We start from the raw sequence: 57,671 nt of genomic DNA on the forward strand, positions 1-57,671 counted from the left end.
GGTTTCCCCACCTCCAAAACTATCCAAGCGGAAAGTTCAGCGCGTCGTTCCTCCATTAACTCCCCAGCCTTCCGCAAAATATCAGCACGTTGCTTAACCGGAGTTTTCTTCCAAGCCGGAAAAGCAGCTTTAGCAAATTTCATTGCTTCCTCGGCTTGTTCAATGCTGAGTAAGCCAATTTTACCAACAACCTGACTAAAATTAGAAGGATTAAGAGAATCAACAAAAGTTGAAGTATTCACATATTCCCCATTCAGCAAAGGTAAATAGGTTTTTCCTAACTGTTGACGGACATTTTCAAGGGCTAAAGTTGATTTTTTCCTTTTCTCTTCTTCTGCAAAATCCGTATCCGCAACACCAACAAAACCTCCTTCCTCCTCTCCGTGCCTCTGCGCCTCTGCGTGAGATAAAATAGGAGGTGCTAACAACTCCTCAACCGGACGATTTTCCAGATTTTGCCGTAAAAACGAACTATTCGCCGTATTTTCCAACAATCGCCGAATTAAATAAGCCATTCCCGGTAATAAGTCACCGTAGGGACAATAAACCCGCACCCGATAACCTCTATCTACCAAAGCCTTAGCTATTTTATCACCCATGCCGTACAGAACTTGCATTTCAAAGCGACGACGGGGAACTTGAAGACTTTCCGCAATTGCTATGGCGCGAGACTGCGATCGCACGTTATGACTACCTATGGCAGAATAGACATACTCATGATTTTCCAGCAATATCTGCGTAATGGCTTCAAAATTGGCATCGGTGGCGACTTTATCATTATAAACCGGTTGCGGCCAATGCTTTTGGGCAGCTTTGATGGTTTCTTGATCCCAATACGCACCTTTAACTAAACGAATGGTGAGAGGATAACCGCGCTGTTTTAACCAAGCAATGATATCTCTAGCGTCTTGTTCACTGTCACGCAGATATGCTTGTATTGTCATCCCGATATCAGTACGTTGACGAAATTCCTCTTCCAGTAACAGCTTTTTGAGAATGGTGAAAGTAATATCTTTATAGGCGTATTGCTCCATATCAAAATGGACTGCTGCACCCAATTCTTGAGCGCGACGGAGTAAAGTCCGAATATGATTGCTTACTCTTGCTTCACTACCTTCAGCATCTAAAGGATCAAATTGGGAATAAAACGCCGTTAATTTCACAGAAACTTGCACTTTCGGGATATTTTCGCCGTCAGCTTCATCAATAGCGGGAATTTTCGCCCAATTTTTTGATGCTTCCACCAATTGCTGCATCAATTCCAAGTATCTTTCTAAGTAAGATTGTGCTTCTGTTTCCGTAATTACCGCTTCACCGAGTAAATCAATGGTGAAAGCCATTTTATCCTTTCGCAGTCTCTCAACGGTTTTGATGACTTGCTTGATATTTTCGCCAGAAATATACTTATGTGCTAAAGTTTCCACAGCAGTTCCCACAGTTGTCGCTGCTACCTGTGCGGGCATAGAATCAGGGTTAGCAAAGTTTAAAATTGCTTTTAAAGCTGTGGGTAATTCTACGGACTCATCTCCCAAATATTCTTGCATATGGGAGGCGATTTCTGATTTACTATGTAAAGCGGGCAAAGTATCAATGAACCGAAATAATTGTACCCGTAAACCCGGATTACTCATAGCCCAGTCGAGTAGTTTATCATCCCAGCGCATTTGGTCCCGTAAAGCCGAGAAAAATGAGCGATTTTCTCCAGTAGCAGCGAGAACCTGTTTAGCAATTTCTTGGGTTTTCGCTTCGTATGCGCTGTTTTCTAGTTGTAATACCATAAGTTTGTTAGTAGTTAGTTGTCAGTTGTCAGTTGTCAGTTGTCAGTTGTTTCCAAGCGACATTTTTCTGGAATAATGTTGAACAATTATGTAAAAATGAATTACGGTGTTATTTCTAACTTATTGAACACCATTTTGTAAACTTTCCTAGTAGTTTTAAATGTTGTTGTGTTGAATATCTGGAAAAACTGGGCTTTAGTATCTTTGGGGTTAGGTATAATTTGTTTGGGAGGTTGTACAAAAAAGCCGACAAATGCACAATTAGAAGTATGGCGGAAAGAAGCAAGCGATGGCAATGCGGAAATTCTAGCAGATAAAGCCAAAAAAAACCCGCAGCGTCAGTGGAATTTAGTTATTCAGGGTGAGACAGCAAATGGTAAATCAGAAACTTTAAATTGGCCGGAGTTGCTTAAATTAGCTACAACCAATATCCGTACTATTGATGCAAATAACATTGTTAACCCCAATCAAGAATTTAAATTTCAAGGAATATCTATATCTACACTGCTAAAAAACTTTGGTATTCAACCAGGAGTAACAGAAATAACTTTTGTCTGCTACGACGCTTATCAAGTGACAGTAAAAATACAAGACTTACTCACATACCCAATTATTTTAGCATTGGCTAAAGATAACAAACCAATTCAACGTGACCAAGGTGGTCCGATTTATTTAATCTTTCCCTATACTAAATATCCGCAAATTAGACAAAAGTATAATGAATCAATCTGGGCTTTTTATGTAACTCATGTTATATTTGGTACAGAAAAAGCATTGGTGCGCGTGGGTAATCGTCAACTCAATTTAGCCGATTTTGATAAATTACCACAAGTTACCCTCAACCAAAGTGTTGGTTATCGCGTTTGGTGGCCTAGTAGCAAAGTTAAATTACATGGTGTGAGGATACGGGATGTCCTTGCTTTGTCGAGTATAAAACCTCAAGCTTCTATAGTTGTGAGTGGGAAACCAGAAATTTACCGGAAAAGTTCTAAAGCCATAAAGTTAGCATCTACAGAGATAAACAAATGTAATATCATTTTAGCAACTAGATGGGGTGAAGATAAACAGCCGATTTTAGCAAAAATGGGTGGTCCTGTGACTCTAGCTTTTGGTGATGATTGTCCAAGCAAAATTAAAAATCAACCCTGGGTAACTTTCGTGGAAGAGTTAACTCCACAATTATGAAAATATTTACTTTTCGTTCTATTCATACCCAAATCATGACTTCTACCACCTTACTGATTCTGGGTTTGATTGGTGCGATAGTTGCGGTTTGGGTAAACAGTGAAAATACTCTTTACCGTCAAGAAAAGTTAAATGATGCTAAAAGTATTGCTAACATTCTCAGTTATACATATTCTAACGAATTATCTGAAGAAAATTGGAGTCAAATTCGCTTAAATATAGGTTTAACCTTACGAGAAAATGAAGATTTTATCTATCTTTTTGTTTCTGATATTAGTCAAGATGATCAAATTGCGGCTGCTTTCCCTGACGAATTTCAAAATCAGTACATACCTAATCTTGTCCCTTTAAGTGTTACTAAAACTGCCTTAAAATCCTCTAAAAATACTCGCGTATCCGAAACATTTCTGCTGACAGATATTTATTTTGCAAATCAGTTGCGGGCTAAACGTGGTGAACAAATAATTGAAGTAGCTTCAGATATTCGTACACCAACTGGTAATAAAAAACTAGGCGTTTTACGCATTGGTTTATCTTTAAAAAAAGTAGATCGGGCTGTTACTAATGCAGTCAATCAGGCTTTGATGGTCGGTTCTGCGGGACTGGTTGTAGGTTGGTTGTGTGCCTATATCCTCGCCCGACATTTAAGTGATCCTGTGCGGCGTTTACAGTCCAGTGTCGCCCAAATTGCTGGGGGTGATTTACAACATCGTGCAGATATTAATAATCGCACAGATGAAATTGGTGCCTTGGCAAATTCCTTTAATGAAATGTCGGCAACATTACAGGTATCCTTTAGCAAATTGCAAAAAACCTTAGACTCCTTTGAAAAGTTTGTACCAGATAAATTTGTTTCTGTCATTGCCCCCGCAGGAATAGAAAATGTCCAAGTCGGGATAGCTTCAACACGAAAAATGACAATTTTATTCTGTGATATTCGCGGTTATACTTCTATGTCTGAAGCCATGCAGCCTATGGAAATATTTACCTTTTTGAATGACTATTTAGCCTGTATGGGAAAAGCCATAGATGATGCCGGGGGATTTATTGATAAATATATCGGTGATGCTATCATGGCTTTATTTGATGACGATTCCACAGACTGTGCTATCAAAGCAGCTATTTTAATGGTTCAGGCTTTAGATAAGTTTAATTATGAACGATTGCAAAAAGGATTACCAGTCATTGCTACAGGAATTGGCATTCATAGGGGTACAGTAGTTATGGGTACTGTTGGTTTTACCTCCCGCATTGATTCTACAGTTATTGGTGATGCTGTCAATGTTGCTTCTCGAATTGAAGGATTAACAAAGCAATATAATTGCAACATTTTAGTTACAGAATCAGTAGTTAATAGCTTATTTAATCCTGAATTATTTTCTTTAAGACTTGTAGATGAATCAGTTAAAGTTAAAGGTAAAGATCAAGCTATTTCTATTTATGAAGTTCTAATTTAGTAGGAGTCAGGAGTCAGGAGTCAGGAGTCAGGAGTCAGGAGTCAGAAGGAAGAAGGAAGAAGGAAGAAGGAAGAAAATAACCATTACCTGTTCCCTGCTATATATGACAATTAATAATTCTCTTTAATAAATCCAAAAATCTACCCTCCACACCATCCATTAAAAACCAACCATATCTTCCCCACCACGAATCAAACCAAAAAATTCCGCCAGGAAGATGTGCTATGGGGGCGCTAAGATCAAAGGTTAAATCATCATAATACATCCATTTTTTATCCTGTTTCCAACCAACAATATCGCCAAATTTATCCCAAATTAAAGCTTCAGGAGTACCTGTATTGACTAAATCTTGATACATACGATTTTGCACAGAAAAGCCAAAATGTCCATTACTATACTTTAACCATAATTTATCAATAGTCCGAATATCTTCGCAGGGAAAATTTTCAATATCCTTCTCACTCAAGCAACCATCATTTTCCTTTTTAACAACTGCTAACATCACTCTTGTTGTCTCTACATCAGCTTCTTGCCATTTTCCATCTTTGAGTAAATCTTGCAATTTTGTGTAATTCATTCCCACTGCGGATACTTTTTCATCAATCTGAGAAGGAGTATCCACTATACCTAATAAATCTCTAAATTGATGTACTGACTGGGGACGCTTTTGGAAGTCCAATGTCATTCCTTCGAGAATAGCGTCATTTACCCTATTACTAATATGAGGATTAAATTGTTTTGGTGGTGGTAAAAGTGGATTATTTTTTCTATATTCAGCCGGAATTGGGACTTGTTTAGTTAATAAAGTATATAGAGTCGCAGCTAAAGCATAAACATCTGTATACTTACCAAAATTCCCCCTTTTTTTATATTGTTCCAGAGGTGCATAACCGTCGGTTCTTTCATTAGTCATATTTCGGACTTGTCCGATACTATATTCTCTTGCCAAACCAAAATCTATTAATACTGCTTCTGCTTTTCCTCGGCGTAAAATAATATTACTCGGCTTAATATCTCGATGTAAAAATCCTTGGTGGTGGACATACTCTAAAGCTTGGCCAATTTGGTTAATATAACATAGTGCTTCATGTTCTGATAACTTCTCATGTTCATCAAGATAGGTTGCTAAATCTTGACCATTAATATATTCCATTACCATGCCCCAAAGTCCATCTTCTTCTATCACTTCATAAACTTTAACAATATGAGGGTGAGAACATTTAGCTAATCGTAAGGCTTCATTCACAAATTTAACTTGTTGCTGCTGAAAATCTCCTTTACCTTGTTGAATATGGTTAAGAGTTTTAATAACAAATATTTTATCTGTGGATAATTCTTTAACACTATAGGTAACACCAAAGCCACCACTACCCAATATATTTTGGATAATAAATCTATCATTATTCAGATATTGATGAGGCTGCCAAAGTTTCATTGATTTATTATTTTAAAATAAATGAAGAAGAGATTTTTTAGTTAGAAGTGCCTAAAAACTAAATATTAAGTCTGTGTTACCTCTGAATTTTGGTATATATGTCATATATTACACTGTATACGTTGATCTGTCAGACTTTAAGCAAAAATGATAGTACCTATGACTCCAGAAAAACTGATGTCTGTTTTATTTTTGCATTGGCAAAGCACATTTCAACCCTTTAGTGTAGATAAATTAGCAGTTAATAAATATTTTAATGTTTTGATTGCAGCATATTCTAGTCAAAATCGCTACTACCACACCTTAAAGCATATTTTTCACGTTATCAGTACCATTGATATTTTACAAGTTTATGCCCAAGACTTAGCTTCTGTAAAACTTGCAGGTTGGTTTCATGATGTCATTTATAACACTCATTCTCAAGATAATGAAGAAAGAAGCGCCGATTATGCTACCACAATTTTAGCAAAATTAGCAATTCCAACTCATACTATTAATATAGTACATCAGTTAATTTTAAATACTAAATATCATCAAGGTGAAGACTTAAATAGCCAAGTTTTACTTGATGCAGATTTAGCAATTTTAGCAGCAGAACCAATTGAATATCAAGAATATTCTCAAGCCATTCGTCAAGAATATGCTTGGGTATCAGAATTAGAATATATCACAGGACGAAAACAAGTTTTAGAAAGATTTTTGCAGCGAGAACGTATTTATTTTACACCTTTAATGTTTGATAATTGTGAACAATCTGCCCGTGATAATTTACAAACAGAAATTAATTATCTTCTTAACGAGAATAACCGAATATTACAGCACCCCAACCAATAATACCACCACCTAAAATTAAAAGTGCGGCATTAATACGGTAGCGAATTACTAAAATTGCGGAAATCACAGCAATTCCTAAACCTAAAAAATCTAGATAATGGGTTTTTGGTAATATTAAAGTAGCCATTCCTAATTGGATTGTAGTTAAAACCATTAACGCTACAGCACTAACATTTACAGCATCTAAAAAAGGTCTTGTCCAAGATGAATTACGAATCCGATTCATTAAAGGATTTAAAGCAGCTACAAATAAAAATGAAGGCATAAAAATTCCCACAGTTGCGACAATTGCCCCAGGAAATCCAGCAATTATATACCCGATAAATGTAGCCGTAGAAAGTACAGGGCCAGGAGTAAATTGCCCAATAGCAATAGCATCTAATAATTGCTGTTGTGTTAACCAACCATATTCTTCTACTAATCCTCCTTGCAAAAATGCTATTAATAAATAACCACCACCAAATAGCACACTACCAACTTTGAGAAAAAATAAACCCAATTGCCATAAAGGTACAGATAGATGATTATTTATAGTTGTATTTACAGTTGCTATAGTTTGCCAAAATGTCCCTGTAGTTAAACCAATCATCATTAAATTAGTTAGATTACCACTGCGTAACCAAACCATTCCTAATATTCCTCCTAGTAATAAAGCGACAACTTCATTAAGTTTAGTAAATTCAGTTATTAACCCCACAGCCACAGCAATTATGAGTAATTGTCGAGTTTTTATGGCTTTTTTCCCTAACCCCCGAATAGCATTCATGATAATTGCTAAAACCACAGGTTTAATTCCATAAAGTAACGGTGCAACCTGGGGTAAAGTCCCATAATTGACATATAACCAAGCCAATAAACCTGTAATTAAAACCGCAGGGAAAATAAAACAAACTCCGGCAACAATTAACCCTAACCACCCTGCATAAATATATCCGATATGAATAGCCATTTCCGTGGAATTGGGCCCAGGAATTAAGTTAGTTACCCCTAATAAATCTAGAAAATGTGCTTGTGTCAACCATTGACGACGTTTAACTACTTCATCTTCAAGCATGGCAATGTGGGCAACTGGGCCACCAAAACCAATAATACCTAATTTGAGAAACAGTTGGGCAACTTCGGTTAACCGGTTTAATGATAAATTACTCATAGGGGTTTAACATTTAAAGCTATATCTGGATAATCACTAAATACGCCATTTACCCCTAAATTAAAAAATATTTCATATTCTTTTTGCGGATTTCCTTGCAAGTCTAAAGGTAAGAAAAAATCTTCATTTCTAAAAGTCCAAGCGTGAACTTGTAAATTAGCTCCATGAGCATCTATAATTAAAGATGTTGGTGATAATAATTTACCATTGATATCTCTAGGAATCAATAAGTTTTTATGTACACCGATTGCTTGGGCATATTCGGCAATTTCTCTTAACCCTGTTTGACTTAATAAATCTGTATAAATGCGAGGATCATTATTAATCACAAAATCATAGGGTTTGCCAAGATCATTAATGAGTTGTACCAACGGTAAATCTGTTTTCTGAGATAATTCTTTCAGGTTACTAACTTCAAAAGATTGAATAAATACAGGTAAATTAATCTCCTGTAAATTCCATAATAAAGTGTCTTCTAATGGTAAACCGATGAATTTAAAATAACTGGGATGTTTTGTTTCTGGATAAATGCCAATATTGCGCCCAATTGATTGACTTTTCTGCTGTGCTAAATCAATGATTTCTTGAAAAGTGGGAATAGTAAATATTCCGTTATAAGCTGTATTTTGGGGACGCAGTTGGGGAATCCGTTCTTGTGCTGTTAATGTTTTGATTTCTGTTATGGTAAAATCTTCTGTAAACCACCCTGTTTTAATTTCACCATCAATGATTTTCGTAGTTTTTAAATGAGCAAATTCGGGATGATTAGCAATATCCGTAGTTTCTGATATTTCATTTTCATGACGCGCAATCAAAATACCATCTTTAGTAATCACTAAATCGGGTTCAATATAATCAGCACCCAAATCAATTGCTAACTCATAACTGGCTAAAGTATGTTCAGGACGGTAGCCGCTTGCACCGCGATGAGCGATAATAACAAGGGGTTTATCTATGAAAGTTTGAGTCATGACTCTTATCTATAATTAAAATTCCACTGTTATTATTTTTTCGTTATGAAACTTATGATGTCAACTCAATCCGAAATAAAACGTATAGAAGAATTAAGACGATTATTGCAACAAGCCAGCTACGCTTATTATGTGCTAGATGCGCCAATAATGGAGGATACGGTTTATGATCGGTTTTATCGAGAGTTGCAAGAATTAGAAACGAAGTATCCAGAATTAATTACGACCGATAGTCCGACTCAGCGCGTTGGTGAAAGACCTGCAACCCATTTTACCTCAGTCCGTCATAATATCCCCCTGTACAGCCTGGAAAATGCGTTTAATATTGAAGAATTGCAAAATTGGGATCAACGTTGGCGGCGACACTCACCAACTCAGTATGATACCGGAGAAATAGAATATGTATCTGAGTTAAAAATTGATGGTGCTGCTTTAGCATTAACTTATGAAAATGGAATTCTAGTCAGGGGGACAACGAGGGGAGATGGGGTAATGGGTGAAGAGATTACCCAAAATGTGAGAACTATTCGCTCAATTCCCCTACGTTTGAATTTTGACGGCTTAGAAAATATTGCTAAAGTGGAAGTACGGGGAGAGGTGTTTCTACCTTTACAGGTGTTTAAAGAAATTAATCAGAAAAGACAAAAAGCTGGTGAACAGTTATTTGCCAACCCGCGCAATGCTGTGGCTGGTACGCTTAGACAATTGGATTCGCGGATTGTCGCACAGCGGCAGTTAGATTTCTTTGCCTATACTGTGCATATTACCGGGTTGGATGATTCCAGTATTGCCAATACCCAATGGGAAGCATTGGAATTACTGCAAAGACTGGGTTTTCGTGTTGATACCAACCATAAACTCTGCCATTCTATTGCTGAAGTAGCCGAATATTACCAATATTGGGATACAGAACGGCTGAATTCTCCCTATATGACAGATGGTGTTGTCGTCAAATTAAATACTTTTAGACTCCAAGAACAATTGGGGTTTACACAGAAGTTTCCTCGCTGGGCAATAGCATTAAAATATCCAGCGGAAGAAGCCCCAACCCGTGTAGAAAAAATTACAGTTAACGTCGGCAGAACCGGGGCATTAACTCCTTTGGCGGAAATGTTACCCGTACAATTAGCAGGAACAACAGTTTCCCGTGCTACCTTACATAATAGCGATCGCATTGAACAATTAGACATCCGTATTGGCGACACCGTGATTGTTCGTAAAGCCGGGGAAATCATTCCCGAAGTAGTTCGGGTAATTAAAGAACTCCGTCCCGCTGATACCCAACCTTTTATCATGCCTTCCCATTGTCCCGTCTGTGGACAACTGGTAGTCCGAGAAACTGGAGAAGCTGTTACTAGATGTGTAAATGCCTCCTGTGCGGCTATTCTCAAAGGTGAAATCGAACATTGGGTAAGTCGTGACGCGTTAGATATTAAAGGTGTGGGGGAAAAGCTGGTATATCAATTAGTAGATAAGGGCTTAGTCCATTCCGTGGCAGATTTATATGATTTAACACCGGAAAACTTATGTACATTAGAGCGCATGGGACAAAAATCAGCGGAAAAATTGATCAATGCGATCGCTCAATCGAAAACGCAACCTTGGGCTAGGGTATTATATGGTTTAGGCATCCGTCATGTTGGCAGCGTCAACGCCCAATTATTAACAGAGAAGTTCACCACCGTCGAAGAATTAACAGCCGCCAGACAATCAGATATTGCAGGCGTTTATGGTATCGGTGCAGAAATCGCCCAATCAGTCTATCAATGGTTTCGCACCCCAGCGAATCAAACCTTAATTTCCCGTATCCAGGCTATTGGTTTAGAATTAGCAAACAGCACAGAAGCCCAAGCTGTGGGCGAAATTAATCAAAAATTTGCTGGTAAAACCTTTGTCGTTACTGGCACATTACCAACCTTGAAACGGGATGAAGCCAAAGCCTTAATTCAAAAATCAGGCGGTAAAATAACTGAGTCAGTGAGTAAAAAAACAGACTTTTTGGTTGTAGGTGTAGATGCCGGTTCTAAATTAGAGAAAGCGCAGAAGTTGGAAATTAGCCAATTGACTGAGGCACAATTATTGACAATGCTGGCAGAATAGTTATAAACCGACATCAATTGTTAAATGCTGTTACAGTCTTAATTGTGAAGATAAATGAACAAAACTCTTCACAGTTTAAACACTTTTACTAAGAACAAACCATGAATTCCCTAATTAATAAAACAGTTGGTATCGCCATAGCTGCAACTACTCTTTTCGTCAGCGTTCCCACCTTTGCCGGAACTAAGCCTGCGGCGAAACCTGCGACACCTCATACTCAGACACATACTGTAGGGACAATTGTTGAAGTTGCCAGCGCCAACCCATCTTTTAAAACCTTAGTAGCAGCTATCAAAGCAGCAGGTTTAGTGGAAACATTATCTGGTCAAGGACCATTTACCGTATTTGCACCCACAAATGAGGCTTTTGCGGCTTTACCAAAAGGAACTTTGGAAAAACTCCTCAAACCAGAAAACAAAGCAACCTTAGTGAAAATCTTGACCTATCATGTAGTTCCTGGCACAGTTTACGCCAAAGATATCAAGGCTGGTGAAGTCAAAACCGTTGAAGGTGCTGCTGTGAAGATTCAAGTTAAGAAAGGCAAAGTTACTATAGGTAACGCTAAAGTCACTAAAGCGGATGTCAAAGCTAGTAATGGTGTAATTCATGTAATTAATAAAGTCCTGCTTCCTCCTAATGTGAAGTTGTAGCATTTTTTCTCTTGATGCAGATTCCCTCATTCTTCAAGAATCTGGGAATCTTTTTGTTGATCAAAAATTCATCAAAAAATTAGTCAATAGCCAATTAAAAATAAAGCTTAATTACGGGTATTATATGTTTGAGACACTTCTTATGTTAGTAGTGTAAACATCCACTTTTTGATTTCTGGAGCTATTCAATGTCAATTTATGTCGGTAATTTGTCCTATCAGGTTACAGAAGAAGACCTAAAACAGGCTTTTTCAGAATACGGGACAGTTAAGCGTGTGCAGTTACCTACAGACCGAGAAACTGGTCGTGTTAGGGGTTTTGCCTTTGTGGAAATGGAAACAGAAGCGGACGAAGCCAAAGCAATTGAGGCTCTTGACGGTGCTGAATGGATGGGACGTAACTTAAAAGTTAACAAAGCTAAACCCAAAGAGGATCGTGGTGGTGACCGAGGTGGTTATGGTGGTGGTGGACGCAACCGTTACTAAATTTTACCATTAAGACTCTAAGTATTATATGTTCAGGACAGAGATTTCCTCTGTCTTTTTTAATGCCTGTATTAATCGCCGTAGCTCGTGATGTTATGCTATGCGCCAAATTTTTCAGAAACTTAATATTACCCGGACTAATCACCAATAGCCAGAAGTAATTAACTATTCCTGGTACTTGACTATTATGCAAAAATGATTTGTCCTATTTAGTCATTATTAATAATGCATCAAAGTTCCGGTCGCTGGCGTTTAGGGCTAGGTTTATCATTAGTAACGGTTTTTTTATGGGGAATTTTGCCTCTAGCTTTAACAGTAACGCTACAAGCATTAGACGTGTACACCGTTGTTTGGTTTCGCTTTTTAACCGCCTTCCTGTTACTAGTAATTTATTTGTTTTCCCAGCAAAAATTACCAAACTTAGCAGAATTACGTGCTACTTCTTGGCAGTTATTAGTAGTTGCTACCATATTTTTGGCTGCTAATTATTTTTTGTTTATGCAAGGTTTAGCATTGACCACCCCAGCTAATGCTCAAGTAATAATTCAATTATCTAGTGTGTTATTAAGTTTCGGTGGATTAATAATTTTTCATGAACGTTATACATTGTCTCAATGGTTAGGTGTAGCTATCCTAACTTTAGGTTTTGCACTATTTTTTCATGCTCAATTAGCTACTATCATCACAGCCAAAGGTCAATATTTACTAGGTAGCGGCTTGACTGTTCTTGGGGCCATAGCATGGGCTATTTATGCCTTATCACAAAAACAACTATTACAATCTTTATCTTCAGCTAAAATTATGTTGATTATTTACGGTGGCTGTGCTTTATTATTCACACCATTCGCAAAAATCAAGACAATTTTTACTCTTGATAGTTTCCATTTTTCAACATTGTTATTTTGCGCTTTCAATACTCTGATTGCCTATGGTGCTTTTGCAGAATCTTTGGCACATTGGCAAGCATCAAGAGTAAGTTCTGTAATAGCTTTAACTCCAATTATTACTTTAACCTCCGTTTGGTTAATGTCAGTAAGTTTCCCTAGCATCATCACCCCAGAAAATATTTCTTTGACAGGGATTTTCGGAGCATTACTAGTAGTTAGTGGCTCAATATCTATTGCCTTAGGTAGATCCAATTAATAGGATTTATTTGCATTATTTAGATTGTGTTAATCAGGAAAAATACATAATCAATACTGATGCAGATCATTTATGTATTTATTATGATCTTAAAATAAATGTTGGTAATTACAACCAAATTAATTGGCAGAATAATTCAGAAATTAGCATCAATGTTCAGGGTGTCTAAATAACTACCAAAATTTGAGCCTCGCTCAACAACATCACCACAAAAGTTAAGCGATGAATATGTTTGGTAATTGGGGCAGCACCCTGAGAAAAAACTCCTTATCACTGGTTTTATCAATGTTGCTACCAACATTTGGTATCAGTAACTCGGTAATGGCAGCAGAACAAATTCATGCTTCTTATTTACCACTAGAAATTTCCATCCCCCTTAGTGCCTTAGAAAGTTATGCTAAACATGGGATAATTAATACAGAGTTGGCAGGATATTATCAATATATTCCTACCAACAAACTGCAAGAATTAAGAAAAGTTTTAATTCAACCCCTGAAAATTAGTCCGGCTGTAACTTCGCAATTTCTCGACACTCAACAAGGGGAATTTATCTTAAGGAGATTGGCAGAATTAATTAAAACTAAATCTCATTCTCCACAATCAAAATCTCAAGCTTTACGCACAGCTTTAATTTCCGCTGCTGCTCAACCAGAAGGGATAACTTTATTAAGTTTATTACGTGAATATCCTCAAAATAGTATTAGGATTGATGTCGCTTCTAGCATGAAAGTTGCTGATGAATTGGAGAAAATGATCAGCGAAACTGAAAAAGCAATCGCTACATTAACACAAGCAGCAAATTTAGAAGCTGCTAAAATCTCTCCAGGTAATTTACCTCAATTATCAAACTTGTCGTATCCAACAAATTTACAACCTCAAAAACAAACATTAAAGTTATTTGACTCACTCCGTAATCGGCATTTATCCACAGATATCTATATTCCTAATACCCAAAATCCTGCACCTGTAATTGTCATTTCCCATGGCTTGGGTTTAGACAGCAGTAACTTTAGTTATTTAGCAAATCATCTATCTACTTATGGTTTTGCTGTCGTCATTCCCAATCATCCTGGTAGTGATGCAAAGCAATTACAATCTTTAATTAATGGTAATAGTAATCAGGTTGCACACCCCAATGAATTTAAAGATAGACCTTTAGATATAAAATATATTTTAGATAAATTAGAGTTAGATTCACGATTTCAGCATCGGCTCAACTTACAACAGGTGGGAATATTTGGCCAGTCATTAGGAGGTTATACTGCATTAGCTTTAGCTGGAGCAAAAATTAACTTTCAGCAACTAAAACAAGACTGCAATGCCGAAAAATTGCGAAATACCTGGAATATGTCTTTACTGTTGCAATGTCGGGCTTTAGAATTACCCAATCAGTCAGGACAAGAGGATAATTTACAAGATCAAAGAATCAAAGCAGTGATTGCCGTTAATCCTATCACCAGTTCTATTTTTGGACAAGCTGGTTTAAGTCAAATTCATACTCCAGTCATGATCATTGGTAGCAGTGAAGATACTGTAGCCCCAACTTTATATGAGCAAATTTTACCTTTTTCTTGGATTACTCATCCCCAAAAATATTTAGTCATGTTACTTGGTGCTACTCATTTTTCTACCATTGGTAATAGCAACCCTGGAAGTACACAAATGGCACTACCTACGAATATGGTAGGTGATGCTTCTCAAGCCCATCTTTACATGAATTCTTTAAGTTTACCTTTCTTCCAAACTTATGTAGCCAAAAAACTAGAATATATGCCTTATCTTAACGCTGCTTATGCTCAAAGTATTTCCAGTCAGTCTTTGGGTTTAAATCTTGTTCAATCCCTAGATCAGATCAAATTAGCACCAGTTTTAGGTAATCACTTCCAGGAAACCAACCCCGCAAAAAAAAACTTTCCCATACCATAGTCCGGTTTGGATTTTGGATGCTGGGTATCGGTGTTTCTCTACTACATTTATGCACATTTTCTTCGTAATTCAGATCCTTGACTTTTTCAAGAAGTCGGGGATGTTTTTCTTTACAAGATAACAATTTATGTAAAAATACAAAAATCTCAAATCTCAAATCTAAAATTGTGCAAGGTTTTCTGAATTTAAACAAACCACTGGATTGGACTTCTCATGACTGCGTAGCCAAGGTACGAAAACTCCTGAATATGAAACGAGTCGGACACGCAGGAACTTTAGACCCCAAAGCCACCGGAGTATTACCGATAGCGTTGGGTAAAGCCACCAGATTACTACAATATTTACCAGGGAAAAAAGCTTATCAAGCCACGATTCGTCTCGGTGTGCGTACCACCACTGATGATTTAGAGGGTGAAATTATTACCTCTACTCCTTGTTCAGGCTTGGATTTGGACAATGTGAAAACGGCACTTTCCCAGTTTATTGGTAAAATTGAGCAAATTCCCCCCAGCTATAGCGCCATTCAAATCGACGGCAAACGCCTATATGATTTAGCACGGAAAGGGGAAATAGTTGAAGTTCCCATGCGAATAGTAGAGATATCCCAAATTCAGGTGATAGACTGGCGAGACGGGGATTTTCCAGAATTAGATATAGCCATCTCCTGTGGTACGGGAACATATATTCGGGCGATCGCTCGTGACTTAGGTATAATATTAAATACAGGTGGTACTTTAGCAGCCCTAATCCGCACAGAAAGCAGCAGTTTTCAGATCCCAGACAGTCTCACCTTCACAGATTTAGAAACCCAACTCCAAACCAACAGATTTCAACCTCTAGCCCCAGACGCACCATTACAGCATTTAGTATCTGTAGATTTACCAACAGCATCAGCTAAAAAATGGTGTCAAGGTCAAAAAATTCCCCTCAATCTGGCTATTCCCGACTTCGTGCGAGTTTATGAAACAGAAACCAATTTTTTGGGAATCGGGAAATTAGAAGATGATTTATTAATTCCCCAAATGGTATTTTATGAATTTACAAATTGAAAATTAAACAATTAAAAAAGGAGTATGGCTAACGCCACGCTCCGGAAGTTCTGTATGGACATTTTTAGTATGGGTGGTATAATTTTCATAATTCCGTAAAAATAAAATGATTTATACCCTGAGTGTCGTCTAGTAGCTTGAAGAGGTATAGAGAAGTATATGGTATATACCTACGTTTTTATCTTGGGGCTACTAAAAATCTCCCAAGGTTAAGGTTATTTATTACCAGAAGCTGGGGAAATTTCACTCAATGACATTGAATCATTTTTTAGTGAATTTCTTTTAGTTCATCGTTGAGCGCGTATTAACATTGTGGGGAGTAAGACTTTGAAAAGCACAAATTTTTTATGTATGTTGTTACGCCTTAATTGGGCGCAGTTAATAGGCACAAGCCTGTTAAGTTATATTTCTTTCAGCACTGCTATTTCAGTTGCCCCTGCCGTAGCAGCAGATAAGATAGCTTCAGAAAACCAGAATAGCAAATTAGTCACTCATCAAGCTGCCCAAGAGAATACTTTACCGGATCTCAAACAAGTCCTAGCGAAAAAAGGAGAATTAGGACAAAAGGCAGAATCTATTCTTGAGCAAAAACAACCCCAGGTAATTTCTCAAACAGACTCTTCTGTACCCGCTGCTAACAGTTCCATTGATGCTGATAAATTACGCCAAGATTTATTAATTCAACCCCTGGTTAAAGCAGGTTCAGTCAAGCGAACCTACAGACCTGGACTTAATTTTGGCACTCCCAGTGCTTTCGGGGCAAGCTGGGGTGAATTTTCTATAGAAGCATCAGGAGCCACTGCGGGTAAACTTAGAAACGGTGACGTAGACGGGAGTATCAGTACAAGTATTGGTTTAGGAGATGCCCGAAAATTAGTTGGACTAGAACTTGGCTACACTATCGGCAGTATTAAGAATTTTGGGGAAAATGGCACTTTTGACCTCAAAGCTCACCGCATTGTCTATGAAAAAGACAACAATATAGTAGCTGTAGCTGGTGGCTGGAATACCTTTGCTCAGTATGGCAATGAAGGGATTAGACCTTCCGGTGCTTATGGTGTAGTCACAACTTACTCCTTTTTAAAAGTTAACGATCCTGTTAATCAAATGCCTATATCCTTTTCTGTAGGAGCAGGCGGTGGCGACTTCCGACAAGGTAATGCTAGTACGGGGGTATTTGGTGGCGTGGGTGTGCAAGTTCATCCCCAGGTAGGTGTAGGTTTAGGTTGGAGTGGAGTTGGTTTAAACGTTGGGGCTTCTTTCATTCCCGTCCCTACCATCCCCTTAACAATTACAGCCCAGGGTGCTGATCTCACTGATAACAGCCCAGGTGGTACCGTATTTGTTCTGACTGTAGGTTATGGTTCCAGTTCTTCCTTACCTAAATAAACACTTCCATACTGAGAAAATCACCATGTTAAAAATCAAAACTTTTATTCTTGCCCTCAGTCTGTTTCCCATACTGTCGCTCACTTGGCAGCTACCGAGCCAAGCCCAAAGTAATTCACCTAGTAAAGGTGCGGCCGGGTCTGGAAGTGGAGCTGGTCCTAGTAAAGGTGCAGCCGGGTCTTTGAGTGGAGGTGCTACAAGTGGACGGCCTCTATCACTTTCTCCTAATGTGAGGATTTTAACAACTGGTTTATTGATTATTAGTCAGCCAATTCAGATTATTCTCAATCAAGCTGGGCGTAACACATTACTGAATTTTCCTGGTGGTAATTCTTCTATTATCGTTCTCATTTTGAAGGGAATTCCAAATGGCAACCTTCAATTGATCGCTGCTCGTTTTATTAATATCGGTGCGCCTCCAGGACGTGTAGAATCCTTGATGAGAGCTTTGTTTGGTCTATATGGTTCTCGTAGACAAGCCTCAGTCCCAGCCCTTCCTGTCGCTCAGTTACCACAAGAACAGTTAGTATCCAGCACAAAAGCTCTAAAAGCTAAGTTCACAATTTCTCAAGCGGCTGATACTCAACCAAGTGAGAATCTGACACCAATTCCTGATACTGAAGCAAATACTGAAGTAGATGTAGATATCAACCAGTTGAACGATGCTATTAGTGCTTACAACGATATTATCCGAGAAAGCAGTCCAGTGGCTCTGCAACAACTCGCACAAAACGAAGAGTTCTTAGCAATTGGGAAAGCACTAAAAGAATTGAGAGCCGCTATTAACTAATCTCAAGTCTAATTACACACGTATAAAAAACAACGGAGAGACAAAAAGAGCTTCTCCGTTATTTTTTGTAAATTTGAGAAAGTTCCATAAAAAAGTTAAGTTAAGAAAAAATAGCCCAAAAAAAACGGGGAAACAAAAGTGAGTCCTGGATTTGATTACGATTTAGTCATTATCGGCGCTGGTGTGGGTGGACATGGTGCGGCCTTACACGCTATCAGTTGCGGTCAGAAAACAGCGATTATTGAAGCTGGGGAGATGGGAGGAACTTGTGTAAACAGGGGCTGTATTCCTTCTAAGGCATTGCTGGCAGCTTCAGGAAAGGTGAGAGAATTACGCAACGCCCATCACCTCAAGTCTTTGGGAATACAGATTGGTAATGTCGAGTTTGAACGGCAAGCGATCGCTGATCATGCTAACAATCTCGTCTCCAAAATTCAAGGAGACTTAACCAACAGCCTCAAACGCTTGGGAGTTGATATTATCCGGGGTTGGGGCAAGGTATCTGGGACACAAAAAGTTACCATCGTCACAGATAAAGGTGAGAAAACCATCACCGCCCAAAATATCATCCTTTCCCCTGGTTCTGTCCCCTTCGTTCCCCCTGGAATTGAAGTAGATGGCAAAACTGTCTTTACCAGTGACCAAGGCGTTAAACTAGAAACTCTCCCTAAATGGGTGGCGATTATCGGTAGTGGTTACATCGGATTAGAATTTTCTGATGTTTACTCAGCTTTAGGTTGTGAAATTACCTTAATTGAAGCTCTAAGTGAGTTAATGCCAGGATTTGACCGAGATATCGCTAAACTGGCAGAACGGGTCTTAATTAACCCCCGTGATATTGAAACCAAAGTCGGCATTTACGCCAAAAAAATTATTCCTGGTTCACCAGTAGTCATTGAGTTGGCTGACTTTGAAACTAAAGAAGATTTAGAAGTTCTGGAAGTTGATGCTTGTTTAGTGGCTACCGGTCGTGTTCCTGCTACCCAAAATCTTGGTCTAGAATCCGTTGGCGTTGAACTTGACCGCCGCAATTTTATTCCTGTTAATGATAATATGGCCGTATTATCAAACGGCGAAATTGTCCCCCATCTCTGGGCTATTGGTGATGCTACCGGAAAAATGATGTTAGCTCATGCGGCATCTGCCCAAGGGATCATTGCTGTAGAAAATATTCTGGGTCGTCATAAAACTGTTGACTACCGCAGTATTCCCGCCGCTGCTTTTACCCATCCAGAAGTTAGTTATGTGGGTTTGACAGAAACCGCCGCCCATGCTTTAGGTCTAACTGAAGGTTTTGAAATCGCCACCAGTAAGAGTTACTTTAAAGGTAATTCTAAAGCCTTAGCCGAAAATGATACTGATGGGATGGCCAAGGTAATTTATCGCAAAGATACAGGCGAAGTCTTAGGTGTACATATCTTTGGTCCCCACGCCTCAGATTTAATTCACGAAGCTGCAGCCGCTGTTGCTAACCGTCAATCTATCCAAACTCTTGCTTATCTGGTTCATGCTCACCCCACGCTTTCAGAAGTTCTAGATGAAGCTTATAAACGGGCATTAGTTAGTTAGTAGAAGAATTGAGGAGTTACAGGTGATAGGTAATACAGCGGTTTCCGCTCTTATGAGGTACATCTTAGCCCCCTCATCGCACCCCCTCATCGCACCCCCCTCAATCCCCCCGCAACGGGGGGAAGAAAAGGATAAACTTTTGATATTGGAGGGGATTGGGGGTGGGGTTCTTGTACCTCATAACAGAAGGAAGTGCTGTAGGTAATGGGGAAGAGAAAAATGTTCTTTCTTCTTCATTCTTCTTTCCGAACTCCTGACTCCGAACTCCTGACTCCTGACTCCTGACTCCTGACTCCTGACTCCTAAATTCTTACACAATATGCAAATCCGTCGTCGTTCACCTAGCCGAGCTATTAATGTTTCTATAATCCAATATAAATCCGCTATAGAAGGGGCTGCACCAAATAATATTTTAGAAGAAATTGTTTGGCAAAAAGAAACAGAAGTTGAGAAAATGCGGGAAAGGCTACCTTTGCGAGAATTGCAAAAAAAAGCCTTAACTGCACCACCTATTCGTGATTTTATTGCCGCTTTGCGTCAAGGTAAAACTAACCCTGCTTTAATTGCTGAAGTCAAAAAAGCTTCTCCCAGTAAAGGGGTATTTAGGGCAGATTTTGATCCAGTAAATATCGCTCAATCTTATCAAGCTGGTGGAGCTAGTTGCCTTTCTGTGCTGACAGATGTTAAATTTTTTCAGGGTAGTTTTGAAAACCTATCTTTAGTCCGTTCTGCGGTGGATTTACCTTTGCTATGTAAGGATTTTATTATCTATCCTTACCAAATGTATTGGGCGCGAATTCATGGAGCAGATGCAGTTTTATTAATAGCAGCAATTCTCAATGATCAAGATTTGCAATACTTTATCAAAATTGCTAATAACTTGAAAATGGCAGCTTTAATAGAAGTGCATAACTTAGAAGAATTAGATCGGGTATTGGCTTTGGATGGTGTGTCTTTAGTCGGTATTAATAATCGCAACTTAGAAGATTTTTCCGTTGACTTGCAAACTACTTGTCAATTACTAACAGCTAGAGGTGAGCAATTACAAGCAAAGAATATTCTTGTAGTCAGTGAATCAGGATTACATCACCCAGAGGATTTAAGTGTAGTTAAAACAGCAGGTGCATCCGCTGTATTAATTGGTGAATCATTGGTCAAACAACCAGATCCTCAATTAGCAATAGCAAATCTATTTGCTTAATCACAATCTTGATTGAAAATAATGGCAATTATTGATTTCCTGTGTAACAATTAATCCGGGATTAGCTAAACTTTAACTAATTAAAAATTCCTAAGTTGCAACTTCAGAATAAACTACATGGAGCCAATTCCTTTACCTTCTCCTATTCATTACGAACTTATACTTCAACTTTTAGAAAAGCAAACCATGACTTCTCTAGGTCAAAACCAAGACCTTCGCAATCAAGTTAATCAACTGATTATTACCCTGCGAAAAGCTGCATCCCAACAAAAGCGACTAGAAGAAACTTTTCAATCATCCTCTTTAGTGATTGATCACCGTTGGTCTATTAATCATTTTGCGGATAAAGTTGACTATTCCTAATGAATGCTGTTTCTATCTGGACAAAAACCCAGCCCTGCAAAAGCGGGGCTTTTAACTAGACTTCCTATTAAAAGATTTTAGTAGGTTATTTTTTGGATTTTTATCCCCTGGAGGGGTTAATTTGGATTGTATTGAAATTTTCAACTAGGAGACAAACATGGACGATAAATTGATGCTGATGATTCCTGGGCCTACCCCAGTTCCAGAAGCTGCTTTACTAGCATTAGCCAAGCACCCCATTGGCCACCGCAGTGGCGAATTTAGTACGATGATGGGAGAGGTGACAGAAAACCTCAAATGGCTACATCAAACCACAAGTGATGTATTAATGTTAAACGTCAGCGGTACTGGTGCTGTAGAAGCGGGAATCATTAATTTCCTTTCTCCAGGCGATCGCATTTTAGTTGGTTCTAATGGTAAATTCGGTGAACGTTGGGTAGAAGTGGGTGAAGCCTTTGGCTTAAATGTGGAAACAGTTACCGCAGAATGGGGACAACCCTTAGACCCAGCCCAATTTGCCACCAAACTGCAAGCTGATACCAACAAAGAAATCAAAGCTGTAATTATCACCCACAGCGAAACCTCCACTGGTGTCATCAATGATCTAGAAGCTATTAACCGCCACGTTAAAGAACATGGTGAGGCTTTAATCATTGTTGATGCTGTCACCAGTTTAGGGGCTTATAACGTCCCTGTAGACGCTTTAGCTTTGGATGTAGTCGCTTCCGGTTCACAAAAAGGCTACATGATTCCTCCCGGTTTAGGATTTGTCTCCGTTAGTCCCAAAGCTTGGGAAGCCTACAAAACCGCAAAATTGCCTAAGTATTATTTAGATTTAGGTAAATATCGCAAAGCTACCGCTAAAAATACCACTCCCTTTACTCCTCCCGTCAACTTAATGGTGGCATTACACACCACCTTGGGAATGATGAAGAAGGAAGGATTGGAATCTATCTTTACCCGTCATGAACGCCAAAAAAATGCTACCCGTGCGGCGATGAAGGCGTTAAATTTATCATTGTTTGCTGCTGATGAATGTGCCAGTCCCGCCATTACCGCTGTAGCCACACCAGGCATCGAAACCGATAAAATTCGCTCTTTAATGAAAAAACGGTTTGATATTGCTTTAGCTGGTGGACAAGACCATCTGAGTAATAAAATTTTCCGCATAGGTCACTTGGGTTTTGTCAGTGATCGGGATATTCTTAGCTGTATTGCTTCCCTAGAAGTTGTCCTGCCACAAGTCGGCCATGAAAATTTCACCCCCGGCGCTGGTATAGCAGCAGCAGCAAAAGTTTTTGCCTAATAGTCATTAGGTTGGTAATGGGTCATGGGTAATGGGTAATGGAAAAATTTTTCCCCCTGCACCCTGCACCCTGCACCCTGCCTCTTGCCTCTTCCCTACGCCGTTTCTAGCCAGTCATAAATTTGTTCTAACTGTTCAAGAGTAATTAACCCATACTGCCAAAGAGTCATGGTTAAAGAACCAGGATCTTGATCACGGTTACGTAATGCTACGGCTAAGGAAGCGGCCGAAATTGCCAAATCTTCCTGGAGAAAATTAATGAGCCGAGAATATCTTGATGGTGTCATTTGTATCTCACCTCCTTGAGTAGAATTGATGATCATAGATTGATTATTTATTTTGTGAGTATTGTATAGCCAGTATTTTATTTGTTACTTTTCTCTGCTTGTATAGCAACAGACAAGGCGGTTAGGACATCAATTGATAATGAAACTCAGTGACTCCTGCTATATCAATATCTATAGGTTGTATAGAAAAACATTGCATTCTTCTAAATAACCTGTTTCTAAAGCACTAACTTTATTGGATGTACTACTACACCACGCTACTTACAATAACGGGGAAAATTCGTAATACAGTAGCTCATGTATCCTATCAGGACAAGATTTAGAGAATACTTTAACCATGATGTTAGCCTGAGCATGAACATCCGCTAGTTTACTTTTGTCGTTTAAGTAACAAAGATTTTATATCCTATACTCCTCTATTAGCGACTATTTACACTTGAGCTAAAAGGGAGATTTCTGTTACTAAACTCTGAAGTCATGATTTTAACTGGAAAAAAACTAAAATTTGATGTTATTCAGGCTACTGCTAAATATTAACCTCTTCACGCCTATTTATGCTAGGTTGCGGAACAGTTTTTTTAACAGAATAATTCTGTATCAGATAAAAATTCAGAAATATTAAGCCCTGCTATATCCAAACTGGATCATTGCTAGAAAATCTTCATCCTCTTGACTGAGGAACTTTAGGAGTTAAGAAATCAATTTTGACCTGATCTCCTTTCCGTAAGCCTAGTTCTGCGGCTCGTCCTGACCTCAGTTCAATTACTTGATCTATCAGTACATTTGGACCGTATGTGGAACAAGGTTCTTTTTTGCAAGGTGGAGCAGATCCTTGGATATACTTAACTGCACCTTTATGGAGAAATACCATATCTAAAGGAACAGGTACATTCTTCATCCAAAATTTTACTGGTTGTGGGTTCGGAAAAACAAACAGCATTCCTCGGTTATCGGGTAAAGCCGGTCTATACATTAAACCCATCATTTGCTGTTCTGATGTTTGCGCTACTTCTAACTGAATTTTTACATTTTGAGGAAGAGTAGCCTGAGCGGAAATTGGTAGATTTTGTCCAGCATTTACTGGTGTTTGGGTTGGTGATGCTGGTGTCATAGAGGGAGATTTAGCTGTGGTTGGTGGTGAACAGCCTATCAGGAAAATACTGAGTAATATTGAACAGAGACTGAGCCAGGAGATCATAAATAATACCGGAAATCGGGACTAGGGCAAAAGCGATGATTTTATCAATCACCTTATTTACTGGAATTTAGATTCCGATTATTCTACTTAATTTCTGCAAAATTGCCCACAAATTTAGATTTTATTTGTGGTTATTTCTTTTTTTTATGGATTTTAGGAGTCTCTGAGTACGTAGCCTACACCGCGTACAGTTTGAATCAGGCGTTTTTGACCTTCTTCTTCAATTTTGAGGCGGAGGTAACGAATATACACCTCAATCACATTAGACTCACCCATAAAGTCGTAACCCCAAACATTTTCTAAAATTTTGTCGCGGGTTAATACTTCGCGGGGATGTTCCATTAAGAACTTTAAGAGTTCAAATTCCTTCATGGTTAAGTCAATGGCCTTACTGTTGTAAATAGCGCGACGCGTTCCTATATCTAAAATCAAATCACCAAAGCGTAATTGCTCTGTGGTATCAATATCTGGTTTGAGATAGAGACGAATCAATTTTAAAAAATCTTCCGAGCGGTAAGGTTTGAGGATGTAATCATCAGCACCAGCATCTAAACAGGCTATGCGATCATCTACTGTATCTCTGGCCATTAAAATCAGTACAGGAGAACGATTACCAATATTTCTAAGATTTTTACACAAAGATAGTCCTGATTCTCCGACGAGCATTCGATCTACAACAATTAAAGCAGGTTGGCGATCTCGACAGAATTGTAATCCATTAACGGCATCATGAGTCACAATTGCATCATAACCAGCTTCTTGTAAATCAAAAGCTAATTGATTAGCTAAAGTTTCATCTGGTTCAATCACCAAAACAAAAACGGCGGGATTGTGGGTAGCTATCATAGCAGTTGGGGTTATGGGATTGGGGATTGGTAATTGAATTGGAAAAACCCTCACCTATAGTTATAGCCTGTTACCGTGTTAGTGGTATTTCAGACAATATTAACTCAAGTTACTGATTTTCCGGTTGCACCTATAGACAAGGTTCCGCAACTCAATCCGAACAATAATAATTTTTGCTCGTAATTTTAGTGTGAGTTCCATCTAAACCTCGTCCAAATTGAGAACTGGAGTTGTTCAAAAGAAAGGGTGCGTTCTTTGCTTTGTGACATAGAGTAGCGATATCGCTCTTTTAGCGGAAAGTCTAATGCCCACAGACCTACAATGGATGTAAGATACCTCAATGAAAATCGAACAAGAAAATTCATTTAGTACCTGCCCTAAATGTGGCACAACCAGCCATAAATTATATCAAAATCATAGACATATTATTAAAGACCTCCCTTTTGCAGAAAAAGAAGTATTTTTAGAAGTTAATCGCCGACAGTTTAAATGTAAACAATTTCAGAGGGAACTCCGAAGCAACAGGGAACAGAAAAAACTCATGTTTAAAAACATGAAATTGAAATAATGACACTGTTTTTTTCGTGCTACGCATCTTTTAAAAATATCTTTTTTTGACTAAAGCTCTAGACTTTTGCAAATGAGTGTTTCTTATCTGTTCCCTATTTTTGCTTAATTGCCCATTTTACCTGTCGTAAAATCCCCCGTAACATTCCCACTTCGGCAGTTTGTAAATAAGCACGGTTATAGAGGTGACGAAATTTTTCCATGCGACTAGCTGCGGTATGGGGATAAAGATAACCTATGGCAAGCAATAAAGATTCTAATTGTTGATAAAAAGCTTCCATAACATCTAATGAGGCAATTTCTGGATCAGGTATATTCTCTTCTGTAAATAAATCCGTAGACTGTGATAATTCATAACAACAAATAGAAACCGCAGTAGCTAAATTCAAAGATGGATATTCTGGATTAGTGGGAATAAAAACTAATTTGTGGGCATAACTTAATTCTTCATTAGTTAATCCTCTATCTTCCCTACCAAAAATTAAGGCTACAGGCTTTTCTACTTCTGCCAATAACCAGGGTAAAGCGGTGCGGGGGGTTTCTAGGGGGATTTCTCCACTGTATTCCCGTCCCATAGTAGCAATGGCACGGACACAGCCATGCAATGCTTGTGGTAATGTATCTACTATGACCGCAGATTCTAAAATATCTTTACCATGAACTGCCATTTTTAAAGCATCATCGGATGTGCGATCGCATTGAGGATTGACTAATATTAGTTTAGATAAGCCAAAATTTTTCATTACCCTGGCTACAGAACCGACATTCAATGGACCGGCTGGTTCTACTAAGACGATAATTACGTTGTTGCAACTGGTTTTTATATTAATATTTTCTGTCATACTTATTTATTTTTACCAGCTTTAATCATCACAATTAAATGTTCAATACGTTCATACTCATCCAGTTCTTTTAACTCTCTGGGGTTAATATCACCTGCTTTATTACGTGCTAGTAAAGTACGTAACCGGTCTTGCATTTCCGGTGTGGGTTTAAATTCAACAATTTGTTGAGGAGTGGGGTTACTGGCAAGAAAATTAAGGATATATTGGTAAACTTGTGTTGGTATTGCTGGTTGTTGAAGACTCAAAGCAAGTAGTTCTGGTAGGCGTTCATTGCCTATTTGTGCTATTTGTTGAGATAGTTCTTCTGATACTTCTAGGGTAATTTTTGGCATATATTTTTCCAAAGTGGATTATTTTCTATCTTGTAATTGTTCTATTGCTTCACTCATTAGCTGTAAGTCTTCTTTAGGTATTGAACCTGCAAAACGCAGTAATTGTTTACCGGGAACACCTTTGATCTTTGAAGTTGTCAAATTGCGGGCAAATTCTAGGACTTGATATTGCAAGTCTTGAGGCATAATTTTTAATTGTTCAATAACTTGGTCAGCAATAGATGTAGTCATAATATTTTTTCCTAGCATTGTTAAATACTATGTTATTGGAAAATAAAAGTCAGTCAAGAGTAGACCTTGCTAACATGATTTGAAAAAGTCAGACCTCTTGACTGAATAATTATATTATAACAATTTTCTATCACCTAACTTAATTTTATGTAAATAAATTTACGGTATTATAGTTGAATAATATTCCATCATTAAGAACTATCCCTCAATCAGATATGGCGATGGTTATTGCTGCTGAAGATGCCAACTCTTCATATTTTTATGATAATGAAGATGGGGTAATAACATCACGTATTATTAGTTATAATTTACTTCATTGAAAGACAAGCTGTTAAAGAGGTGTGTCACTCCAAAGTAAAGATTAAGATTTGCTATTATGGTATTAGTCAGATCCAGAATTATTGCTTTTCTTATTGTCAGCTTTATTTATTAATCTTAAACAAGCATGAATAGTTGCCAGATAATAATAAAACATCCAGCTATACCAAATAGCTTGATCAAAATCTATCTTTTGTTTTTGATTATGATGACGAATACCGAAGTTATTAGCTAGATTAAATAAATCACTTTCATCTTTTGAAGTGATTATTTGTTGAATCTTAGGCTTGAGGAATTCTAATACATCTACTAAGTTCTTTATGGCATCACGCCTATCATTGAGAGATGAACGATATCGCCTAAATTTGATAATTGCTGCTTCTACTCTTGTTTCAACATTTTCTGGATCATAGGTAGGTAAATTTGCTTCAAAAAGTAAATCTAGTCCTTGTTCTGCCTGTTCTAAAATTTCACCATTTTCAGAGAGTTCATAACCATCTTGATAGTCGCAAAGAATATCATTGATTTTATCCCTAAATTCTTTTTGTCCAGCTATTTTATCAAATGTATTGTAATGCCAACCACAATTACCAAAAGTATGATGAAACCCATCAATAGGCTTGGATATCCAATCATATAATAATTCTATTACATCGAATAAATCATCTTCACTATAGTTTAAGCATTTATCTTGGATTGTCCATAAATTAGGCTTTCGTAAAACCCTAAACATTTGAGCTTCAATATCAGCACCTAATTTACCTGCAACTTCTCCGGCATCTACGCAGTCAAAGCCAAAAGCTTCTTGGAAATAATCGTTTGATGTAAATTCCAAATATATGTCCCGAAATAAACGACGAAGCATCTCTAAATCGAAACGAATCGCATCTGGATTTTTGCCTGTCCGTACTGAATAGTATCTTCTGTTAACCATACTATGTTAATGTTTAAAAATTAACAGTTTGCATCAAGAACCTTATACAAAAACTCTCTTTAACTCTTCTTCCTTCGTATCCTTCCCTCCTTCGTGGTTCATTTCTCCCTTTATCATCATAAAACAAAGATGTAGAAAAAACCTTTTTGTGTCTCTGCGTCTTTGTGTGAAATACATTTTAACCCATCTCAGTCGTTTACACCATTACTTGAGGCTTTTGACTTGATATTTCAATTATTGTAATTACAATGTAAACACCACCCTATCCCCAAACACCAAAAATGGGTAAAGCAATCAAAACCCGAATAGTCAAAATCGGCAATTCCCAAGGTTTACGCATTCCCAAAACCCTATTAGAACAAAGCGGAATTAACTCAGAAGTAGAAATAGAAGTTCACGGTAATCATCTCATTATTCGCCCAGTTGAACAAGTAAGAAAAGGTTGGGAAAAAGCATTTATAGAAATGGCAAAAAAACAAGATGATGTCCTATTAGATGATATCAATATAACAGAATGGGATAAAGATGAATGGCAATGGTAGTTAACAGATTTGATGTTTTCCTAGTTAATCTTGATCCTACCATTGGGAGTGAAATTCAAAAAACACGCCCCTGTTTAGTAATTTCACCCAACGAAATAAACCACCATATTGCCACCGTCATAGTTGCACCAATGACAACAAAAGGGCAAACATACCCGACAAGAGTAACCTGTCAATTTCAAGAAAAAGAAGGACAAATTGTCCTAGATCAAATTCGCACAGTAGATAAAACTCAATTAGTCAAACTTCTAGGTCAAATTACGACAGAAGAACAAAAAACAGTTCTGGATATCCTAGCTGAAATGTTCGCTGAATAACTCTTCTTCCTCCTCTTCCTTCGCGCTCTTCGCTCCTTCGTGGTTCATTTCTCCCCTTCTCCCCATAAAACAAAAGACGCAGAAAACACCCTCCGTGCCTCCGCGTCTCTGCGAGAAAAAAACTCCTAAACCATCTCAGCAGTTTGCTGTGCTTGAGGCTGGAACATAAACAGAGAATAAACCACATCACGGCGGATATTCACCATCATATCCAAGAACAACTCATAACCCTCACTCTTATACTCAATCAACGGGTCTTTTTGTCCATAACCACGCAAGCCAACAGACTCACGCAAAGCATCCATTTGTTGCAGATGCTCCCGCCACAAAGTATCTATGCGTTGAAGAATAAAAAACCGTTCCGCTTGACGCATTAAACCCGGTTGAATTTGGTCAATTTGCGATTCCTTCATATCATAGGCAATCCGCGCTTGTTCGTGGAGGAAAGCTTTAATTTCCGCAACTCCCATATCCTCCAACTGGACAGACTGCATATCAGCCAACAGGTAAACAAACTCCTTCACCTTATCCACCAACTTTTCTAATTCCCATTCTTCCGAAGGTAAATCAGGGTTGATGTAATAATCAACGATGTCGTCCATCGTTTTTTCTGCGTATTTTATCACCTGTTCCTTCAAATCTTGACCTTCCAACACCCGACGACGTTCCGCATAGATAGCCCGCCGTTGGTTATTCATCACCTCATCATACTCAAATACCTGTTTACGGATGTCGTAGTAATAGGTTTCTACCTTCTTCTGTGCGCCCTCTAAGCTGCGGGTTAACATTCCCGACTCAATAGGCATATCTTCTTCCACTTGGAAGGCATTCATCAAGCCAGCAACGCGATCGCCCCCAAAGATCCGCAATAGGTTATCCTCTAAACTGAGGAAAAATCTTGTAGTTCCAGGGTCGCCTTGTCTGCCCGCCCGTCCGCGCAACTGGTTGTCAATCCGTCGTGACTCATGGCGTTCCGTCCCAATTACGTGCAAACCGCCTCTACTCACCACCTCATCATGTTCGCGGACAGTAAATTCTTCATACTCATGCTTAACCTGCTGGTAAGCTTCCCGCAATTTCTGAATTACCAAGTCATCTGTCGGGGCTTTTTCCGCCGCCACAGCCACCTTATCCTCTGCTTCCAATTCCGGTAAACTACGTTCACCGTAAGCCTTCACAGCCACCTCTACAGCCGCTTTTAAAAGCTGTTCTGTTTCCTTGCTTAATTGAGTGGGGAAAATTTCTGGAGAAGCCCGCCAAGTTTTCACCTTTTTACCAGGAACAAAGCCTTGACCACCACCACTACCACCGATAGGTAGTCCAGAAGCCCTTTGTACACCAAAACTATCATCATCTTCTGGGCTAACAATCCTGGGCATAAAGTATTCCCGCAGTTTTAACCGCGCCATATACTCAGAGTTACCACCCAGGATAATGTCTGTACCCCGTCCCGCCATGTTGGTAGCGATGGTTACAGCCCCACCACGTCCAGCTTGGGCGATAATTTCCGCTTCCCGTTCCACGTTTTCTGGTCTAGCGTTAAGTAACTCGTGGGGAATTGCCATTTCCTTGAGGAGTCGGCTGAGAAGTTCAGATTTTTCGACGCTAGTTGTCCCCACTAACACAGGTCTACCATTTTCGTGCATTTCGGCACATTCTTTAGCGATCGCTCCCCACTTACCTGGTTCAGTCTTAAACACCATATCAGACAAGTCTTCCCGTCTTCTAATCCGGTTGGTGGGAATAATCGTCACTTCCAGTTTGTAAATCTTTTCAAATTCTACTTCTTCCGTTTTTGCCGTTCCCGTCATTCCCCCCAACTTGGGATAGAGCAAAAACATATTTTGATAGGTAATTGTCGCCAAAGTTTGGGTTTCTGGCTGAATTTCTACGTGTTCTTTCGCCTCAATTGCCTGGTGTAAACCATCACTCCACCGTCGTCCCGGCAGTACCCGACCTGTAAATTCATCCACAATGACAATTTCGTCATTGCGGACAATATAATTCACATCCTTGAGGAACAATTCCTTGGCTTTAATCGCATTAAACATAAAATGCGCCCAAGGGTCTTCTGGGTCAAACAAATCGGTTACACCCAATTGATTTTCCGATTCTGCAAAACCCTCATCTGTCAACAGAACGTTACGATCCTTTTCATTGACTTCGTAATGCTCATCTTTTTGAAGACTAAAGGCAATTTCCGCCGCTTTTAAGTATTTTTCTGTAGGTCTTTCCACCTGACCAGAAATAATTAATGGAGTCCGGGCTTCATCAACTAAAATCGAGTCTACCTCGTCAATAACACAGAAATTAAATGGGCGTTGCACCACCTCAGCCATAGAGGTAGCCATATTATCCCGTAGATAATCAAAGCCAATTTCGCTGTTGGTGACATAGGTAATATCACACTCATAGTTTTTTTGGCGCTCGCTGGGAGTCATACTGGACTGAATTAGCCCCACACTTAACCCTAAGAACCGGTGTACCTGCCCCATCCATTCCGCGTCCCGACGCGCCAGGTAATCATTGACGGTAATTACGTGGACACCTTTACCAGTCAGGGCATTTAAATAACTTGGTAGGGTAGCTACTAAAGTTTTCCCTTCACCAGTTTTCATTTCGGCAATTTGCCCAAAATGGAGAATTATCCCACCTTGTAATTGCACATCAAAGTGTCGTAATCCTAAGACACGCCGCCCTGATTCCCGCACCACAGCAAAGGCTTCCGGCAAGATATCATCTAGGGTTTCGCCATTAGCCAACCGTTGTTTAAACTCGACGGTTTTCGCTTTTAACTGTTCATCAGACAGCGGCTTAATATCTTCTTCTAAGAGGTTAATTTCTGTAATGTAAGGTTGGTATTTTTTAAGTTTACGAGCGTTGGGATCGCCCAACAAAAGTTTTAGCATGGCAGTTTATAGAATTAAATCAAGAGGAATGGAGATTTAAGCTTTGGCTATATGATTATAGACGTTTAATCTAACCCAGCCGTTGTGCTTATGGATGGGTGGAAAATGAGAATTTACTCAAAAACCGAATGAAAATTAATCAATCACTTTTATATAAGGATTGGTTTTAATTATTATCTTAATATTTAAACTGCTTCATTGGTCAGTTGTCAGTTGTCAGTTGTCAGTTGTCATTAAATTATTTCCCCCTGCTCCCTTCCCCCTGCTCCCTGCTCCCTGCCCCCTGCCCCCTGCCCCCTGCTTCCTGCTCCCACTCTGGAGTAAGGCTGCGAAAATCATACTTATCAGCCCCAAGATGACAACTCGCACAACTACCAATATTTACAGGATTAGGTAATTTTACGCCAGGATGTAAAGCCCGAAAATAACGGGAGTCTTTGAGGCGATAGGGTGTTGTTTCATCTTGCAGTTGCACGCGGGAAAAGGTGTAAAGATATTTTGATACTAAAAGATGTTGAAGCTTGCCTAAAGGCTGGATTTGTGCGCCATAGTGTTGGGAGTCTTTTAGGAGATTTTGCCAAGTTTGGCTAGGAAACACCGCTGGTGGTAAGGCAATATGACAAGATGAGCAGTTTTCTAAGTACAGTTCTTGTCCTGGTTGGTATCGTGCTGGGACGACATCCACAGTCCCAATTGCAGCCCCAGGATTTGCACCGTGGGCGCTGGTGGCAAATCCCAATATCCAGCCCATAGCTACACTCCAAGCAAAAATCACCAACATGACGATGAGTAGTTGGCTTTTTAATCGCCGGTGGGATTTAATTTTAACTAAAGTTGACATAGGGTTCTTAATTTGACTATTTATTTGCAGTGGGTAGGGGAAAAGTTCCTAAAATTTCATCAACTCCAGCACCTCTGGTTTCACCATCCCTTAAGGTTTTTAATTTAATATAAATGTATTTGTCAACACTTTTGTTGTTTATTCTTTGTTGCGTTTCTTTGTTACTAACTTTAACGTAAATAAAACTATTTAAACAGAAATAATAATTTATCAGTAAGTTTATGATACTAATTATGCACAAATATTCATAAGCTTTCTAAATAGCTTAAAAGGTCTGCCATTTCTTGCTTACTGGGCTGGAATTTCGGCATAGGAGGAGTTTCTCCGCTAGTTACTTGATGAATCAGCCCATAGCGGGATTTATATTTGGAGATTTCATGTAAACTCGGACCAACTAGTCCATTTCCTTCTAAACCATGACAACCAGCACAGTTGATTTGGAAAATAGCTTTTCCCTGAACTGGGTTTCCCTGGAGGGATAGAACACTTTTAACATAAGGATCAGAGGCTTTGACTATCTCAATCCCAAACAGGATTAATGGCAAGGCTATCAGCATCGCTACGGTGAAGATAACGAACTGTTGAATTAGGGTTTCAGGTTTGATGAGCTGGTTATCCAAAAGGGTTGCTTTAACAATGTGCAAGTTTTCATTTCCTACACATAGCTTAAAATTTCTTGATTGTGTTGGCAAGTACAAATGATGATTTTTAGATAGTATTTAGATTTAAAGCTGCTATGGGACGCGGGATTAGTGCCAGATTTGGTAAAATCAAAAACAGGAACCGAATTTTTCCATAATTGCAACAAGGAGCTTTACAGTGGTTGAACCCCTACTATCAGGTATTGTACTTGGTTTAGTTTTTGTAACTTTAAGCGGATTATTCTACGCTGCTTACAAACAATACAAGCGTCCTACCGAATTGGGCGGCTGATATTAATTGAGGAGTCAGGAGTCAGGAGTCAGGAGTCAGGAGTCCAGGAAGAAGAAAGAAGAAAATTCTCCGTCTATTCCCTATTCCCTGTTCCCTGTTCCCTGTTCCCTGTTCCCTGTTCCCTGTTGCTGATAAAATGTCAAAGCTGTTTTACCATAGCTTTTTTGACGGCAGATTTCCCAGTTGTAAATGTTTGATGGCTGCCAATTTCTGTAACGATGTTCGACGGCTATTTCTCCTTGGGAATCTAAAAGCTGATATTGGGCGATCGCTTCTAATACTGGTTCATATAATCCACTAGCATAAGGTGGATCAAAATATATTCTGTCAAATTTTTGACCTGATAATTTTTTTAACTGTTGGGTAACATTTCCCCGTAATAGCTGAAATTTTTGGTCTGGCTTGGCTACCTGCTGCCAATTTTCTTGAATTATGGCACAGGATTGACTAGATTCTTCAATGCCGATGACAACGCTGGCCTCTCTGCATAAAGCCTCCGCACCCATAGAACCACTACCGGCGCACAAATCCAACCAGCGACAACCAACGATTGTTCCCTGCCAAATATTAAACAATGCTTCCCGGACTCGCGCACTGGTAGGTCTGGTATGTTCACCTGGTAAGGTTTTTAGCAGACGATTCCCGTAAATTCTCAGACTCATTAGTTATTGATCATTAAAACTTGAACTTTGAAAAAATAAACACCTGAAAATATTCCAAACTTTTGTTAAGCAAAAACTTTTTCGCGGACTTGAGCCACAAAATTAGATAAGATTTGCAATCCCACATTTGATGATTTTTCAGGATGGAATTGTACAGCCATGAGATTTTCATGAGCGATGGCCGCCGTAAAAGTTTGATCACCATGAGTAACAGTGGCCGCCCGAACTTGGGGATTTGTGGGTTCAACATAGTAAGAATGCACAAAATAAACCCAAGGATCGATAGGTAAATGTTCCCATAAAAGACTTTTTGGCTGGTTGAGTTGGAGTTGATTCCAACCCATGTGGGGAATTGTCATCCCCGGTTGAGAACGAAATCGGCGGACTTTTCCCGGCACAATTCCTAGTCCTGGTAATGTTCCTTCGGCGCTGGATTCAAACAAAATTTGTAATCCTAAACAAATACCTAAGAACGGTTTACCAGAAGCGATCGCATCTTTAATCGGTTTTTCCAAACCCCGCGCTCGCAAATGTTGTACCGCCGGATCAAATGCTCCCACTCCTGGTAAAACTATAGCATCTGCTTTTGCCAACTCTTGAGAACAATAAGTAACTTGAGGAGTTGCACCAGCTTTTTCTAATCCTTTGCAAACAGAGTGCAAATTTCCCATATCGTAATCAACAACTGCAATCACTGGCATTTAGCTGCTCCTTGTAAATTTATGAGGGAGGGCTTTTAATTATTCTAATTCTAATTATTATTTATAATGCAAAAAAAAATACTATTAACTTCTTTTGACATTTGGTTAAGCCAACAAGAGTCAAATTCATCCGATGACTTGTTACTCGCACTAGCCAAAATGGCTTCACTTCCCCATGATTTAAATTTTTTGCACCGTCTCCCTGTAGATGTGCAACTGGCAAGTTCTCACGTCATTACCGAAATTAATGACATCCAGCCTGACTATATTATCTGTTGTGGTATGGCTACCAGTCGTTCACAATTAAGCGTAGAAGTCCTGGCCAGTAGTGCAGGCATCTTGTCTATAGAGTCTATAAATTCTACTGATATTTTGCCGGAAAAGTCTATAAATTCTCCCGAAAATATTTTGCAAACCACCGTTGATATCGAGAAATTATTAGTGGGAACAGCCGCAGTTGAGATTAGCTACGATTGTGGTAAGTTTGTCTGCGAGGGACTTTATTATTTAGTCTTAGACTATTTACACCAGTCCCAACTGTCAACTCAGTGTATTTTTGTCCACGTCCCAATTTTAAATCCAGAAAATTCGATGGGGATGATTGCTGATTTCATTTTGATCATTAACAACTTGGCACTGCTCTAGAAATATTAACGTCTGTTTAAACAAATTTACTCAGTATTATGTTGCCACTATTACTTCCTTTTGCCTTGGCTCAAGCTGCCCCTACCACACCACCACCAGAAGAAATATTACAAATACAATCAGTACGTCCTTTGCCGGGAAGATTGGATTCAGTGCCGGTATTTAATAGCAATAGTCCAGAATTGGTATTAAAAGAAGGAATCTTACTTTCTACATTTCCAGCAGCGGGAAAAAAAGTCACCTCAGCCCATTTAAATTTTCCCTTACGGGGACAATTTGATATTTTTGCCCATCATATTGCTAAAGCTGACCCACCGGAAAATTTACGTTCTTTGTATTTGGGCATCATCTTACATAATCCTGGTTCTCAACCAGTGACAGTAAATATATTGCAAGGTGCGAGTTATTTAAGTCAACCAGATGCCCCATTTAAGGAATTACCATCTTTAATTGCCAATGACTTAGGAACAGTTTTTGCCGGGCCTGGTAGTCGAGTTATGTCTGATATTTTGAGAGGAAAAAGACAAGATATTTTCCCCTCCCAAATTATTATTCCCCCAGGGGAAAGCCAGATGTTATTAAATTTACCAATTCCCGTCCAAGGACTAACACCCCCTTTAAATGGTCGTTCTACATATCTGCGACTGCGAAGTAATGGTAATGTTTACGCGGCAAGTTTGGCGATGTTTGCCCGTACAAATACTGACGGTAGTGAGCGATCGCCCAATTTAGCAGAATGGCAAAATTTATTAGACAATGGTGAATTATCTACCCCTAGAGATAAAGTCCCCACTCCCATAGTAGGAAACAACAAACCGACAATTTACGGACGTGTAGCGGGAGTATCTAAGGGTTCTCGATGGTTAGCAGATATAGTAGATGCACCGAAAAGCAAGTATTTAACCATTCCTCAACCCGGTGCAGCGTTTTCCTACGGTTTAAGTACCTTACATGGGGGAACTTTCGGCACAAATCAAATTCAAACCGCACCCATGTTAGTGCGCTACCCTGATACTGCTTATTACGCTCATGGTAATTATGGTATTCAATATAGTCTCAAGTTACCTTTATACAACAATACTCAAAATCCACAAACGGTGAGTGTTGCAGTCCAAACTCCACTAAAAGAGAATGAGTTAAGTAAACCGGGACTGCGCTTTTTAAAGCCCCCAGCGCGTCAAGTCTTCTTTCGGGGAACGGTGCGCTTACGTTATCAAGACCAGGGAAAATGGCAAAATAAGTTTGTGCATTTAGTTCAAAAGCGTGGTGAAACGGGAGAACCTTTGGTGTTATTGAATATAAAACCAGGAAATACATCTTTAGTCCAAGTTGACTTTCTGTATCCACCTGATGCTTCACCACCACAGGTTTTAACGGTATCAACTCAGGCTAAATAGGTCAACAGCATTAAACATTCAGCAAAATGATAAAATCGTTATGAGCAAGAGAATTTGTATATCTTAAATTATCCCACAAGATATTTTTTGATCAGTTACTTTAGAGTTAGTTGGTAAGGATAATTATGTACCAAACAGATCCACCTCTTCCCGCTAAAGACACCCTACCGACAATGTATGATCTTCCTAGCGAATACCCGGAGGATGCTGGTTTGCCAGATGAATTTCACATTTTTCAACCACGATTATTGAGAGATACTTTTTTACCTCCTAATTATCCTTTAGATGAGGTATTAGTTGCCACGGATTTAAACCTTTATTATGATGTTCACCATCCACTATGGTATAAACGTCCAGATTGGTTTGCTGTGGTGGGGGGTTCTCGTTTTTATGAACAGCGTGATTTACGTTTAAGTTATGTGATGTGGCAAGAAGGTATTGCTCCTTTTGTCATGGTAGAATTATTATCTCCTGGCACAGAAAAAGAAGATTTAGGACAAACTTTAAGGGAGATTAATCAGCCACCAACTAAGTGGGAAGTTTATGAAAGAATTATCAGAGTTCCCTATTATGTTGTGTTTGACCGTTACACAGATAAATTACAATGTTTTCAATTAGTCGCCAATAGCTATCAAGAAATAGATGTTAGTGACCGGAAAATCTGGATGCCAGGAATACAGTTAGGTTTAGGACTTTGGCAAGGAAGTTATGAAGGCATTGAACGTTTATGGTTACGTTGGTATGATAATGCCGGAAACTGGATTTCTACCCCTTTAGAACAACTAGAACAGGAGAAATTAAGAGCTAATAAATTAGCAGCAAAATTACAAGAATTGGGAATTAATCCTGATGATTTGTAAATCATAATTTAAACGTAGGGGTTTAGCAATGCTAAACCCCTACAAATACTAAAAATTAAACAGCTTGCAAAATTTCATCATCTACAGAAAAATCAACTTCTAATTTATCTGCACCAGTAGCTAAGTAATCATTTACTAAAGAATCTTGCAAACCAGAAATTAAATCATATTTAGGTTGCCAATTTAATTCTATTTGTGCCTTATTTACAGATGCAAAAAAGTGCTGTACGCGCATCGGAAAAGCTTTGCGTTTACCGAAATCAAACTTTTTGGGATCATAATGGACAATTTTCAGATCATCAGCAGATTTACCAGCAGCCACAGCACAAGCACGCGCTAAACCGTCAAAAGTGACATAGCGATCGCCAGAAATATTATAAATCTCGCCAATAGCCTTGTCATTACCAATTATCTGCGTCATTGCTTGAGCTAAATCCCAGACATGGCCAAGCTGAGTGATGTGCATTCCATTTCCCGGAATACAAATCGGGCGATCGCGCACAATTCTATCAAAAAACCAACTTTCCAAAGGATTATAATTTTTTGGCCCGTAGATATAAGTAGGCCGAATAGAAGTAAAGGGGATTCCTAACTGTTTGAGGTAAGCTTCCGTTTCATGTTTACCCTTGTGACGACTCTTAGGATCAACGGTATCACCCTCGATGTGAGGCATTTGGTCAGATTTGAGGTATACACCCGCAGAACTCATATAGACAAAGTGTTTCACCCGTCCTTGAAAAATTTCTGCCAGAGGTTGAGTATCCGTGAGTTCCCTGCCATTATTGTCAAAAATGACATCAAAGGTTTCTTGTGCTAACTTTTCTTTAAGTTGGTTTGAGTCAGTGCGATTGCCGATAATTTGTCCAACCCCTGAAGGTGCGGGATGATTACCACGATTGAACAAAACCACCTCATGTCCAGCTTTCATCAGTAGTTGAGTCAAGTACACACCAATGAACCGAGTTCCACCAATAATCAGAATCCGCATAACTTCCTAATTCCTAGATAACCACAAGTGGCAAAATTACCCTTATCTTTGAGATTATCAGGTTGCAGTATCATCTTGGAACATCTTTTGGTAGGATTGTATCTTCTATTCAATCTAGGGATTTTCCTATTTCTGGATAACAATGGGGAAGACTTAATATCACCTCATTAAAATCAGCCTCATTACCTTCCACCCATTCAAGTTAACTGTGTCTTTAGAATATGCTTTGGTTCATGAGTGGTTAACCCCTCAAGCTACCGGTGGTTCAGAACTCGTAGTTCAGGAAATATTAAATCACATTCAGGCTGATTTGTATGCCCTGATTGATTTTGAATCCAGCAATCCCGAAAGTTATTTGTACAAACGGCAAATTGGCACAACGTTTTTACAACAATTTCCCCAAGCGCGTCAAGGAGTCCAAAAATATTTACCCTTATTACCCTTGGCCATTGAACAATTGGATTTGCGAGCATATGAAGTCATATTATCTTCATCTCATGCCGTAGCTAAAGGAGTTTTAACCACGCCTAATCAATTGCATATCTGTTATTGCCATAGCCCCATGCGTTACGCTTGGGATTTAACCTTTGATTATCTCAACCAAAGCAAACTAGGGCAAGGAGCAATTGGCTGGATTACACGCTACATCCTGCATAATTTGCGGCAATGGGACGTAATCAGTGCCAACCGGGTAGATTATTTCATTGCCAACTCTCAACACACAGCTAGAAGGATTTGGCGTTGCTATCGTCGGGAAGCCACCGTCATCTATCCACCAGTTAACCTGGATGAATGCTCCTTTTCTTCAGAAAAAGAGGATTTTTACTTGATAGTTTCCCGATTAGTGAGTTATAAACAAGTTTCCTTAATTGTTGAGGCTTTTAATCACCTAAAAAAACCCTTGATAGTGATTGGCACAGGACCAGAAATGACCAAGTTGCAGGAAATAGCTCAACCGCATATCCAAATCTTAGGATGGCAACCGGATCATATCGTCAAAAAATATATGGCTCGTGCCAAAGCCTTTGTTTATGCAGCTTGCGAAGATTTTGGCATTGCCCTAGTTGAAGCCCAAGCTTGTGGAACTCCGGTAATTGCCTATGGTGTAGGTGGTGCATCAGAAACAGTGAGAGATATTCGGACTCATCCTGATACAGGAACTGGTATATTATTCAAAATCCAAACAGTAGGAGCTTTAGTAGATGCCGTAGAAAAATTTGCAGATCATCAACATTTATACAATTACGAGTATATACAAACACACGCTAATCAATTTTCTCGACAGGTTTTTGCAGAACGTTATCTAGGTTTTATCAATGAATGTCGTGAAAAAAGAGTTTACCTAAAGTAAACATCAGCCTTTTTGTATTTATTATTGAGAAAGACAGCGAATTTTCTCTTAAAATTACTGCCTTTTAGCTTTAAGATCGGGACTATGTGTGGTGTGGATTATAAAGGAGTATGATGACTGCCCAGAGTTCACTCCTCTCCGGCAAGCGATACCCGCGGAAGGATAACAGTACATCTATGGCTGTTTTATCAAAACGTGGTCAAAAAGTTAAACAGCCAAAGGTGAAATCCAGAAGTTTATCTTTTCAGGGTTTATACGGAGAGTTTTTTAAACGACTGTTTGATATAGTTTTTTCACTGTCGGTCTTGATTTTGTTTTCTCCCATCTACATAATATTGGCCTTATTGATAGCCATAAGCTCCAAAGGACCGGTTTTTTATGTTCAAGAACGGGTAGGTAAAAACTATCGCAGCTTTAATTGTATTAAGTTTCGCACTATGGTAAACAATGCCGATGAGATTCTTTTAGAAATCATGGCCACGTCACCCAACCTGCGAGAAGAATTTGAAAGCAATTTTAAGCTAAAAACAGACCCTCGAATCACTAAAATTGGTCATTTTTTGCGAATTACCAGCTTAGATGAGTTTCCCCAATTTTGGAATGTTCTCAAAGGGGATATGAGTGTAGTTGGGCCACGTCCCTTAGTCGCGGAAGAATTACCAAAATATGGTGAATATATCCATCATGTTTTAACAATCCGTCCCGGAATTACTGGTTTGTGGCAAGTATCTGGACGTAATGATATTCCTTATCCCAAGCGGGTACAAATAGACCTCCACTATGTCAATTTTCGGAATTTTTGGCTAGATTTGTGGATTATCCTCAAAACAGTTAATGTTGTCATTATGCCCAAAAACAAAGGAGCTTACTAACTAAGTACGCAAATTCCCTGTTGTGGGGCAATATTATGCCCCAAAAACTATTTTTGATACTACAGATAAAGTTTTAGTAAAGATTATAATTGATACATTTAAGCTTTAGCAAAGTTATATACAAGTAATATACATAGATTTAGGGATATTGGCTAAATCAAACTCATAATTATTTGTTAAACTATTTTTGATGAAGTATATTTGGTTACAGCTATTTTTTAATAGCAACCCCTGCATATAGCTTGACAATTGGTTAGTGCTTGCACTTAACTGCTAATTTAGATCAGATCATTTTTAATTATTCAATCAAAAACTACGAGGCATAATCAAGCATGACACAACTAAAACGGGCTTTGATTACTGGGATCACTGGTCAAGATGGCTCTTATTTAACTGAGCTTTTGTTAGAACAAGGTTATGAAGTTCATGGGATTATTCGCCGCACTTCTACCTTTAACACAGACCGCATTGATCATATGTACGAAGACCCCCATAAACAGGGTGTGCGGCTGTTTCTCCACTATGGGGACTTGACAGACGGGACAACACTGCGGCGGATCATAGAAGAAGTTAAACCTACAGAAATTTATAATTTGGGCGCTCAATCTCACGTTAGGGTGAGTTTTGACTCACCTGAATATACAGTAGATGCCGTCGGCATGGGTACATTACGCTTGTTAGAAGCTGTCCGCGACTATCAACACCGCACAGGGATTGAAGTCCGTTTCTATCAAGCCGGTTCTTCGGAAATGTATGGCTTAGTACAAGCAGTCCCCCAAAGTGAAACTACGCCCTTTTATCCCCGCAGTCCCTACGCTTGCGCTAAATTGTACGCCCACTGGCAAACAGTGAATTACCGTGAATCTTACAATTTATTTGCTTGTAACGGCATTCTTTTTAACCACGAATCTCCGAGAAGAGGTGAAACCTTTGTTACCCGCAAAATAACTAGAGCCGTAGCCCGCATTGTCGCTGGTAAACAAAAAAATATTTACATGGGGAATTTGGACTCCCAGAGAGATTGGGGCTATGCCAAAGACTACGTAAAAGCCATGTGGTTAATGTTGCAGCAAGAACAACCAGATGATTATGTAGTAGCTACTGGTGAAACCCATTCAGTGAAAGAGTTTCTGGACTTAGCATTTAGTTATGTCAATCTCGATTGGCAAAAATACGTAGAATTCGATGAACGTTATTTGCGCCCATCTGAAGTAGATTTATTAATTGGTGATCCGACTAAAGCCCAGCAAAAATTAGGCTGGAAACCATCGGTAACATTTAAAGAATTGGTTTCTCTCATGGTGGAAGCTGATTTACAAGCTGTGGGTTGTACTTCCCCCAACGGTAATGGTAATGGTTCAAAACATCCGCGAGATATTGCTACTACCCGTCAAGATTTGGGATCTATGCACTTTTAATTCAAATCAAGGATAACAAACAATATGAATGCCTTAGAATTAGAAAATAAACGGATTCTTGTCACTGGTGGGGCAGGTTTTCTCGGTCGTCAGGTAATAGATCAACTGTGTCAAAATGGCGCAAATCGTGAGAAAATTACCGTGACTAGATCGCATGATTGTGATCTGCGGGTTTGGGAAAATTGCCAACGAGCAGCAGATCAACAGGATATTATCATTCACCTAGCCGCCCATGTTGGTGGTATTGGTCTGAACCGAGAAAAACCCGGCGAGTTATTTTACGATAACTTAATGATGGGGACTCAACTCATCCATGCTGCTTATCAACAGGGCATAGAAAAGTTTGTTTGTGTAGGGACTATCTGCGCCTATCCTAAGTTTACCCCTGTCCCATTTAAAGAAGATGATATCTGGAATGGTTATCCAGAAGAAACTAATGCCCCCTATGGAGTAGCGAAAAAAGCCCTCTTAGTCCAACTGCAATCTTATCGTCAGCAGTATGGTTTTAATGGCATTTACCTTTTACCAGTGAACTTGTACGGACCAGAAGACAACTTCAATCCCAGCAGTTCTCATGTAATTCCGGCTTTAATTCGCAAAGTCCAAGAAGCCCAAACCAGAGGAGAAAAACAACTTCCTGTGTGGGGTGATGGTTCTCCTACCCGTGAATTTTTGTATTCTACAGACGCAGCACGGGGAATAGTGATGGGAACTCAGTTTTATAATGATGCTGAACCCGTAAATTTAGGAACTGGTTACGAAATATCTATCAAAGATTTAATTACCTTAATCTGCGAATTGATGGAGTATGAGGGTGAACTGGTGTGGGAGACTGACAAACCCAATGGCCAACCTCGACGTTGTTTGGATACCGAAAGGGCAAAACAGGCTTTTGGTTTTACCGCTCAGGTAGAATTTAGAGAAGGGTTAAAGAACACCATTGATTGGTGGCGGAAAAACGCTGCATAGACCATCTCGTTCCCAGTCTCTGACTGGGAATGCTTTATAGAGTCTCTGACTCTAATATACACAGAAGGCAGAGCCTTCTGAATTAATTCCCATACAGAGTATGGGAACAAGGGAATTGTAAATCTAAAATCTAAAATCCAAAATTGTCTCAGCTAAATAAAAAAGAACTGCGGCGGACTCTACTTCAAAAACGCCAGTCAATGACATTATTAGAATGGAGAGAAAAGAGCGATCGCCTCACTACCAATATCCAAAACTCAGTTATATTTAATCAAGCAAATACAATTCTCGCTTTTTTCAGCTTTCGTCAAGAACCTGATATTAGCTCGCTGTATACCAACACTAACAAACGTTGGGGTTTTCCCCGTTGTGTTGATAAGTCTTTAGTTTGGCATTCTTGGCAACCTAACGACACAATTAATATCGGCGCTTATGGGATTACTGAACCTCACCACGAAGCACCAATAATAGAGATTGAAGCAGTAGATTTAATTCTTGTCCCCTGTGTGGGTTGTGATGTCCAAGGATACCGCTTGGGTTATGGTGGGGGATATTATGACCGTTTATTAAATTCCCCCGGTTGGAAGGCAAAAGCGACTATAGGAGTGGTTTTTGATTTTGCTTATTTATCTCAATTACCTGTTGATAGTTGGGATAAACCTTTAGAAAGGGTGATTACAGAAAATGGAGATTAATTATTAAATAATTTAAAGATGAATGAACCACAGAGGCACAGAGGTCACAGAGAAATGAGGGTTTGAGAGATATTTTGCATAAGTCTTAATTTTATTAAATCGGAAATTTTTGATAAGATCAAAATATCATCTTGTTGGCGGTTTGAATTTACAATTATATTCAATTTATAAATATGCGTATTGAAGAATTACATTTACAAAACTTTCGAGGTTTTCGAGAACTTAAATTAACGCTTCCCTCTGATTTGGCTGTGTTTATTGGATCTAATGGTTCAGGGAAATCATCTATTTTAGATAGTATTGCTATACTTTTATATGAATATGTACAATTGTACCCAAGTGATGGATTATATCTCCAAGAAGATGATATTAACATAAGTTCTAATAAAGTTTTTATATCTATTGATGTTAAAATTGACTCCCAGAATAAGCTTTACTGGGAAGTTGGTAAAAATCGAGATAAAACTCAATTTGAAACAAACAAGAAAGAAATAGATAATTATGCTTTTGAAGTCACTTTAAGACTAAATAATAATGATGACGATGAAATCAAATTTTTGATTGATAATCCTATTATCCAAACGGATGATAATAATAATTTTCTTTTGCCAATTATAGTTTATTATCAAACAAACCGAATATTTATAAAATCTTCAGCCATAGAAGATATGAGTGAAGAAGAAAGAGACAACGGAAGTCGGCTTTTTGGTTATCAAACAGCTTTTTCAGGAAAGATAAATGATTTTAGAGATTTTTTATATTGGTTCAAAGAACAAGAAGAATATGAAAACGAAGTTAGATTAAGAGAAGATAATAACTTTAGAAACCCTAATTTACAAATTGTCAGAAAAGCATTAGAAGAATTTTTAGAAGGCTTTCCCAATACTGAATTTTCCGATTTACATATAGTAAGAGTCAGTTCTAATAAAGAATCTGGTATTCGTCAGTTAATTAAACCTTCATTAGTTATCAAAAAAAATGGTAAAAACTTTAAACTAGATCAGCTTTCTGACGGTGAAAAAACTTTACTTATGTTAGTCGTTGACATTGCACGACGGTTAGCAATTTTAAATCCTAATATTACTAATCCGTCAGAACTGCTAGAAAAAGGAACAGGAATAATATTAATTGATGAAATAGATTTACATTTACATCCTCAGTGGCAAAGAATTGTAATTCCTAGTTTTAGAAAAACATTTCCCAACTGTCAATTTATTGTTACTACTCATTCTCCTCAAGTTTTGAGTGGAGTCAACCGAGAAAACGTATTTATTTTAGAAGATTCAGAAATTGTAGAATTAACACCCCATACTTTTGGGAGAGACAGTAACTCAATTCTTTCTGAAGTCATGGGTGTAGAAAAAAGACCTGTGAAAATGCAAGAAAGAATAGATAGTTGCTTTGAATTAATAGATGATGGTAAATTAGAAGAAGCCAAAATAAAACTCAAAGAATTATCTGAATTATTGGGGAATAATGATCCAGATATGCTTCAAGCTTATACACTTATTGATTTTTTAAACAGGGTAGAATGAAACGCATTATCAAAGGAATAGAACCTGATTGTCTTTTGAAATATCGAAAAATAAAAGATACAAATTATGACGGATATCATCCAAAAGAACCTTAAAAAAAAGCATTGCTGACTGAACAAGGTTATATTTGTTGCTATTGTATGCGACGAATATCTGAAGAGAATATGGAAATTGAGCATTGGGAACCACAAAGTAAATATCCAGAATTACAAATAAATTATAAAAATCTCCTTGCTTCTTGTTCAGGTAATCGTGGTAGTAAAAAGAATAATCAGCATTGTAATCCCAAAAAAGGTGATGCAGAAATTACTATTAATCCAGCCGATTTTAGTAAAAATTGTGAAAATCAGATCAGATATAGTTCTACTGGAAAAATTTTTTCTGATGATGAAAATATCAATACTGATCTAAATGAAATTTTAAATCTTAACTATCAAACTCTTATAGATAATCGTAAAATAGCTTTACATACAGTAATTACAGTATTAAATCGAAAATTTCCTAATAAAACTTGGTCAAAAGAATCTCTAAAAAAGACGCTAGAAGAACTGAGTAGCAAAGATGCAGAAGGCAAATATAGTCCATATTGCCAATATATTTTTTGGTATTTAAACAAAAGATTAAATAACCCTTAAACCGTGTAATCAGGTACTCTAACCTCATTATCAAATCTGATATCTTCTGTAAAAATCATGTAGAAGTTATCAGGTGGAGTCATGAGTAAAATTAACGGTTTTCTAGGTCGTCGTAACTTCTTGAAATTCGTAGGTTTAAGTACCTTGAGTATTGGTACTCTAACTGCTTGTAATGAAATCATTACTAACCGTTCACAAATCAGGATTCCTGAAAATAATCCTAATCCTAATCCAGTGAGTGCAGAGGAAGCAAAAAGAAGATTAATAGAAGGTAATAGAAGATTTATTAATCAAAATCGTCAATATCCAAATCAAACAAAAAGACGTTTACAATCAGTATCTAAAAAACAGTATCCTTATGCAGCAATATTAGGATGTGCAGATTCTCGCGTACCACCAGAAATAATTTTCGATCAAGGATTAGGAGATTTATTTGTTGTGCGGATAGCTGGTAATATTGCCAGTAATGAAACCATTGGTAGTTTAGAATATTCTGCTGCTAACTTAGGAACACAATTAATAGTTGTTCTGGGTCATAAAGGATGTGGTGCAGTATCAGCAGCGATGGATAATCAACCAGATGATGGTAACATCGGTTCTGTAGTTGATGGCATTAAGCCAAGTTTATCTCAAAATCCAAGAATGAGAGGTAATATTAATGATAATGCAGTGATTAATAATATTGAATACCAAGCTAGAAAATTGCAAAATAATTCACAAATTATAGATAGATTAATCCGTGATAACAGATTAAAAATTGTCGGTGCTTACTATGATATTGATACTGGCAGAGTTCGGTTTTTAACTTGATATTTATCCATATTTTTTTCTTTATCTGCGTTTATCTGCGTCTATCTGCGTTTGAAAGCCACCATGAATCTTCAACTCAAAACAAATCATCTAGAAATTATCAAAAATCATGCTGAAAAAACCTACCCAGATGAATGCTGTGGGCTAATTTTAGGTTATATAGATAGTGAATATAAAATTGTAGTAGAAATCATCCCCACAGAAAACGTCTGGAATAGGGAAAAGAGTAATTTTACAGAAAACCAAGAAGAATACAGTACCAGAAGCAGATATGCTATCGCTCCTCAAGTCATGTTACAAACACAGAAAGAAGCGAGAAACCGCAATTTAAATATTATTGGGATCTATCATTCCCATCCTGATTATCCTGCTGTTCCCTCAGAATGGGATAGAATATATGCTTGGCCAGAATACTCTTATGTGATATTATCCGTACAAAATACTCAAGCTGGTGAACTGCAAAGCTGGACTCTTGATGAAAACCACCAGTTTCAAGCCGAGACAATTGAACTGATAAAATTAGCAAATTTAAGTTAACATTAATACTCCGCGCTGATTCATACAACTGCTATGCTAAATCCCAATCTGGATGAAATCCAGTTGACAAAAGACGACTACGAACGCTACTCCCGCCACTTAATTTTGCCAGAAGTGGGAATGGAAGGGCAAAAACGACTAAAAGCCGCCAGTGTATTGTGTATTGGTACTGGTGGACTAGGTTCACCATTGCTGTTATATCTTGCAGCAGCAGGTATAGGCAGAATTGGTATTGTTGATTTTGATGTTGTGGATACTTCTAACCTGCAACGTCAAGTTATTCACGGGACATCCTGGGTAGGTAAACCCAAAATCGAATCAGCAAAAAACCGGATTCATGAAATTAACCCCCATTGTCAGGTTGATTTGCATGAAACTCGTCTGAGTTCAGAAAACGCTCTGGATATTATTCGTCCTTACGATATCGTTGTTGATGGAACTGATAATTTCCCAACTCGGTATTTAGTCAACGACGCTTGCGTATTATTAGATAAACCCAACGTTTACGGTTCTATTTTCCGTTTTGAAGGACAAGCAACCGTCTTTAATTATGAAGGTGGTCCCAACTATCGTGACTTATATCCCGAACCACCACCACCAGGAATGGTTCCTTCCTGTGCAGAAGGTGGAGTTCTGGGAATTTTACCGGGAATGATTGGCATTATTCAAGCCACAGAAACAGTGAAAATTATTCTGGGTAATGGTACTACCTTGAGTGGCAGACTGTTGCTTTATAACGCCTTGGATATGAAATTCCGGGAATTAAAATTGCGTCCTAATCCCATCCGTCCAGTTATTGACAAGCTAATAGATTACGAACAATTCTGTGGTATTCCCCAAGCTAAAGCCGAAGAAGCAAAACAGCAGATGGAAATTCAAGAAATGACCGTCAAGGAATTGAAGGCCTTATTAGATAGTGGTGCAAAGGACTTTGTGCTGCTAGATGTGCGTAATCCTCATGAGTATGAAATTGCGAAAATTCCTGGTTCTGTGTTAGTCCCGTTACCAGATATTGAAAATGGTGGTGGTGTGGCTAAGGTGAAGGAATTACTCAATGGACACCGCTTAATTGCTCATTGTAAACTGGGTGGACGTTCGGCGAAAGCCTTGGCTATCCTCAAGGAAGCGGGAATTACTGGTACAAATGTTAAAGGGGGAATTAATGCTTGGAGTCAAGAAGTAGATGCTTCTGTTCCTCAGTATTAATAATTTTGTGCGGGATTGTTGATAATGTTTGGGAAAAACCTATAACTATCCCCAATCTGATCTTAACAACAAGATACCCGAATTATCTAAGAAATCGGGTATCTTGCTATACTTAACATATAGGAATCTAATTTGATTTATGTACCTAATTTATACAAAAAAATCTTTAAAAAATACCAAAATTGTCCATTACTCATACTCTTTTTAAAGAGTAAGATGTCTAAAGTTTGCATAAACTTCATGGAAAATTTAGCTAAAGCAGTTTTTAGGTAGGTAAGGACATCCAGTGATAATAAAACATGACTCTAGCCTAGCTTGGCGTTAGCCATAGGCTACGCTATCAGACAGCAAAGGACTTTCAACCTTCTTGCTATATATGACCAAGACTTGAGAGTAAGTTTACTTGCAAAAACACAACTTAAACAGCATCTATCGCCACAGTAAATTGCCAAAATAATAATAGATTGCATTATGGATACGCTTTCCACGACCAATTCCAAGATTCTGATTGTAGATGATGATTCCAGTGTTCGCAATCTCATCCAGCGTTTCTTGAGTCGGAAATATCAAATAGAATCAGCAGCAGATGGTAAAACTGCTCTGCTCTTATTTGAGCAATTCAATCCGGCCTTAGTGATTCTCGATTGGAATTTACCAGATGCAAATGGCTATAAACTCTGTCAAGAAATGCAAAGTCGTACCAATGTTTTAATCATGATGCTCACCAGTCGCAATGATGAAGCTGATAAAATTAAAGTCCTGGCTGCTGGTGCAGATGATTTTTTGACCAAACCATTTAGTCTAGCCGAGGTGGAAGTTAGGGTAGAAGCCCTGTTAAGGCGTGTCCGCTATATCCAGCCCAGTCCCTCACACCGCCTCACTTTTAACCAGTTAGCCATTAACTCAGACGCACGAGAGGTAACACTTAATGATAAACCTTTAGCCTTAACTGCTTTAGAGTTTAACATTTTACATTTTCTGGCTACCCATCCTGGACAAGCATGGAGTCGTACCCAACTGATCCAAAAGATTTGGGGTTGTGATTATGTGGGAGATGGGCGAGTTGTGGATGTGCATATTGGCCAACTCCGGAAGAAAATGGAAGTTGATTCTAGTATGCCGGAGTTCATTAAAACGGTGCGGGGTTATGGTTATAAGTTTGATCCACCAGAAAACATCAAAGTTTAAACTCTAAAAAAATAATTGTTGCGATAGCTTAACAACTTGGTTGAAATCGAGGCTTGATGAGATGATCAGTATTATTCTTTTGTAAATATTGAAGCTAAAGCCAGTCAGGGATTCGTGTCTACTCAAGCCTCAGATAAAATCCGATAAGTAGGTTGGCGTTAAAAATTATCGTTGTAGGAAGGCAAGAGGCAAAAGGCAAGAGTGAAGAGGTTTTGGGAGATTTTATTGTTCTTTACACAGTTTGGTTTTATTATGTTGACCTACTTAATTTTGCCAATATTCTTTGTTTTTGTCTAACTAAATCCATTGCCAAATTAATCGCTGCTTTCATGCTTGTCCCGTCAGCAATCCCTTTTCCGGCAATATCAAAGGCTGTTCCATGATCCGGGGAAGTCCGCACAAATGGTAAACCAATGGTAGTATTTACCGCCCGATCAAAAGCCATTAACTTCACGGGAATTAAACCTTGGTCGTGATAAAGTGCTAGATAAGCATCAGCGGGATTTTTGATCACAGAATTACCATACCAAGCAATACCTGGTTTTACCCACATTGTATCTGGGGGGATGGGTCCTTCTAGCTGTAAATGCGGGCGTTTTTGCCGTTCTGATTCTAACCAGGGAATTAACCAATCTATTTCTTCTGTTCCCAGTTGTCCCATTTCTCCACTGTGGGGATTTAACCCGGCGATCGCAATTCTGCCATTTTTAATCCCAAAATCATTTTCTAAACACTCCACCAACAAATCTAATTTCTTTGTCAATAACTGCGGTGTTAAAGTCGCAGCTACTTGAGATAAAGGAATATGGGTGGTAGCAAGTAGAGCGCGGAGTGTCCAACCAGTAAAAGGCGATCGCCCCACAAACAACATCCCAAAACGCTCAACACCAGCCTTTTCGGCTAAAAGTTCGGTTTGTCCCGGATAATTGTAACCAGCGGCTTTCCACGCCGATTTAGCGATAGGCCCGGTGACAATTGCATCAAACTCACCCGCCAAAGTTTGAGCGATCGCATATTCCATATAAGCAAAACTCGCCGCACCACTAGCCGTATTCCCTACACCTGTGATAATTTCACCAGCAGTAGGAACATCAACTATAGACAAATCAGCCGGATTAGCTAAAGCTAGAGAATTCTCGATATTTTTACTGATACTTTCATAACTTTTAGTTAATAAAGTTCTATTCCCCACCACTACCACATCACAATTTTGAGTAACTTCAGGATCTGCCAAAGCCTTCAAAATCACCTCAGAACCGATACCCGCAGGATCTCCCAGGGTCAGCACCAACCGTGTCCGTTTATCTTGATTAGTCATTATTTTGTAGGGGAGGGGTTTCCCCGCCCATCTCCATCTATCCCCAATTATCATCCCTAAATTGGTTTAGAATTATTGATAGGAGTCTAATCCAAATAGTTCTGATAGACCTATTTTACCTGAATCCTCAAAGTTGAAAATCAGATTTGAGTCTTCAAATCAAATTCAGCAGTCTGAAAAACAGGAAACATAAATCAACAATCCACAAAGGAGCATTACAGCAAATGGGCGGCGAAATGTTAAATGCAGGGATGCTATCTTTCGGTCTAATCTTCGTAGGTTGGGCAATTGGTGCTTTGTTACTCAAAATTCAAGGCGCAGAAGAATAGAACGGAAGCAGGGGCAGCAGGGGAAGCAGAGGAAGCAGGGGAAGAAAAATTAATTCTTTATCCTGACTCCTGACTCCTGACTCCTGACTCCTGACTCGGTGACTCCTGACTCGGTGACTCCTGACTCGGTGACTCCTGACTCGGTGACTCCTATCTTTCCTTAAAAAGATGTAAAGTTTTATTTAGATAACTAAATTCTGTTAAGATTCTTTTCATAAACATTAAGATATATAACCAACCCCATGACATTATTAATAGTTGGTGCAACTGGCACTTTGGGAAGACAAGTGGCTCGTCGCGCAATTGATGAAGGGTACAAAGTTCGTTGTCTAGTTCGGAGTCCTAAAAAAGCTGCTTTTTTGAAAGAATGGGGCGCAGAACTGGTACGGGGAAACTTGTGTAATCCACAAACCCTGACAGAAGCATTAACAGGTGTAACCGCAGTTATTGATGCTGCTACATCTCGCGCCACAGATTCACTAACTATTAAAGAAGTAGATTGGGATGGCAAAGTAGCATTAATTCAAGCCGCTAAAGCTGCTGGTGTAGAAAGATTTATCTTCTTTTCAATTTTAGATGCTGATAAATACCCCAATGTACCGCTGATGGAAATTAAGCGATGTACGGAAGCATATTTAGCAGAGTCCGGTTTAAACTATACGGTTTTACGTTTAGCTGGATTTATGCAAGGGCTAATTGGTCAATATGGCATACCTATTTTAGAAAAACAACCAGTATGGGTAACAGGAACATCCTCACCTATTGGCTATATGGATACTCAGGATATTGCTAAATTCGCGGTGCGGGCTTTGACTGTTCCAGAAACAGAAAAGCAAGCTTTCCCAGTCGTGGGAACTCGCGCTTGGAGTGCAGAGGAAATTATTAATCTTTGTGAACGTTTATCTGATAGAGATGCAAAAGTTACACGAATGCCCATCGGATTATTACGGGCTGTACAAAATTTACTGCGCTGCTTTCAGTGGGGATGGAATGTTGCTGATAGATTAGCTTTTACAGAAGTTTTAGCCAGTGGTAAAGCTCTAAATGCAGAAAATATGGATGAAGTATATACTGTTTTTGGGTTAGATAAAGAACAAACCACCACCTTGGAAGCATATCTACAAGAATATTTCAGTCGGATTATGAACAAGCTGAAACAGTTGGATTACGAGAAAGCTAAAACCAAAAAGCTCAAAAGTAAAAGGACTCCCTTTAAACAATCTTCCAAAGCCAATAGTCAATAAATGTAAGACTAATGGTGACATGAATCAAAAATGTGTAACTATTAGATACAGAAAAATCATCTCTTAAACTTGGATATTTGAGTGTGCCGAAAGCAGGCATTATCTACAACGATGTTAAACCGATAGCGAGTAGTGTCGCTATTGAACTAAAAGACAAACTTACCGCTGCTGGTTGGGATGTGTACATCACAGCGAGTATCGGTGGGATATTAGGCTATTCTCAACCAAATAGTCCTGTCTTGCACACCCCTATTGAAGGTCTTACGCCCCCTGGCTTTGACTCAGATATGAAATTTGCAGTGGTGTTAGGGGGAGATGGAACTGTGTTAGCAGCATCGCGCCTAGTCGCCCCCTGTGGTATACCCATGCTGACAGTAAATACTGGTCACATGGGATTTTTGACGGAAACTTATCTCAACCAATTACCCCAAGCCATAGAACAGGCAATGGCGGGTGAATATGAAGTTGAAGATAGAGCTATGCTCACCGTCAAAGTTATGCGGGGAGATACGGTAAAGTGGGAAGCCCTCTGCTTAAATGAAATGGTGCTACATCGAGAACCTTTAACTTGTATGTGCCATTTTGAAATTGCGGTGGGACGACATTCACCGGTGGATATTGCGGCTGATGGGATTATTGTTTCTACCCCAACGGGTTCTACAGCTTATGCTTTAAGCGCAGGTGGGCCAGTAATTACTCCTGGTGTTCCTGTATTGCAGTTAGTCCCCATTTGTCCCCATTCCCTAGCTTCTAGGGCTTTGGTGTTTCCTGATAGTGAACCAGTTAATATCTATCCTGTCAACATTCCCCGGTTGGTAATGGTGGTAGATGGTAATGGTGGATGTTATGTTTTGCCAGAGGATCGGGTATATTTAGAGCGATCGCCCTATAGCGCCCGATTTATTCGTCTGCAATCACCGGAATTTTTCCGTATTTTGCGGGAAAAACTCGGTTGGGGTTTACCGCACATTGCTAAACCTAATTCTGTAGAATTGCCTTAGTTGTCAGTTGTTCAGTTAGGTAAATGCCAACTTAGTGTAACTCGCACTTCTCCATTCGGTAAAACTGATATTTCCCATACACCATCTAGAAGTTCGTTGGCTATAGTATCCATGATTTTAGTACCATAGCCACCTTTTTGGGGTCTATAAGTAGATGCTAAAATAGCTCTATCATTGACTATTACTAAAGTACATCTAATTCCCTTTTGCTCTAAACTAACAAATACTTGGGTAGCCGTACCGTGAGGTGGTTGAGCGTGTTGGATGACATTATTCAATACTTCACGGAAAAAGCGGTAAATTTCCTCTCTTTGTTCAATCCAAATACTGTTTAATTCTGTTTGGTAAAAATCTCAATGTCTTTAAATAAACCTGAGAATTTCAAATTTAACAACCAACTAAATCTTCAACAGCACTAGCTTGATTTGGTAATGCGGCCGTTAAAACTTCACTTCCTAATTCTGTAACTAATACATCATCTTCAATGCGAATTCCCCGCACATCTGCAAATTGTGCTAGTCTTTCCCAATTAACTAAATATTGATATTGATCACGAGTTTTAGGATTATTCAAAATTGCCGGAACTTGATAAAATCCCGGTTCAATTGTTACTAACATTCCTGCACGCAAGGGACGATTTAACCGCAAATAACTTAAACCAAAACGGCTACTTCTACTTCTTCCTTGATCATAGCCGGCGATGTCTCCTAAATCTTCCATATCATGAACATCTAAACCTAAAAGATGCCCAATTCCGTGGGGGAAGAATAAAGCATGAAGATCCATTTTTACCAAATCTTCTGGTTTACCTTGCAAAATTCCTAAATCTACCAAACCTTCAGCAATTGTAGTTGCTGCTAATAGATGAATATCTGCATATTCTACACCAGGAGCTATGTTTTGAATACAAGCATCATGGGCAGCTAAAACAATATCATAAATGTCTCTTTGGGTAGAGGAAAACTTACCAGAAACAGGCCAAGTGCGGGTAATATCAGCAGCCCAACCCGTCTGGGTTTCTGCACCCACGTCAGCTAAAAGTAAATCCCCTGGTTGCAGAGAGTGGTAATAATGATTATTGTGTAAAACTTCACCATGAACTGTGACAATACTGGTGTAAGCAGTGGTCATATTCTGACCCATAATGACTGCTTCCATTGCAGCGCGGACTTCGGCTTCTAATTTAGCTGAAGAAGTTGCCGCCATTCCGGCTTTGTGGGCTGTCACACTCACATTTGCAGCTTTACGTAATTCCACCAATGCTGCTGCGTCGTGGGTAAGCCGCAGAGAAACAATGGCTTTTGCTAGTTCTAAATCAATTCCTGACCGTGGATTTTTTGGGAAAACTGGTCTATTTAAAAGTTGGGTTTGCTGTGTCCAAGTAGCTGCATCTTGTACAGGAACAGTCGCCGCATTTTCTAAATAATTTCCTAATTCTGCCATGGTTTTGGCTTCATCCGCGCCTATTTTGGCAGCGATTTCTTCACGGGTTGGAGTTTCTCCATGCCAGAGGGCGCTACTGGGGTGGGGGTCATCTATAAATAGTTGTAGCTTGCCACTTTCTAGGCGAATGGCGGCGTTTTCGAGGGGAATTCCGGCAAAATAGAGGAAATGGCTATTGGCACGGTGGGGGAAGGTATTGGCGGGGAAGTTGCGGGGACTGCTATTACCAGACCAGAGAACGGTGGGAAAGTCTATGATTTCTGCTAGTTTTTGGCGGCGCTGGTGAAGGGTGGTTTGCATTTTGATTAAGGAATGTTTCGCGCAAAGGCGCAAAGGTGCAAAGGCGCAAAGGAAGAAGCAGTTTAAGGTTTCTTTTCTGCTATTCTCAATTTAGCAGAACGAGAACGGGGGTTTTGTTTTGTTTCTTCTTCTGTGGCAATTATGGGTTTTTTTGTTAATACTCGTAATGAGTCGGAATTTCTCAAACCATGTTTAACTGGTCTGTCTTCTAAGCTGTGAAAGCTGATTATTGCGATTCTTCCTCCGGGAATTAGCGCGTTTGGTGCTTTTTCTATGAGGGTTTCTAGGACTTTTAATTCGTCGTTGACTGCTATGCGTAAGGCTTGAAAGACGCGGGTTGCAGGGTGAATTCTCCCATGACGATATTTGGGAGGGACGGAGTAGGCGATCGCATTTGCTAATTCTGTAGTAGTATCAAATGGGCGTTTTTCAACTATTCTTCTAGCTATTCTTCTGGAAAGTCTCTCTTCACCATATTTAAAGAAGATATCCGCTAATTCTTTTTCGTCCCATTCATTTATAATATCTCCAGCGGTGAGGGATTGTTGTTGGTTCATTCGCATATCTAAGTTTGCGGTATTTCTAAAACTAAACCCGCGTTCTGGATTATCTAAATGATAGGAACTTACTCCTAAATCGGCTAAAATTCCATGATAGGTATTTTCTGGAAATTGGTAATTGGCAAAGTTGCTATGAATAAAATTAACTCTCTCCCCAAATTCTGCTAAATTCTCTTTTGCTGCGTTTAAAGCATCTTCATCTTGGTCAACACAAGTTACTTTCACATCTTCAGCAGTTTCTAATATTAACCGACTGTGACCACCGCCACCAACGGTTAAATCTAAATAATTTCCACCAGGTTGGATATTTAAACCTGTAATTACTTCTTGACTGAGAACGGGAATATGGGAAAATGTAACTTCTTCTGAATCTATTGGTGTTTGTAAATCTGATTGCATTATAAACTTATTGATAGTAAAAATTAAGAGGCGAGTTTAGCGTTGATAAAACTGAAAATTTTTTCTAATTCCAACAAACCAGATAATTCTGCTTGTTCATCTGGATTAAGTAAATTTTCTTTATTTTTTTCTAATAGTTCCTCTAAACGAATCTGTAACTCTTCAGTAAAAGAAAAAGGACGAAATTGATCTGAAAGATTCAGGTTTATTCCATTTGGTAGCCAAGATGAGGGTTGTTTCATTAATTCTTTCATGGATATCTCCTTAATTGACAATTTTGGTTAACTAAGTTTAGATAATACTTTTGGTTTATTAAAATGTAACTGCCTTTTGCTTTTCAATGAGAGGATTAAAATCAATTTCTTTCCAATCTTTAAATAATTCAGCAATTTGTTCAGGTGTTGTAAAATTATCTGTGAAATATTCAAATTTGCCAAAATTAAGATTGAGAAAAAAACTCAAAAAACTACAATGATCTTTTGCACCAAAACCAAGTGGACAATCAACACGCCAATTATCTATACTTGTTCCATATTCATGAATAATATCACAGATTTTTTCAATTTTACTAGAATATTTTTGACATAATTCTAATAATTCAAAAGGATTTTTACAGATTTCACAAAATAACTCTATTGCTTGATAGGTTAAATTGGTAGGACGATATTTAAAATCAATTAATGATTGACAAATATCTAAGGCTTCCAAAAAATTTTGTTCCTTGTAT

At 38.7% G+C, this 57,671-nt stretch carries 59 protein-coding genes (2 of these 59 cut by a window edge); 36 read left to right on the plus strand and 23 right to left on the minus strand.

The window, feature by feature from the left end; all coding sequences use genetic code 11:
* A protein-coding gene (gene pruA / locus FJR11_RS05185) for an L-glutamate gamma-semialdehyde dehydrogenase (RefSeq protein ID WP_168502651.1) crosses the window boundary here: on the minus strand, positions 1 to 1,778 show its 5' portion. The gene continues 1,201 nt to the left of window position 1, outside the view; only the first 1,778 of its 2,979 coding nucleotides appear in the window; its start codon is at positions 1,776 to 1,778; the stop codon falls past the left edge of the window.
* 168 nt (positions 1,779 to 1,946) lie between these two features.
* On the opposite strand from pruA, the gene FJR11_RS05190 reads away from it, so the two are divergent.
* Together FJR11_RS05190 and FJR11_RS05195 are read left to right on the plus strand one after the other, a co-directional pair.
* Positions 1,947 to 2,963, plus strand: a complete 1,017-nt coding sequence (locus FJR11_RS05190) for a molybdopterin-dependent oxidoreductase (protein ID WP_168502652.1) — start codon at positions 1,947 to 1,949, stop codon at positions 2,961 to 2,963.
* A complete protein-coding gene (locus tag FJR11_RS05195) occupies positions 2,960 to 4,420 on the plus strand; it encodes an adenylate/guanylate cyclase domain-containing protein (protein ID WP_168502653.1) in 1,461 nt (486 codons plus the stop codon). Before FJR11_RS05190 ends, FJR11_RS05195 begins: the two co-directional genes overlap by 4 nt.
* Positions 4,421 to 4,517: 97 nt before the next feature.
* Here FJR11_RS05195 and FJR11_RS05200 read toward each other — a convergent pair whose 3' ends face one another.
* Positions 4,518 to 5,855: a serine/threonine-protein kinase gene (locus tag FJR11_RS05200; RefSeq protein ID WP_168502654.1), complete on the minus strand. Its 1,338-nt coding sequence runs from the start codon at positions 5,853 to 5,855 to the stop codon at positions 4,518 to 4,520.
* A 147-nt stretch (positions 5,856 to 6,002) separates the two neighbouring features.
* Between FJR11_RS05200 and FJR11_RS05205 the strand changes: the two genes are divergently transcribed.
* Entirely contained in the window at positions 6,003 to 6,689 is a 687-nt protein-coding gene (locus tag FJR11_RS05205; RefSeq protein WP_254444684.1) for a hypothetical protein, read from the plus strand.
* Here the strand turns inward: FJR11_RS05205 and chrA are convergent.
* Complete coding sequence (gene chrA, locus FJR11_RS05210) at positions 6,649 to 7,839, minus strand: chromate efflux transporter (protein ID WP_168502655.1); 1,191 nt, start codon at positions 7,837 to 7,839, stop codon at positions 6,649 to 6,651. The two genes, FJR11_RS05205 and chrA, sit on opposite strands and share 41 nt — an antisense overlap.
* A complete protein-coding gene (locus FJR11_RS05215; protein WP_168502656.1) occupies positions 7,836 to 8,810 on the minus strand; it encodes a glycerophosphodiester phosphodiesterase in 975 nt (324 codons plus the stop codon). The genes chrA and FJR11_RS05215 overlap by 4 nt, the downstream gene beginning before the upstream one ends.
* A gap of 54 nt (positions 8,811 to 8,864) precedes the next feature.
* Here FJR11_RS05215 and ligA point away from each other — a divergent pair, with 54 nt between their 5' ends.
* From ligA to FJR11_RS05275, 12 genes are all read left to right on the plus strand, one after another.
* On the plus strand, positions 8,865 to 10,910 hold the full coding sequence (gene ligA / locus FJR11_RS05220; RefSeq protein ID WP_168502739.1) for an NAD-dependent DNA ligase LigA: 2,046 nt from the start codon (positions 8,865 to 8,867) through the stop codon (positions 10,908 to 10,910).
* 101 nt (positions 10,911 to 11,011) lie between these two features.
* A complete protein-coding gene (locus FJR11_RS05225; RefSeq protein ID WP_168502657.1) occupies positions 11,012 to 11,560 on the plus strand; it encodes a fasciclin domain-containing protein in 549 nt (182 codons plus the stop codon).
* 188 nt (positions 11,561 to 11,748) lie between these two features.
* Positions 11,749 to 12,045 carry an RNA-binding protein gene (locus tag FJR11_RS05230; RefSeq protein ID WP_168502658.1) on the plus strand — a complete coding sequence of 99 codons (297 nt, stop codon included), beginning with the start codon at positions 11,749 to 11,751 and terminating at the stop codon, positions 12,043 to 12,045.
* A 225-nt stretch (positions 12,046 to 12,270) separates the two neighbouring features.
* Positions 12,271 to 13,188 carry a DMT family transporter gene (locus FJR11_RS05235; RefSeq protein WP_168502659.1) on the plus strand — a complete coding sequence of 306 codons (918 nt, stop codon included), beginning with the start codon at positions 12,271 to 12,273 and terminating at the stop codon, positions 13,186 to 13,188.
* A gap of 228 nt (positions 13,189 to 13,416) precedes the next feature.
* Complete coding sequence (locus FJR11_RS05240) at positions 13,417 to 15,114, plus strand: alpha/beta hydrolase (RefSeq protein WP_254444685.1); 1,698 nt, start codon at positions 13,417 to 13,419, stop codon at positions 15,112 to 15,114.
* A 167-nt stretch (positions 15,115 to 15,281) separates the two neighbouring features.
* Positions 15,282 to 16,163 (plus strand): tRNA pseudouridine(55) synthase TruB, encoded by an 882-nt coding sequence (gene truB, locus FJR11_RS05245; protein ID WP_168502660.1) that lies wholly within the window; start codon positions 15,282 to 15,284, stop codon positions 16,161 to 16,163.
* A gap of 351 nt (positions 16,164 to 16,514) precedes the next feature.
* On the plus strand, positions 16,515 to 17,552 hold the full coding sequence (locus FJR11_RS05250; RefSeq protein WP_254444686.1) for a hypothetical protein: 1,038 nt from the start codon (positions 16,515 to 16,517) through the stop codon (positions 17,550 to 17,552).
* Between the two features lie 25 nt (positions 17,553 to 17,577).
* Positions 17,578 to 18,342 (plus strand): hypothetical protein, encoded by a 765-nt coding sequence (locus FJR11_RS05255; protein ID WP_168502662.1) that lies wholly within the window; start codon positions 17,578 to 17,580, stop codon positions 18,340 to 18,342.
* Between the two features lie 138 nt (positions 18,343 to 18,480).
* Positions 18,481 to 19,911: a dihydrolipoyl dehydrogenase gene (lpdA, locus tag FJR11_RS05260; RefSeq protein WP_168502663.1), complete on the plus strand. Its 1,431-nt coding sequence runs from the start codon at positions 18,481 to 18,483 to the stop codon at positions 19,909 to 19,911.
* A gap of 319 nt (positions 19,912 to 20,230) precedes the next feature.
* A complete protein-coding gene (gene trpC, locus FJR11_RS05265) occupies positions 20,231 to 21,112 on the plus strand; it encodes an indole-3-glycerol phosphate synthase TrpC (protein ID WP_168502664.1) in 882 nt (293 codons plus the stop codon).
* A gap of 117 nt (positions 21,113 to 21,229) precedes the next feature.
* A complete protein-coding gene (locus FJR11_RS05270; RefSeq protein WP_168502665.1) occupies positions 21,230 to 21,475 on the plus strand; it encodes a DUF5340 domain-containing protein in 246 nt (81 codons plus the stop codon).
* Between the two features lie 157 nt (positions 21,476 to 21,632).
* Positions 21,633 to 22,781: an alanine--glyoxylate aminotransferase family protein gene (locus tag FJR11_RS05275; protein WP_168502666.1), complete on the plus strand. Its 1,149-nt coding sequence runs from the start codon at positions 21,633 to 21,635 to the stop codon at positions 22,779 to 22,781.
* 95 nt (positions 22,782 to 22,876) lie between these two features.
* On the opposite strand, the gene FJR11_RS05280 is transcribed toward FJR11_RS05275, so the two are convergent.
* The 3 genes from FJR11_RS05280 to nblR all read right to left on the minus strand — a co-directional run bounded on the left by FJR11_RS05280 (position 22,877) and on the right by nblR (position 25,112).
* A complete protein-coding gene (locus FJR11_RS05280) occupies positions 22,877 to 23,104 on the minus strand; it encodes a DUF2949 domain-containing protein (protein WP_027400945.1) in 228 nt (75 codons plus the stop codon).
* Between the two features lie 625 nt (positions 23,105 to 23,729).
* Positions 23,730 to 24,266 carry a DUF192 domain-containing protein gene (locus FJR11_RS05285; RefSeq protein ID WP_168502667.1) on the minus strand — a complete coding sequence of 179 codons (537 nt, stop codon included), beginning with the start codon at positions 24,264 to 24,266 and terminating at the stop codon, positions 23,730 to 23,732.
* 153 nt (positions 24,267 to 24,419) lie between these two features.
* Positions 24,420 to 25,112: a response regulator transcription factor NblR gene (gene nblR / locus FJR11_RS05290; RefSeq protein ID WP_168502668.1), complete on the minus strand. Its 693-nt coding sequence runs from the start codon at positions 25,110 to 25,112 to the stop codon at positions 24,420 to 24,422.
* A gap of 340 nt (positions 25,113 to 25,452) precedes the next feature.
* Between nblR and FJR11_RS05295 the strand changes: the two genes are divergently transcribed.
* Positions 25,453 to 25,680 carry a transposase family protein gene (locus tag FJR11_RS05295; protein WP_371417460.1) on the plus strand — a complete coding sequence of 76 codons (228 nt, stop codon included), beginning with the start codon at positions 25,453 to 25,455 and terminating at the stop codon, positions 25,678 to 25,680.
* 94 nt (positions 25,681 to 25,774) lie between these two features.
* On the opposite strand, the gene FJR11_RS05300 is transcribed toward FJR11_RS05295, so the two are convergent.
* From FJR11_RS05300 to FJR11_RS05315, 4 genes are all read right to left on the minus strand, one after another.
* Positions 25,775 to 26,521, minus strand: coding sequence for an RNA methyltransferase (locus FJR11_RS05300; RefSeq protein WP_168502669.1), 747 nt, complete (start codon positions 26,519 to 26,521; stop codon positions 25,775 to 25,777).
* A 2-nt stretch (positions 26,522 to 26,523) separates the two neighbouring features.
* Positions 26,524 to 26,856 carry a hypothetical protein gene (locus FJR11_RS05305; RefSeq protein WP_168502670.1) on the minus strand — a complete coding sequence of 111 codons (333 nt, stop codon included), beginning with the start codon at positions 26,854 to 26,856 and terminating at the stop codon, positions 26,524 to 26,526.
* An 18-nt stretch (positions 26,857 to 26,874) separates the two neighbouring features.
* Positions 26,875 to 27,087 carry a hypothetical protein gene (locus tag FJR11_RS05310; RefSeq protein WP_168502671.1) on the minus strand — a complete coding sequence of 71 codons (213 nt, stop codon included), beginning with the start codon at positions 27,085 to 27,087 and terminating at the stop codon, positions 26,875 to 26,877.
* A 382-nt stretch (positions 27,088 to 27,469) separates the two neighbouring features.
* Positions 27,470 to 28,339 (minus strand): hypothetical protein, encoded by an 870-nt coding sequence (locus FJR11_RS05315; RefSeq protein WP_168502672.1) that lies wholly within the window; start codon positions 28,337 to 28,339, stop codon positions 27,470 to 27,472.
* A gap of 281 nt (positions 28,340 to 28,620) precedes the next feature.
* Between FJR11_RS05315 and FJR11_RS05320 the strand changes: the two genes are divergently transcribed.
* Both FJR11_RS05320 and FJR11_RS05325 read left to right on the plus strand, forming a co-directional pair.
* Positions 28,621 to 28,881 (plus strand): AbrB/MazE/SpoVT family DNA-binding domain-containing protein, encoded by a 261-nt coding sequence (locus FJR11_RS05320; protein WP_168502673.1) that lies wholly within the window; start codon positions 28,621 to 28,623, stop codon positions 28,879 to 28,881.
* Positions 28,869 to 29,198, plus strand: coding sequence for a type II toxin-antitoxin system PemK/MazF family toxin (locus tag FJR11_RS05325; RefSeq protein WP_168502674.1), 330 nt, complete (start codon positions 28,869 to 28,871; stop codon positions 29,196 to 29,198). The genes FJR11_RS05320 and FJR11_RS05325 overlap by 13 nt, the downstream gene beginning before the upstream one ends.
* A 125-nt stretch (positions 29,199 to 29,323) precedes the next feature.
* Here FJR11_RS05325 and secA read toward each other — a convergent pair whose 3' ends face one another.
* From secA to FJR11_RS05340, 3 genes are all read right to left on the minus strand, one after another.
* On the minus strand, positions 29,324 to 32,107 hold the full coding sequence (gene secA, locus FJR11_RS05330; RefSeq protein WP_168502675.1) for a preprotein translocase subunit SecA: 2,784 nt from the start codon (positions 32,105 to 32,107) through the stop codon (positions 29,324 to 29,326).
* A 238-nt stretch (positions 32,108 to 32,345) separates the two neighbouring features.
* Positions 32,346 to 32,948 (minus strand): cytochrome C, encoded by a 603-nt coding sequence (locus tag FJR11_RS05335; RefSeq protein WP_168502676.1) that lies wholly within the window; start codon positions 32,946 to 32,948, stop codon positions 32,346 to 32,348.
* A 245-nt stretch (positions 32,949 to 33,193) separates the two neighbouring features.
* The gene (locus FJR11_RS05340) at positions 33,194 to 33,568 is read right to left on the minus strand and encodes a cytochrome c (protein WP_168502677.1); all 375 of its coding nucleotides are present in this window, start codon (positions 33,566 to 33,568) and stop codon (positions 33,194 to 33,196) included.
* A gap of 199 nt (positions 33,569 to 33,767) precedes the next feature.
* On the opposite strand from FJR11_RS05340, the gene petG reads away from it, so the two are divergent.
* Positions 33,768 to 33,881 carry a cytochrome b6-f complex subunit V gene (gene petG / locus FJR11_RS23490; RefSeq protein WP_168502678.1) on the plus strand — a complete coding sequence of 38 codons (114 nt, stop codon included), beginning with the start codon at positions 33,768 to 33,770 and terminating at the stop codon, positions 33,879 to 33,881.
* Between the two features lie 80 nt (positions 33,882 to 33,961).
* Here the strand turns inward: petG and rsmD are convergent, their stop codons facing one another.
* Together rsmD and hisH are read right to left on the minus strand one after the other, a co-directional pair.
* Entirely contained in the window at positions 33,962 to 34,543 is a 582-nt protein-coding gene (gene rsmD / locus FJR11_RS05350; protein ID WP_168502679.1) for a 16S rRNA (guanine(966)-N(2))-methyltransferase RsmD, read from the minus strand.
* A gap of 65 nt (positions 34,544 to 34,608) precedes the next feature.
* Positions 34,609 to 35,244 (minus strand): imidazole glycerol phosphate synthase subunit HisH, encoded by a 636-nt coding sequence (gene hisH, locus FJR11_RS05355; protein ID WP_168502680.1) that lies wholly within the window; start codon positions 35,242 to 35,244, stop codon positions 34,609 to 34,611.
* Positions 35,245 to 35,310: 66 nt separating this feature from the next.
* Between hisH and FJR11_RS05360 the strand changes: the two genes are divergently transcribed.
* The 3 genes from FJR11_RS05360 to FJR11_RS05370 all read left to right on the plus strand — a co-directional run bounded on the left by FJR11_RS05360 (position 35,311) and on the right by FJR11_RS05370 (position 38,146).
* On the plus strand, positions 35,311 to 35,889 hold the full coding sequence (locus tag FJR11_RS05360; protein WP_168502681.1) for a peptidase C15: 579 nt from the start codon (positions 35,311 to 35,313) through the stop codon (positions 35,887 to 35,889).
* 38 nt (positions 35,890 to 35,927) lie between these two features.
* Entirely contained in the window at positions 35,928 to 37,286 is a 1,359-nt protein-coding gene (locus FJR11_RS05365; protein ID WP_168502682.1) for a DUF3370 domain-containing protein, read from the plus strand.
* Positions 37,287 to 37,411: 125 nt separating this feature from the next.
* On the plus strand, positions 37,412 to 38,146 hold the full coding sequence (locus FJR11_RS05370) for a Uma2 family endonuclease (protein ID WP_168502683.1): 735 nt from the start codon (positions 37,412 to 37,414) through the stop codon (positions 38,144 to 38,146).
* Between the two features lie 55 nt (positions 38,147 to 38,201).
* Here the strand turns inward: FJR11_RS05370 and FJR11_RS05375 are convergent, their stop codons facing one another.
* Positions 38,202 to 39,134 carry an NAD-dependent epimerase/dehydratase family protein gene (locus FJR11_RS05375; protein ID WP_168502684.1) on the minus strand — a complete coding sequence of 311 codons (933 nt, stop codon included), beginning with the start codon at positions 39,132 to 39,134 and terminating at the stop codon, positions 38,202 to 38,204.
* Positions 39,135 to 39,342: 208 nt separating this feature from the next.
* Here FJR11_RS05375 and FJR11_RS05380 point away from each other — a divergent pair, with 208 nt between their 5' ends.
* From FJR11_RS05380 to FJR11_RS05430, 11 genes are all read left to right on the plus strand, one after another.
* Positions 39,343 to 40,485: a glycosyltransferase gene (locus FJR11_RS05380; protein WP_168502685.1), complete on the plus strand. Its 1,143-nt coding sequence runs from the start codon at positions 39,343 to 39,345 to the stop codon at positions 40,483 to 40,485.
* Positions 40,486 to 40,598: 113 nt separating this feature from the next.
* Positions 40,599 to 41,357 carry a sugar transferase gene (locus FJR11_RS05385; protein WP_168502740.1) on the plus strand — a complete coding sequence of 253 codons (759 nt, stop codon included), beginning with the start codon at positions 40,599 to 40,601 and terminating at the stop codon, positions 41,355 to 41,357.
* Positions 41,358 to 41,689: 332 nt separating this feature from the next.
* Positions 41,690 to 42,775 (plus strand): GDP-mannose 4,6-dehydratase, encoded by a 1,086-nt coding sequence (gmd, locus tag FJR11_RS05390; RefSeq protein WP_168502686.1) that lies wholly within the window; start codon positions 41,690 to 41,692, stop codon positions 42,773 to 42,775.
* A 24-nt stretch (positions 42,776 to 42,799) separates the two neighbouring features.
* Positions 42,800 to 43,744: a GDP-L-fucose synthase gene (locus FJR11_RS05395; protein ID WP_168502687.1), complete on the plus strand. Its 945-nt coding sequence runs from the start codon at positions 42,800 to 42,802 to the stop codon at positions 43,742 to 43,744.
* A 143-nt stretch (positions 43,745 to 43,887) separates the two neighbouring features.
* Positions 43,888 to 44,439: a 5-formyltetrahydrofolate cyclo-ligase gene (locus tag FJR11_RS05400; RefSeq protein WP_168502688.1), complete on the plus strand. Its 552-nt coding sequence runs from the start codon at positions 43,888 to 43,890 to the stop codon at positions 44,437 to 44,439.
* Positions 44,440 to 44,612: 173 nt separating this feature from the next.
* A complete protein-coding gene (locus tag FJR11_RS05405; protein ID WP_168502689.1) occupies positions 44,613 to 45,974 on the plus strand; it encodes an AAA family ATPase in 1,362 nt (453 codons plus the stop codon).
* A gap of 104 nt (positions 45,975 to 46,078) precedes the next feature.
* Positions 46,079 to 46,609 (plus strand): retron system putative HNH endonuclease, encoded by a 531-nt coding sequence (locus tag FJR11_RS05410; protein ID WP_256366769.1) that lies wholly within the window; start codon positions 46,079 to 46,081, stop codon positions 46,607 to 46,609.
* Positions 46,610 to 46,690: 81 nt separating this feature from the next.
* Complete coding sequence (locus FJR11_RS05415; RefSeq protein WP_168502690.1) at positions 46,691 to 47,419, plus strand: carbonic anhydrase; 729 nt, start codon at positions 46,691 to 46,693, stop codon at positions 47,417 to 47,419.
* Positions 47,420 to 47,482: 63 nt separating this feature from the next.
* Positions 47,483 to 47,956, plus strand: a complete 474-nt coding sequence (locus FJR11_RS05420; RefSeq protein WP_168502691.1) for a Mov34/MPN/PAD-1 family protein — start codon at positions 47,483 to 47,485, stop codon at positions 47,954 to 47,956.
* 33 nt (positions 47,957 to 47,989) lie between these two features.
* Positions 47,990 to 49,162, plus strand: a complete 1,173-nt coding sequence (moeB, locus tag FJR11_RS05425; RefSeq protein WP_168502692.1) for a molybdopterin-synthase adenylyltransferase MoeB — start codon at positions 47,990 to 47,992, stop codon at positions 49,160 to 49,162.
* Between the two features lie 471 nt (positions 49,163 to 49,633).
* Positions 49,634 to 50,350: a response regulator transcription factor gene (locus FJR11_RS05430; protein ID WP_168502693.1), complete on the plus strand. Its 717-nt coding sequence runs from the start codon at positions 49,634 to 49,636 to the stop codon at positions 50,348 to 50,350.
* Between the two features lie 250 nt (positions 50,351 to 50,600).
* Here FJR11_RS05430 and pdxA read toward each other — a convergent pair whose 3' ends face one another.
* Positions 50,601 to 51,668: a 4-hydroxythreonine-4-phosphate dehydrogenase PdxA gene (gene pdxA, locus FJR11_RS05435; protein WP_168502694.1), complete on the minus strand. Its 1,068-nt coding sequence runs from the start codon at positions 51,666 to 51,668 to the stop codon at positions 50,601 to 50,603.
* A gap of 224 nt (positions 51,669 to 51,892) precedes the next feature.
* On the opposite strand from pdxA, the gene FJR11_RS05440 reads away from it, so the two are divergent.
* From FJR11_RS05440 to FJR11_RS05450, 3 genes are all read left to right on the plus strand, one after another.
* Positions 51,893 to 51,997 (plus strand): PetM family cytochrome b6-f complex subunit 7, encoded by a 105-nt coding sequence (locus FJR11_RS05440; protein ID WP_168502695.1) that lies wholly within the window; start codon positions 51,893 to 51,895, stop codon positions 51,995 to 51,997.
* A 242-nt stretch (positions 51,998 to 52,239) separates the two neighbouring features.
* Entirely contained in the window at positions 52,240 to 53,241 is a 1,002-nt protein-coding gene (locus FJR11_RS05445; RefSeq protein WP_168502696.1) for an SDR family oxidoreductase, read from the plus strand.
* Between the two features lie 83 nt (positions 53,242 to 53,324).
* Positions 53,325 to 54,242: an NAD(+) kinase gene (locus tag FJR11_RS05450; protein WP_168502697.1), complete on the plus strand. Its 918-nt coding sequence runs from the start codon at positions 53,325 to 53,327 to the stop codon at positions 54,240 to 54,242.
* 11 nt (positions 54,243 to 54,253) lie between these two features.
* On the opposite strand, the gene FJR11_RS05455 is transcribed toward FJR11_RS05450, so the two are convergent.
* The 5 genes from FJR11_RS05455 to FJR11_RS05475 all read right to left on the minus strand — a co-directional run.
* The gene (locus FJR11_RS05455) at positions 54,254 to 54,520 is read right to left on the minus strand and encodes a hypothetical protein (RefSeq protein WP_168502698.1); all 267 of its coding nucleotides are present in this window, start codon (positions 54,518 to 54,520) and stop codon (positions 54,254 to 54,256) included.
* 109 nt (positions 54,521 to 54,629) lie between these two features.
* Positions 54,630 to 55,985: an aminopeptidase P family protein gene (locus FJR11_RS05460; protein ID WP_168502699.1), complete on the minus strand. Its 1,356-nt coding sequence runs from the start codon at positions 55,983 to 55,985 to the stop codon at positions 54,630 to 54,632.
* A gap of 62 nt (positions 55,986 to 56,047) precedes the next feature.
* Positions 56,048 to 56,944, minus strand: coding sequence for a 16S rRNA (cytosine(1402)-N(4))-methyltransferase RsmH (rsmH, locus tag FJR11_RS05465; RefSeq protein WP_168502700.1), 897 nt, complete (start codon positions 56,942 to 56,944; stop codon positions 56,048 to 56,050).
* Between the two features lie 23 nt (positions 56,945 to 56,967).
* Positions 56,968 to 57,198 carry a hypothetical protein gene (locus FJR11_RS05470; protein ID WP_168466430.1) on the minus strand — a complete coding sequence of 77 codons (231 nt, stop codon included), beginning with the start codon at positions 57,196 to 57,198 and terminating at the stop codon, positions 56,968 to 56,970.
* Between the two features lie 58 nt (positions 57,199 to 57,256).
* On the minus strand, positions 57,257 to 57,671 hold the 3' portion of the coding sequence (locus FJR11_RS05475; RefSeq protein ID WP_168502701.1) for a hypothetical protein. The gene runs 17 nt beyond the window's last position; the window shows 415 of its 432 coding nt (coding positions 18-432); the start codon falls outside the window, past its right edge; its stop codon occupies positions 57,257 to 57,259.

Source organism: Anabaena sp. UHCC 0187, from assembly GCF_009712035.1.
Lineage (GTDB): Bacteria > Cyanobacteriota > Cyanobacteriia > Cyanobacteriales > Nostocaceae > Dolichospermum.

Excerpts from the sequence above, each read along its gene's own strand:
- ligA (WP_168502739.1), top strand. The coding sequence starts at position 8,865 with ATGATGTCAACTCAATCCGAAATAAAACGTATAGAAGAATTAAGACGA.
- FJR11_RS05385 (WP_168502740.1), top strand. The coding sequence starts at position 40,599 with ATGACTGCCCAGAGTTCACTCCTCTCCGGCAAGCGATACCCGCGGAAG.
- FJR11_RS05235 (WP_168502659.1), top strand. The coding sequence starts at position 12,271 with ATGCATCAAAGTTCCGGTCGCTGGCGTTTAGGGCTAGGTTTATCATTA.
- FJR11_RS05250 (WP_254444686.1), top strand. The coding sequence starts at position 16,515 with ATGTTGTTACGCCTTAATTGGGCGCAGTTAATAGGCACAAGCCTGTTA.
- gmd (WP_168502686.1), top strand. The coding sequence starts at position 41,690 with ATGACACAACTAAAACGGGCTTTGATTACTGGGATCACTGGTCAAGAT.
- FJR11_RS05230 (WP_168502658.1), top strand. The coding sequence starts at position 11,749 with ATGTCAATTTATGTCGGTAATTTGTCCTATCAGGTTACAGAAGAAGAC.
- FJR11_RS05360 (WP_168502681.1), top strand. The coding sequence starts at position 35,311 with ATGCAAAAAAAAATACTATTAACTTCTTTTGACATTTGGTTAAGCCAA.
- FJR11_RS05395 (WP_168502687.1), top strand. The coding sequence starts at position 42,800 with ATGAATGCCTTAGAATTAGAAAATAAACGGATTCTTGTCACTGGTGGG.
- FJR11_RS05215 (WP_168502656.1), bottom strand. The coding sequence starts at position 8,810 with ATGACTCAAACTTTCATAGATAAACCCCTTGTTATTATCGCTCATCGC.
- FJR11_RS05280 (WP_027400945.1), bottom strand. The coding sequence starts at position 23,104 with ATGATCATCAATTCTACTCAAGGAGGTGAGATACAAATGACACCATCA.
- FJR11_RS05470 (WP_168466430.1), bottom strand. The coding sequence starts at position 57,198 with ATGAAAGAATTAATGAAACAACCCTCATCTTGGCTACCAAATGGAATA.
- pdxA (WP_168502694.1), bottom strand. The coding sequence starts at position 51,668 with ATGACTAATCAAGATAAACGGACACGGTTGGTGCTGACCCTGGGAGAT.
- FJR11_RS05305 (WP_168502670.1), bottom strand. The coding sequence starts at position 26,856 with ATGCCAAAAATTACCCTAGAAGTATCAGAAGAACTATCTCAACAAATA.
- secA (WP_168502675.1), bottom strand. The coding sequence starts at position 32,107 with ATGCTAAAACTTTTGTTGGGCGATCCCAACGCTCGTAAACTTAAAAAA.
- FJR11_RS05310 (WP_168502671.1), bottom strand. The coding sequence starts at position 27,087 with ATGACTACATCTATTGCTGACCAAGTTATTGAACAATTAAAAATTATG.
- FJR11_RS05195 (WP_168502653.1), top strand. The coding sequence starts at position 2,960 with ATGAAAATATTTACTTTTCGTTCTATTCATACCCAAATCATGACTTCT.
- moeB (WP_168502692.1), top strand. The coding sequence starts at position 47,990 with ATGCTAAATCCCAATCTGGATGAAATCCAGTTGACAAAAGACGACTAC.
- FJR11_RS05460 (WP_168502699.1), bottom strand. The coding sequence starts at position 55,985 with ATGCAAACCACCCTTCACCAGCGCCGCCAAAAACTAGCAGAAATCATA.
- trpC (WP_168502664.1), top strand. The coding sequence starts at position 20,231 with ATGCAAATCCGTCGTCGTTCACCTAGCCGAGCTATTAATGTTTCTATA.
- FJR11_RS05420 (WP_168502691.1), top strand. The coding sequence starts at position 47,483 with ATGAATCTTCAACTCAAAACAAATCATCTAGAAATTATCAAAAATCAT.
- FJR11_RS05225 (WP_168502657.1), top strand. The coding sequence starts at position 11,012 with ATGAATTCCCTAATTAATAAAACAGTTGGTATCGCCATAGCTGCAACT.
- nblR (WP_168502668.1), bottom strand. The coding sequence starts at position 25,112 with ATGATAGCTACCCACAATCCCGCCGTTTTTGTTTTGGTGATTGAACCA.
- hisH (WP_168502680.1), bottom strand. The coding sequence starts at position 35,244 with ATGCCAGTGATTGCAGTTGTTGATTACGATATGGGAAATTTGCACTCT.
- FJR11_RS05300 (WP_168502669.1), bottom strand. The coding sequence starts at position 26,521 with ATGACAGAAAATATTAATATAAAAACCAGTTGCAACAACGTAATTATC.
- FJR11_RS05405 (WP_168502689.1), top strand. The coding sequence starts at position 44,613 with ATGCGTATTGAAGAATTACATTTACAAAACTTTCGAGGTTTTCGAGAA.
- FJR11_RS05440 (WP_168502695.1), top strand. The coding sequence starts at position 51,893 with ATGGGCGGCGAAATGTTAAATGCAGGGATGCTATCTTTCGGTCTAATC.
- FJR11_RS05315 (WP_168502672.1), bottom strand. The coding sequence starts at position 28,339 with ATGGTTAACAGAAGATACTATTCAGTACGGACAGGCAAAAATCCAGAT.
- FJR11_RS05255 (WP_168502662.1), top strand. The coding sequence starts at position 17,578 with ATGTTAAAAATCAAAACTTTTATTCTTGCCCTCAGTCTGTTTCCCATA.
- FJR11_RS05365 (WP_168502682.1), top strand. The coding sequence starts at position 35,928 with ATGTTGCCACTATTACTTCCTTTTGCCTTGGCTCAAGCTGCCCCTACC.
- FJR11_RS05415 (WP_168502690.1), top strand. The coding sequence starts at position 46,691 with ATGAGTAAAATTAACGGTTTTCTAGGTCGTCGTAACTTCTTGAAATTC.
- FJR11_RS05320 (WP_168502673.1), top strand. The coding sequence starts at position 28,621 with ATGGGTAAAGCAATCAAAACCCGAATAGTCAAAATCGGCAATTCCCAA.
- FJR11_RS05370 (WP_168502683.1), top strand. The coding sequence starts at position 37,412 with ATGTACCAAACAGATCCACCTCTTCCCGCTAAAGACACCCTACCGACA.
- FJR11_RS05445 (WP_168502696.1), top strand. The coding sequence starts at position 52,240 with ATGACATTATTAATAGTTGGTGCAACTGGCACTTTGGGAAGACAAGTG.
- FJR11_RS05205 (WP_254444684.1), top strand. The coding sequence starts at position 6,003 with ATGATAGTACCTATGACTCCAGAAAAACTGATGTCTGTTTTATTTTTG.
- rsmD (WP_168502679.1), bottom strand. The coding sequence starts at position 34,543 with ATGAGTCTGAGAATTTACGGGAATCGTCTGCTAAAAACCTTACCAGGT.
- FJR11_RS05335 (WP_168502676.1), bottom strand. The coding sequence starts at position 32,948 with ATGTCAACTTTAGTTAAAATTAAATCCCACCGGCGATTAAAAAGCCAA.
- FJR11_RS05285 (WP_168502667.1), bottom strand. The coding sequence starts at position 24,266 with ATGATCTCCTGGCTCAGTCTCTGTTCAATATTACTCAGTATTTTCCTG.
- FJR11_RS05240 (WP_254444685.1), top strand. The coding sequence starts at position 13,417 with ATGTTTGGTAATTGGGGCAGCACCCTGAGAAAAAACTCCTTATCACTG.
- FJR11_RS05295 (WP_371417460.1), top strand. The coding sequence starts at position 25,453 with ATGAAAATCGAACAAGAAAATTCATTTAGTACCTGCCCTAAATGTGGC.
- rsmH (WP_168502700.1), bottom strand. The coding sequence starts at position 56,944 with ATGCAATCAGATTTACAAACACCAATAGATTCAGAAGAAGTTACATTT.
- FJR11_RS05430 (WP_168502693.1), top strand. The coding sequence starts at position 49,634 with ATGGATACGCTTTCCACGACCAATTCCAAGATTCTGATTGTAGATGAT.
- chrA (WP_168502655.1), bottom strand. The coding sequence starts at position 7,839 with ATGAGTAATTTATCATTAAACCGGTTAACCGAAGTTGCCCAACTGTTT.
- FJR11_RS05275 (WP_168502666.1), top strand. The coding sequence starts at position 21,633 with ATGGACGATAAATTGATGCTGATGATTCCTGGGCCTACCCCAGTTCCA.
- FJR11_RS05325 (WP_168502674.1), top strand. The coding sequence starts at position 28,869 with ATGGCAATGGTAGTTAACAGATTTGATGTTTTCCTAGTTAATCTTGAT.
- FJR11_RS05375 (WP_168502684.1), bottom strand. The coding sequence starts at position 39,134 with ATGCGGATTCTGATTATTGGTGGAACTCGGTTCATTGGTGTGTACTTG.
- FJR11_RS05270 (WP_168502665.1), top strand. The coding sequence starts at position 21,230 with ATGGAGCCAATTCCTTTACCTTCTCCTATTCATTACGAACTTATACTT.
- FJR11_RS05200 (WP_168502654.1), bottom strand. The coding sequence starts at position 5,855 with ATGAAACTTTGGCAGCCTCATCAATATCTGAATAATGATAGATTTATT.